The sequence below is a fragment of the Butyrivibrio sp. genome (genome assembly GCF_015056685.1).
In the GTDB taxonomy this organism is placed as follows: domain Bacteria; phylum Bacillota; class Clostridia; order Lachnospirales; family Lachnospiraceae; genus Butyrivibrio.
The window spans coordinates 1-57,671 of sequence record NZ_SVFW01000023.1; the positions used below are offsets into that span (position 1 = coordinate 1).

48 protein-coding genes (1 of these 48 running past the window's edge) are annotated in these 57,671 nt (G+C 40.9%); 4 read left to right on the plus strand and 44 right to left on the minus strand.

Annotated elements, in window-relative coordinates:
• Window positions 1–217: 217 nt before the first annotated feature.
• Genes E7303_RS09610 through E7303_RS09630 form a run of 5 tightly spaced genes read right to left on the minus strand, consistent with a single transcriptional unit; the run spans window position 218 to window position 5,810 of the window.
• Window positions 218–1,105 (minus strand): nucleoside hydrolase, encoded by an 888-nt coding sequence (locus tag E7303_RS09610; RefSeq protein ID WP_292145031.1) that lies wholly within the window; start codon window positions 1,103–1,105, stop codon window positions 218–220.
• Window positions 1,106–1,119: 14 nt separating this feature from the next.
• The gene (locus tag E7303_RS09615; RefSeq protein ID WP_292145032.1) at window positions 1,120–2,598 is read right to left on the minus strand and encodes an FGGY-family carbohydrate kinase; all 1,479 of its coding nucleotides are present in this window, start codon (window positions 2,596–2,598) and stop codon (window positions 1,120–1,122) included.
• Entirely contained in the window at window positions 2,595–3,536 is a 942-nt protein-coding gene (locus E7303_RS09620; protein WP_292145033.1) for a transketolase family protein, read from the minus strand. The genes E7303_RS09615 and E7303_RS09620 overlap by 4 nt, the downstream gene beginning before the upstream one ends.
• A complete protein-coding gene (locus E7303_RS09625; protein ID WP_292145035.1) occupies window positions 3,529–4,377 on the minus strand; it encodes a transketolase in 849 nt (282 codons plus the stop codon). The genes E7303_RS09620 and E7303_RS09625 overlap by 8 nt, the downstream gene beginning before the upstream one ends.
• A 29-nt stretch (window positions 4,378–4,406) precedes the next feature.
• Entirely contained in the window at window positions 4,407–5,810 is a 1,404-nt protein-coding gene (locus E7303_RS09630) for an L-fucose/L-arabinose isomerase family protein (RefSeq protein ID WP_292145036.1), read from the minus strand.
• Window positions 5,811–5,948: 138 nt separating this feature from the next.
• Between E7303_RS09630 and E7303_RS09635 the strand changes: the two genes are divergently transcribed.
• A complete protein-coding gene (locus tag E7303_RS09635) occupies window positions 5,949–6,962 on the plus strand; it encodes a LacI family DNA-binding transcriptional regulator (protein WP_292145037.1) in 1,014 nt (337 codons plus the stop codon).
• Here E7303_RS09635 and E7303_RS09640 read toward each other — a convergent pair.
• The 24 genes from E7303_RS09640 to ftsH all read right to left on the minus strand — a co-directional run bounded on the left by E7303_RS09640 (window position 6,950) and on the right by ftsH (window position 36,363).
• Window positions 6,950–9,628 carry an alpha-L-rhamnosidase gene (locus E7303_RS09640; RefSeq protein WP_292145039.1) on the minus strand — a complete coding sequence of 893 codons (2,679 nt, stop codon included), beginning with the start codon at window positions 9,626–9,628 and terminating at the stop codon, window positions 6,950–6,952. The two genes, E7303_RS09635 and E7303_RS09640, sit on opposite strands and share 13 nt — an antisense overlap.
• A 1-nt stretch (window position 9,629) precedes the next feature.
• Entirely contained in the window at window positions 9,630–11,612 is a 1,983-nt protein-coding gene (locus E7303_RS09645) for a glycoside hydrolase family 127 protein (RefSeq protein ID WP_292145040.1), read from the minus strand.
• A 14-nt stretch (window positions 11,613–11,626) separates the two neighbouring features.
• A complete protein-coding gene (locus E7303_RS09650) occupies window positions 11,627–13,066 on the minus strand; it encodes a four-carbon acid sugar kinase family protein (RefSeq protein ID WP_292145042.1) in 1,440 nt (479 codons plus the stop codon).
• Window positions 13,067–13,113: 47 nt separating this feature from the next.
• Window positions 13,114–13,929 carry a 3-keto-5-aminohexanoate cleavage protein gene (locus E7303_RS09655; RefSeq protein ID WP_292145043.1) on the minus strand — a complete coding sequence of 272 codons (816 nt, stop codon included), beginning with the start codon at window positions 13,927–13,929 and terminating at the stop codon, window positions 13,114–13,116.
• Window positions 13,922–14,599 (minus strand): aspartate/glutamate racemase family protein, encoded by a 678-nt coding sequence (locus tag E7303_RS09660; protein WP_292145045.1) that lies wholly within the window; start codon window positions 14,597–14,599, stop codon window positions 13,922–13,924. The genes E7303_RS09655 and E7303_RS09660 overlap by 8 nt, the downstream gene beginning before the upstream one ends.
• Before the next feature lie 36 nt (window positions 14,600–14,635).
• Window positions 14,636–15,886, minus strand: coding sequence for an MGH1-like glycoside hydrolase domain-containing protein (locus E7303_RS09665; RefSeq protein ID WP_292145048.1), 1,251 nt, complete (start codon window positions 15,884–15,886; stop codon window positions 14,636–14,638).
• On the minus strand, window positions 15,883–16,725 hold the full coding sequence (locus tag E7303_RS09670) for a carbohydrate ABC transporter permease (RefSeq protein ID WP_292145049.1): 843 nt from the start codon (window positions 16,723–16,725) through the stop codon (window positions 15,883–15,885). Before E7303_RS09670 ends, E7303_RS09665 begins: the two co-directional genes overlap by 4 nt.
• A 13-nt stretch (window positions 16,726–16,738) precedes the next feature.
• On the minus strand, window positions 16,739–17,626 hold the full coding sequence (locus E7303_RS09675; RefSeq protein WP_292145051.1) for a carbohydrate ABC transporter permease: 888 nt from the start codon (window positions 17,624–17,626) through the stop codon (window positions 16,739–16,741).
• A 92-nt stretch (window positions 17,627–17,718) separates the two neighbouring features.
• Entirely contained in the window at window positions 17,719–19,146 is a 1,428-nt protein-coding gene (locus tag E7303_RS09680) for an extracellular solute-binding protein (RefSeq protein ID WP_292145052.1), read from the minus strand.
• Window positions 19,147–19,286: 140 nt separating this feature from the next.
• The gene (locus E7303_RS09685) at window positions 19,287–20,039 is read right to left on the minus strand and encodes a response regulator transcription factor (protein ID WP_292145054.1); all 753 of its coding nucleotides are present in this window, start codon (window positions 20,037–20,039) and stop codon (window positions 19,287–19,289) included.
• A 23-nt stretch (window positions 20,040–20,062) separates the two neighbouring features.
• Window positions 20,063–21,847: a sensor histidine kinase gene (locus tag E7303_RS09690; RefSeq protein ID WP_292145055.1), complete on the minus strand. Its 1,785-nt coding sequence runs from the start codon at window positions 21,845–21,847 to the stop codon at window positions 20,063–20,065.
• A 15-nt stretch (window positions 21,848–21,862) separates the two neighbouring features.
• Window positions 21,863–22,597 (minus strand): pyruvate formate-lyase-activating protein, encoded by a 735-nt coding sequence (gene pflA / locus E7303_RS09695; protein ID WP_292145057.1) that lies wholly within the window; start codon window positions 22,595–22,597, stop codon window positions 21,863–21,865.
• Window positions 22,598–22,657: 60 nt separating this feature from the next.
• Window positions 22,658–23,431 (minus strand): Crp/Fnr family transcriptional regulator, encoded by a 774-nt coding sequence (locus tag E7303_RS09700; protein WP_022772547.1) that lies wholly within the window; start codon window positions 23,429–23,431, stop codon window positions 22,658–22,660.
• A 27-nt stretch (window positions 23,432–23,458) separates the two neighbouring features.
• Window positions 23,459–24,019 (minus strand): NUDIX hydrolase, encoded by a 561-nt coding sequence (locus tag E7303_RS09705; RefSeq protein WP_292145058.1) that lies wholly within the window; start codon window positions 24,017–24,019, stop codon window positions 23,459–23,461.
• Between the two features lie 26 nt (window positions 24,020–24,045).
• Window positions 24,046–25,839 carry a Na/Pi cotransporter family protein gene (locus tag E7303_RS09710; RefSeq protein WP_292145059.1) on the minus strand — a complete coding sequence of 598 codons (1,794 nt, stop codon included), beginning with the start codon at window positions 25,837–25,839 and terminating at the stop codon, window positions 24,046–24,048.
• A 106-nt stretch (window positions 25,840–25,945) separates the two neighbouring features.
• The gene (locus E7303_RS09715) at window positions 25,946–26,866 is read right to left on the minus strand and encodes a GNAT family N-acetyltransferase (RefSeq protein ID WP_292145060.1); all 921 of its coding nucleotides are present in this window, start codon (window positions 26,864–26,866) and stop codon (window positions 25,946–25,948) included.
• A gap of 262 nt (window positions 26,867–27,128) precedes the next feature.
• Window positions 27,129–27,386, minus strand: coding sequence for an HPr family phosphocarrier protein (locus E7303_RS09720; RefSeq protein ID WP_022772551.1), 258 nt, complete (start codon window positions 27,384–27,386; stop codon window positions 27,129–27,131).
• Window positions 27,387–27,398: 12 nt separating this feature from the next.
• The gene (gene whiA, locus E7303_RS09725; RefSeq protein ID WP_292145062.1) at window positions 27,399–28,322 is read right to left on the minus strand and encodes a DNA-binding protein WhiA; all 924 of its coding nucleotides are present in this window, start codon (window positions 28,320–28,322) and stop codon (window positions 27,399–27,401) included.
• A gap of 2 nt (window positions 28,323–28,324) precedes the next feature.
• Entirely contained in the window at window positions 28,325–29,200 is an 876-nt protein-coding gene (rapZ, locus tag E7303_RS09730; protein WP_022772553.1) for an RNase adapter RapZ, read from the minus strand.
• 30 nt (window positions 29,201–29,230) lie between these two features.
• On the minus strand, window positions 29,231–30,142 hold the full coding sequence (gene murB / locus E7303_RS09735; protein ID WP_292145063.1) for a UDP-N-acetylmuramate dehydrogenase: 912 nt from the start codon (window positions 30,140–30,142) through the stop codon (window positions 29,231–29,233).
• Window positions 30,143–30,161: 19 nt separating this feature from the next.
• Window positions 30,162–31,097, minus strand: coding sequence for an ROK family glucokinase (locus E7303_RS09740; RefSeq protein ID WP_292145064.1), 936 nt, complete (start codon window positions 31,095–31,097; stop codon window positions 30,162–30,164).
• A 29-nt stretch (window positions 31,098–31,126) separates the two neighbouring features.
• A complete protein-coding gene (hprK, locus tag E7303_RS09745; RefSeq protein ID WP_292145065.1) occupies window positions 31,127–32,074 on the minus strand; it encodes an HPr(Ser) kinase/phosphatase in 948 nt (315 codons plus the stop codon).
• 75 nt (window positions 32,075–32,149) lie between these two features.
• Window positions 32,150–34,042 (minus strand): excinuclease ABC subunit UvrC, encoded by a 1,893-nt coding sequence (uvrC, locus tag E7303_RS09750; protein ID WP_292145067.1) that lies wholly within the window; start codon window positions 34,040–34,042, stop codon window positions 32,150–32,152.
• Between the two features lie 80 nt (window positions 34,043–34,122).
• The gene (gene ftsH, locus E7303_RS09755) at window positions 34,123–36,363 is read right to left on the minus strand and encodes an ATP-dependent zinc metalloprotease FtsH (RefSeq protein ID WP_292145069.1); all 2,241 of its coding nucleotides are present in this window, start codon (window positions 36,361–36,363) and stop codon (window positions 34,123–34,125) included.
• A 176-nt stretch (window positions 36,364–36,539) separates the two neighbouring features.
• Between ftsH and E7303_RS09760 the strand changes: the two genes are divergently transcribed.
• Window positions 36,540–38,150 (plus strand): CTP synthase, encoded by a 1,611-nt coding sequence (locus E7303_RS09760; protein WP_292145070.1) that lies wholly within the window; start codon window positions 36,540–36,542, stop codon window positions 38,148–38,150.
• Between the two features lie 67 nt (window positions 38,151–38,217).
• Here E7303_RS09760 and nagB read toward each other — a convergent pair whose 3' ends face one another.
• The 14 genes from nagB to iolD all read right to left on the minus strand — a co-directional run bounded on the left by nagB (window position 38,218) and on the right by iolD (window position 55,602).
• On the minus strand, window positions 38,218–38,943 hold the full coding sequence (gene nagB, locus E7303_RS09765) for a glucosamine-6-phosphate deaminase (protein WP_292145071.1): 726 nt from the start codon (window positions 38,941–38,943) through the stop codon (window positions 38,218–38,220).
• Window positions 38,944–39,105: 162 nt separating this feature from the next.
• On the minus strand, window positions 39,106–40,737 hold the full coding sequence (locus E7303_RS09770; protein WP_292145074.1) for an extracellular solute-binding protein: 1,632 nt from the start codon (window positions 40,735–40,737) through the stop codon (window positions 39,106–39,108).
• Between the two features lie 137 nt (window positions 40,738–40,874).
• Complete coding sequence (locus E7303_RS09775) at window positions 40,875–41,741, minus strand: carbohydrate ABC transporter permease (RefSeq protein WP_292145075.1); 867 nt, start codon at window positions 41,739–41,741, stop codon at window positions 40,875–40,877.
• A complete protein-coding gene (locus E7303_RS09780) occupies window positions 41,741–42,658 on the minus strand; it encodes an ABC transporter permease (RefSeq protein WP_292145076.1) in 918 nt (305 codons plus the stop codon). Before E7303_RS09780 ends, E7303_RS09775 begins: the two co-directional genes overlap by 1 nt.
• Before the next feature lie 226 nt (window positions 42,659–42,884).
• Window positions 42,885–43,892: an ABC transporter ATP-binding protein gene (locus tag E7303_RS09785; RefSeq protein WP_292145078.1), complete on the minus strand. Its 1,008-nt coding sequence runs from the start codon at window positions 43,890–43,892 to the stop codon at window positions 42,885–42,887.
• Window positions 43,879–44,976, minus strand: coding sequence for an ABC transporter ATP-binding protein (locus E7303_RS09790; RefSeq protein WP_292145079.1), 1,098 nt, complete (start codon window positions 44,974–44,976; stop codon window positions 43,879–43,881). The genes E7303_RS09785 and E7303_RS09790 overlap by 14 nt, the downstream gene beginning before the upstream one ends.
• 13 nt (window positions 44,977–44,989) lie before the next feature.
• Complete coding sequence (locus E7303_RS09795) at window positions 44,990–46,108, minus strand: ABC transporter permease (RefSeq protein WP_292145081.1); 1,119 nt, start codon at window positions 46,106–46,108, stop codon at window positions 44,990–44,992.
• Complete coding sequence (locus E7303_RS09800; RefSeq protein WP_242829978.1) at window positions 46,108–47,196, minus strand: ABC transporter permease; 1,089 nt, start codon at window positions 47,194–47,196, stop codon at window positions 46,108–46,110. Before E7303_RS09800 ends, E7303_RS09795 begins: the two co-directional genes overlap by 1 nt.
• A gap of 105 nt (window positions 47,197–47,301) precedes the next feature.
• Window positions 47,302–49,386 carry an ABC transporter substrate-binding protein gene (locus tag E7303_RS09805; RefSeq protein WP_292145082.1) on the minus strand — a complete coding sequence of 695 codons (2,085 nt, stop codon included), beginning with the start codon at window positions 49,384–49,386 and terminating at the stop codon, window positions 47,302–47,304.
• Window positions 49,387–49,530: 144 nt separating this feature from the next.
• Window positions 49,531–50,685: an iron-containing alcohol dehydrogenase gene (locus E7303_RS09810; RefSeq protein ID WP_292145083.1), complete on the minus strand. Its 1,155-nt coding sequence runs from the start codon at window positions 50,683–50,685 to the stop codon at window positions 49,531–49,533.
• Between the two features lie 14 nt (window positions 50,686–50,699).
• Entirely contained in the window at window positions 50,700–51,710 is a 1,011-nt protein-coding gene (gene iolG / locus E7303_RS09815; protein ID WP_292145084.1) for an inositol 2-dehydrogenase, read from the minus strand.
• 80 nt (window positions 51,711–51,790) lie between these two features.
• Window positions 51,791–52,687: a myo-inosose-2 dehydratase gene (gene iolE, locus E7303_RS09820; protein ID WP_292145085.1), complete on the minus strand. Its 897-nt coding sequence runs from the start codon at window positions 52,685–52,687 to the stop codon at window positions 51,791–51,793.
• A 130-nt stretch (window positions 52,688–52,817) separates the two neighbouring features.
• A complete protein-coding gene (locus E7303_RS09825) occupies window positions 52,818–53,594 on the minus strand; it encodes a 5-deoxy-glucuronate isomerase (protein ID WP_292145087.1) in 777 nt (258 codons plus the stop codon).
• Between the two features lie 76 nt (window positions 53,595–53,670).
• Window positions 53,671–55,602 carry a 3D-(3,5/4)-trihydroxycyclohexane-1,2-dione acylhydrolase (decyclizing) gene (iolD, locus tag E7303_RS09830; RefSeq protein WP_292145088.1) on the minus strand — a complete coding sequence of 644 codons (1,932 nt, stop codon included), beginning with the start codon at window positions 55,600–55,602 and terminating at the stop codon, window positions 53,671–53,673.
• A 353-nt stretch (window positions 55,603–55,955) separates the two neighbouring features.
• Between iolD and E7303_RS09835 the strand changes: the two genes are divergently transcribed.
• Together E7303_RS09835 and E7303_RS09840 are read left to right on the plus strand one after the other, a co-directional pair.
• Window positions 55,956–56,231, plus strand: coding sequence for a hypothetical protein (locus tag E7303_RS09835; protein WP_292145089.1), 276 nt, complete (start codon window positions 55,956–55,958; stop codon window positions 56,229–56,231).
• 191 nt (window positions 56,232–56,422) lie between these two features.
• The gene (locus E7303_RS09840) at window positions 56,423–57,367 is read left to right on the plus strand and encodes a DUF4268 domain-containing protein (RefSeq protein WP_292145091.1); all 945 of its coding nucleotides are present in this window, start codon (window positions 56,423–56,425) and stop codon (window positions 57,365–57,367) included.
• A 162-nt stretch (window positions 57,368–57,529) separates the two neighbouring features.
• Here E7303_RS09840 and E7303_RS09845 read toward each other — a convergent pair whose 3' ends face one another.
• A protein-coding gene (locus E7303_RS09845) for a hypothetical protein (protein WP_292145092.1) crosses the window boundary here: on the minus strand, window positions 57,530–57,671 show its 3' end. 590 nt of this gene lie beyond the right edge of the window; 142 of the gene's 732 nt are visible here — the last part of the coding sequence; its start codon lies beyond the right edge, outside the window; its stop codon occupies window positions 57,530–57,532.

Genomic DNA, 57,671 nt, shown 5'->3' on the forward strand with positions numbered 1-57,671 from the left:
GTCATCCAGCCAGTGGGTTCCTTTAAAACCTCTCCATGCTTCGTTCATAATGTACTCCTCTCAAAAAGCAATAACATTGTTTGTTAATTATTTATCTAATCATTTCCGAAGCATATATTAACACCTAGTCACAGAGCGAACATTGATTACAATCAAGTTTTTATTTATTTTTTATTTTTCACAAAAAGTTCAAAATTTTCTCAAATCACCATGCACATCATGCCATAGTAAACAGCTTTAGCTTGGCATACAAATCATCTAGAATGAATCTTTTGTCGATATTCTTATAAACCTTGATAGGTCTGTATTTCCCTTCATGTACATAGTTCATTTTTTCATCAAATGAAGGTGCAGGCTTATAATCCCACTCACCACAATCATTGAACATAATGATTCCAACTGCAGGAGAATCACCCAGGCACCTATATTCAATTGGGCGATCATTGGCTTCATTGTTAAAAGCAATTACATTCTCAACAAGGTATTTCCCAACTTCTCCGCAAGGATACACTTTGTCATACATTTCAGCAAAAGAAACAGGCATCATTCTGTATACATTTCTAGGCACCTGCCAAAGCTGCACATCGGACTTAAAAACATAGTTTGCTGCAGCAACATCGTTACTAAGATTGTATTCCCAACCTCCAATTGGCCAATCTCTTCCTCCAATCCATATAACAGTCAGATTCTTTTTAGCAATTCGAGGCTCCATCTTAAGAGCTGCTGCCATGTCAGTAAGGGGACCGAGAAATGCCACATATAATGGTCTGTCGTCATCTTTCATAGCTTCTTCCACAATAAATCTAGCGCCCTCAGACTCCACCAGATCATCTTCCGATGACATTGCTCTTTCACCACCGCAAACAACATTAACCTGGCCATTCATGTGCATTAGATCAAGAAGTTTTTGGATCTCATCGTAACTGTCCTTCATGCTATGTTCTGATTTTCCTGTACCAAAGTGCGCAGCTACAAGCGCCTTTAGATCCATGGATTCAGAAAGAATCGCCTGGACAATAGCAAACTGATCATCAACTTCATTTTTTGCATCTGTATCTAAGATCACCCTTACCTTTTTCTCATCTGGAATATTAAACTTTATCATGTCTTTCTACCTCTTTATCTATTGACAGTCTCCACTGCCTTTTTCCATCCTTCATATTTACTCTTTACTTTCTTTTCATCCATCACAGGCTCATGAGCTGTTCTTTTCAGCTTTGAAAGAATGCTCTCATCCCAAAGGCCCACTGCAATTCCAGCCATATATGCAGCTCCGATGCCGGATAATTCCTCTTGATTTGGTACCAGAACTTTGCAGCCTGCCATATCACTTTGAAACTGCATGAGATACTCATTTCTCGTGGGACCACCATCGACTCTTAGCTCCGATAGTCTTACTCCCGAATCTTCACTCATGGCTTTTACAATATCAGTGATCTGGTATGCAATACATTCAAGGGCAGCTCTGCAAAACTCAGCCTTCCCTGTAGTTCTGTCCATTCCTATTATCGCTGCTTTTGCGCGGAAGTTCCAATATGGAGCACCGAGCCCTGTAAATGCAGGCACCAGATAAAGCTCGTCATCCTTGGTTGCTTCATTGGCAAACTTTTCTGTCTCAGCTGCATTTTCTATGAGGCCAAGATCATCTTTAAGCCATGTAATAACAGCTCCGGTATAGTTGAGATTTCCCTCCAGAACGTACTGAACATGGCCGCCTCTCCCCCATGCAAGGGACGTTACAAGACCATTTTTGCTAAGTATTGGCTTTTCACCTATATTCATCATTATTGATGAGCCTGTGCCATAAGTGGCTTTCGTTTTTCCTTTTTCACAACAGTCTTGGCCAAACAATGCGGCATGGCTGTCACCCATAACTCCATGGATTGGTATCTTTTCAGATAAAAGACCTTCAAAATCAGTGTAACCATAACAGGCATCAGAATCCATGACAGTTGGCATATTTGAAGGCTTTATCCCAAAGGCTGAACATATCTTTTCATCCCACTTCAGGTTAAAAATATCAAACAACTGTGTTCTCGACGCATTGGAATAATCGGTCGCATAGACCTCTTTATTGGTCAATCTATACACAAGATAGCTGTCCATTGTCCCATGGCATATTGCGCTATTTTCAGCCAGTTTCCCCGCCCCCATTGTATTTTCCAGAAGCCAGGCTATCTTGGCAGCCGGAAAATATGGCGACAGTTTTATGCCTGTTGTCTTGTAGATATATGCCTCAATTTCTTTTATCTCAGGTCTTTCGCATATGCTGGCCGCTCTTGAACACTGCCAGACTACCGCATGGTTCAAGGGTTTGCCAGTCTCTTTTTCCCAAATAAGACTTGTTTCCCTTTGATTGCTTATCCCAACCGACACTACAAGTTCAGGACTTATATTGGCTTTTGAAATAACTCCTTTAACTGCCGTTATTACATTTTCATAGATTTCCTCAGGGTCATGACTAACCCATCCCAGGTCATTTATTATCTGCTTATGAGCCACATCACATCTGCACATAAGCACCCCGTTTTTATCGAACAAAAGAGCTTTTGTTCCTTGCGTGCTCTGATCGATACTTATTACATACCGCCCACTCATAAGTTCCCCTTTACCGTTTTTGCGATTCCTTCAGCATTTAACCCGTAGTAATCGAATACTGCTTTGGATTTTCCTGTTATGACATGATCGTCAGGAAGTGCCATCTGCACTACTTTGCAAGGCTTGTTCGCCGATACAACAGACGCAACATCTGAGCCAAGTCCTCCAAAAGGAGCATGCTCTTCGACAGAAACAACAAGGTCTGCATCTTCTGCCGCATTTATCAGTGCCTCATTATCAAAAGGCTTAACACAGAACATATCAAGAACCGTTACAGTGATACCTTCTTTTTCAAGGCTTTTTGCTGCTTCTATAGCCGGTCTTACCATTTCACCACAAGCCACGATCACAATCTTCTTGCCGATTCCATCTCCGAACTTCCATACAGTTGCCTTATCCATCTCAAAAGGTGTGCTCTCTTCACTGTATATATCTTCAACCGGATTTCGCCCCACCCTTACGTATGCAGGAGAATCATCTGTTAAAAGAGCTTCAATAAGCTTTGCCGTTTGGAATCTGTCGCTTGGAAGATAAACTCGCATATTGGGAATTGCTGACATTGCTGCTATATCCTGCGCACTGTGATGGCTCATTCCAAGTTCTCCATAGCTTATTCCGCCGCTTATTCCAATGAGCTTAACATTAGTATTTGAATAAGCCACATCAACTTTTGCCTGCTCATAAGAACGAGTAGACAAAAAACAAGCCGGTGAAAAACAGTATGTCTTTTTACCCACATGCGCCATTCCAGCTGCAATACCAACAAGATTCTGCTCAGCTATCCCAACTTCCACAGCCTGCTCCGGAAACTCTTTAAAAAAAGGAGTCATAGAGGCAGAGCCTCTTGAATCTGAACAGAGTGCAATTATATCTTTATCACTTTTTGCATGTTCCATTAAAACTTCGCAGATAGCCTGTCTGTTCGGAATCTTATTCATTTTCAAGCTCCTCCTTTCTTTCATCTATTGCCTTAACAATCTTCTCGTACTCTTCATCATTTGGAACATGATGATGCCATCCCACATTGTTTTCCATAACATCACCACCACCAAATCCTTTTATTGTATTGGCAATAATAAGCGTCGGCTTATCATCTACGTTCATAGCACTTTGAAAAGCCTCCGACATCTCACTTATACTGTTTCCATTTGCTTCCAGAACATTCCATCCAAAGCTTTCCACCTGTTGATGAAGATTTTCATGAGTCATCACTTCCTCTGTTGTTCCCGAAATCTGCAAATGATTTCTATCTACCACAGCGCAGAGGTTTCCGAGTTTATAATGTCCTGCTGCCATGAAACCTTCCCATACCGAGCCTTCTGCCAGTTCTCCATCACCCATAACTGTGTAGATGCGACTTGGTCTTTTGTCCATCCTGCATGCAAGAGCCATTCCAACCGCCACAGGAAGTCCATGTCCAAGGGAACCTGAGTTCATCTCCACTCCATCCACCTCATTATTGGGATGTCCAATAAACTTTGAACCAAACTGAGAAAATGTATCAATAAGCTCCTGCGTGTCAAAAAATCCCTTATCTGCCAAAACGGCATAGTAGCTTTCTACAGAATGTCCTTTACTCATTACAAAGTAGTCACGGTCAGGATCATCCTTATTTTCCGGAGAAATATTCATGACATCAAAATACAATGCCACAAGAGTCTCCATTACCGAAAAGTCACCTCCAATATGTCCTCCGCCGGATTTTCTTATCATTTCAAGAACGACTTTCCTTAGGTCCATCGCTTTTATACTTAATTCTTTTACTCTTTCTCTATTCATGATCAATCACCCCTTTGAGCACCTGGCAGTTAAATAATTCCGTGTATCTTATCCAGTACTTCCTGCTCAACTTCGTCATAGAGATCCGGTTTAACACCGATATACTTACATGCCTCGTAAAGAACAGGAACAACATCCTGATGAATACCCACACAGTGGTGGATATATGGGCCTTCCACAATCTTTGCCTCAAGTCTTGGCCAGTTAGCAACTTCAACCCACAGATATGTTCCTTTTGTGTATGGGCCATCGATTCCCTTCGCATTTCCCAAAAGGAGTGAATATTCCCCATCATCCCCGTCGAATCTTGCGAGAGTCAGATCTCCGTGCTTAGCTTCTGCCTCAACTGCGCCTGGATGGTCAAAGGCAAGAGGATACCCGATTGTTGGCTTGCAGCCGGCACAGGAAATAGGCCACGGTCCGCAGTGCTGCAAAAGCTCACCGTTATCATTATCAGGATGTCTTACAGTCCAGTCAGCAAAGAAGGATCTGCTCTCATCCATACCGGCAGCTTCCACCATAAGTGCTGTTATTGCACCATGGATATCTGTTTCGCATACTACAGGAAATCCCTCTTCATTCAAAAGAGAATTGGCAGCGCATGGCATGATGCCTATCTCTGACTGAAGAGCATTCCAGCATTGAATGGCTCCTGCAGTGCATCCATACTTATCTGCAAGACTTCTCATAGCAACCTTAAGAGCCGCAACATTCTCAAGCTGCTCTTCATTTACAGAAATGTTGAAGTTTTCTTTACAATACTTAATAGTCTCAGCTACCTTTTTTCCTTCTTCCTTGGCAGCTTTCATCTCAGCTGTCAGTTCCGGAAGCGGTATAGGTGCAAGCTGTATATTGAATTTTTCAAGAAGTTCACCTTCATTGCACATGGTTGACCAAAAATCATAGGGGCGCGGTCCAATCTGCAAAATTCTGATATTCCTAAAAGCCTTAACCACATTGCAAACTCTGATAAACTGGCGTACTCCCTGCTCAAATCCAGGATCATCCAAATTGCAGTTTGTTAGATATGTGAATGGTACTCTGAACCTTCTTAATACCTTTCCTGTCGCAAAAATGCCGCACTGGCTGTCTCTTAATCTGATTCCATTCTCATCAGGTCTTTCATCCCTTGGTCCCCAGATAAGCACCGGAAGATTCATGTTTTTTGCCAGTCTTGCCACCTCATATTCAGTTCCAAAATTACCATGTGGAAAAAATAATCCGTCAACCTTCTCTTTTCTGAATTTCTCTTCAATCTTTATTCTGTCAGCGTCATCGTGAAGAAGCCCGTCTTCAGCGATATCATCGATATCCACAAACTCAACGCCCATTTTCCTAAGCTTTTCTCTTGTGTAGTTAGCATATTCAACTGCTGCCGGTGCGCTGAAAATGCTTCTTCTTGTAGGTGCGAAACCAATTTTTATACTAGCCATACTCATCCTCCTCTACGAAAAAACAACTGTCTCTATAGCGTAAATATAACTTCACGTAAACTTTATTCCAATATTTAGTAAAGTAATATTTACTTTATTTTTACTTTATTTTAGAATTGTCTATAGAGAGGTGATGACATGTCTATTACAGCAAAAGAGCTCGCGAAAAAATTAAATCTCAGTGAAACCGCCATTTCCATGGCTTTAAACAATAAACCCGGAGTCAGTACAAGCACCAGACAGCTTGTTATAAAAGCTGCCGAGGAAGCCGGGTATGACTTTACAAAACTCAAAAACTCCGACAGTTTAAACGGAAGCATCTACGTGATTTTTTATAAGACTCACAACGCTATTCTTTCCTATACTCCTATATTTGATGAGTTGTATCAGGGGGTAAAAGAGGAATGTCAAAAGCGAAAGATTGGAACAAAGATCATCCATTTTTACGAAAAAACCGATAGTCTCGAGGAATGCTTTGCAGAGCTTCGAGGATCTGACTGTTTGGGTATCATACTTGTAGGAACCGAGATAACTAAAGAGGTATGTCAGAAATTTATAGACCTTCACATCCCTCTTACGCTTATGGATACATATTTTGAGTCGCTGGATTGCAACAGCGTCCTTATAAATAACTCTCAAGGCGCTTATATCGCTACAGAGTATCTGATAAGCATCTCCGGAACTCAGCCCGGCTACCTGCAGTCAAGCTACCCAATTTATAATTTTGCCGCAAGACAGGAAGGATATTTTAAGGCAATAAAAGAGAACGGGATGTCAAAATCCCGTTCCATAATTCATAAACTTGCCCCATCCATCGAAGATGCCATGGGGGACATGCTCGAAATAATAGATGATGGCGCCGAGATTGCCAGGTGCTATTTTGCTGACAATGACATCATCGCCATCGGTGCTCTTAAAGCTTTCAAGCTTCGTGGATACCGCATCCCGGAAGATATTGCCATTATTGGATTTGACAATATTTCCGAATGCCGCGTCGTTGAACCAAGTCTTACAACCATGGACGTTCCACGACTTTTTATCGGTCAGACCGCTGCCAAGCAGCTTATAGAGCAGATCACCACAAAAATGCTCCACTGTTGCAAAACAGAAGTCAGCACCAAAATGATCAAGAGGCTATCTCACTGCCTGTAAGAAGCTTTGATTTCATAGTTTCCTTTTGAGAAAGTTCTTTTCACAAGTTCGTCAAAAGAGATACTATCACCATTTAATGTAATGTCAGTGATTTCCTTGTCAGGTACAAATACAGCTTCACCATCAAATGGCACAGTAAATGAATAAGTTACTGTGTCATTATTTATTTCCCATCCTGACTCATATTTACCAACCGGCATATCAACAGAAGCTCTCGCAAAGCTTAATCTCTCGTCAACATGCGGAGTTATACATACTTTTTTGCCTGCAACATGATCTTCATCAACACTTATGCCGCAAACCATTGTATATATCCACTCAACAATTGCACCATATGCATAATGGTTCAAGCTGTTCATCCCAGTTCCGCTTATGCTTCCATCAGGTAAAAGAGAATTCCATCTCTCCCAAATAGTGGTTGCTCCAAGATTCACTTCATAGAACCAGCTAGGATAATCCTCATTTAAAAGAAGTGTAAAGGCCTCTTTTGAATGGCCAGTTTTAGTTAAAGCGCTACAAAGGAATGTCGTACCAACAAAACCTGTTGCAAGATGGTAATTCCATTTTTTCAGAATCTCTATCAGATTGTTTCCGGCTACTTCCACCTCATCTTCATCAAAAACATCAAACCATATAGATATAGCGTAAGCTGTCTGAGTGTTTATACTTATAGTCCCATTGCCGGTCCTATACTTGTCCCTTATAGCCTTCCTTACCTCAAGTGAACGAACATGATACTTTTCCGCATCTTCTTTTTTTCCAAGTATTGCTGCTGCCTTTGAAGTAATCTCAAGAGAAGTCATGTAATAGACTGATGAAACAAAGTATTTATCGGTTCCACCTTCTCTGTTATCCATTCCGGCTGCATCGCCCTCAACGTCAAGAGATAGCCAGTCTCCAAAATGAAATCCGCAGTCCCATAATCTCTTACCCTGACAATGGTCTTCCTCCATATGGATCACAAAATCACACCAGGACTTCATATTGTCATACTGCTCGGAAAGCCATTCCTTATTGCCATAATGAAGATACATGTTCCATGGAATAATTACAGCAGCATCCCCCCAAACGCTGGCTCCTGCCTCTCCCCACTTATCTTCTGTAAGGTCAAATTCAGGCTCAGCCATTTTTTCTCTTCCAATGGTAAGTACATCAGGAACCACATAGGGAACTGCTCCATTTTTCTCCCTCTGCTCAAAAAGCATATCTTTCAAATACTTTCTAAAGAAGGAAGGTGTCTCCATGTGATAAGATGCAGAACCCGAAAAAATCTGAGCGTCTCCAGTCCATCCGCACCTCTCATCTCTCTGAGGACAGTCGGTTGGTATGTCAACAAAGTTATCTTTTTGGCTCCATTTTGTGTTGGAGATAAGCCTGTTTATCTTTTCATTTGAAGTCTCAATGAAACCAGTCTCTGCAATGTCGGAATACAATGCCACTGCCTCAAAATCAGCTTTCTTTATTTCCTCAAGTGTCATACCTGTAACTTTTACATATCTAAATCCAAAGAATGTAAAATGAGCTCTGGCTCTGTCTTTTTCTCCCGAACTTATATAAGTATATTTTGCCTCTGCAGTACGAAGATTATCCCTATAAAAATTGCCCTTTTGAAGAACTTCGCCATATTCAAGGACTACTCTGTTATCCTTTTCTGTTTCATTGGTAAACTCAACCCATCCGCTTATTTCTTGGCCAAAGTCAATTACATACTCACCTGCAGGCGTCAACAGGATCTCTACAGGTCTTATCCTTTCATGCGCACGGACCGGCGCCCCAATCATTGGAGTCATTTTACCGACCGGCGCTTCTGCAGCTATCGCTTTTGAAACTTCTCTTCCCTGCGCACTGCAAATATTCTTTTGTTTTCTAAAATCCCAAACCTCACCATCATATATTCCTGAAGATGCAACAGGTGATTTCAAGCAATCCCAGCTCTCATCCGTGCATATGCGCTTTTCAAAGCCATCACCCGATAGGATCATATCTGCTATCAACAGGAATCTATCGCCATAGTACTCACACATCTGCCCATGAGCCATATAGCCGAATTTACCTTTATACCATCCATTTGCCAGATATACAGTAACCGTATTTTCTCCTTCTTTTAAAAGCTCTCCGATATCATATGTCTGGTACTGTATCCAATATCTGTAATCAGTAAAATATGGTGTAAGGTAGTCATTACCTACTTTCTCACCATTAATGTAGGCTTCATATAATCCAAGCCCACATATATACAATCTGGACTTTTTTATTTTTTCAATCTCATTCTCTGTAAGTGAAAAGACTTTTCTCATAACCGGATGAAGATCATGTGAAAACTTTGGTGTTATCCACATTCCACTGAAATTACCGTCAGGATGTCCACCTTCAAAAGAGCTTACTCCACTTTCACAGTAATCTCCTGCATCATCTGTCACACACACTTTCCAGTAATATGTTTTCCCTGCATCATATGAAAACTCAGGATGATAGGGACATGCTATCTCACTACTTTCTTCCTGATGCAGAACCTTTTCAAATTTATCGTCTTCCGCAAGGATAAATTTGGTCTTAACACTTTTTGTTCCAAGTGCTTCTGCACACTTCCATGTAAAAACAATATTTTCCAGACTTATACCTATTGGATTAAACTGATAATTGCATTTTTGATCAACGATTTTCATGTCACCCTCCATAATACAACGGGAAATATGTCCTCATGTCTTTATCTTCTCCCCTGTTGTCCCAGGCAAAATAGGGAATAAAGCAAACTGTCTGATCTTCGAATCTTACTTCAGGCAATTCTCTGTACAAACTGCCACTCTTATTCTCATCGCCTTTTAAAATCTTAACCTTTCCTTCAATTTTCAGTATATCCCGCCCCAGGATATCTACGTGTTTTTCGACAAAAAATCTTTCGTTTACCGGAAGAAAAACATCTTTAAGCTCAGCACTTCCTGCATCGCCCTCTTCCATGCAATAAACTAAAGGCCCCCTTTCAAGGCATACTCTGCCTCTACACTCTTCAATTCTATCATGTCCCACGGTATATCTGACAGGCATATCAAAAACAATTTCAACAGCTGAATCACTTGGTTTTTCCAAAAAAACCTTATAGTAATGTCCTGTCATATCAGATGTGATTTCTGTTATCTTCTCCACACCTCTTGCATCAGTTACTTTTATCTTGCCGCTCTTTGCCCATGAAGGAATCCTAAGCATTAAATCTGCGCATGTCTCATTTTTTACATTTTCAAAAGTGAATATAATTGTTCCGTCGTAGGGATATGAAGTCTCGCACTTAAGCTCTGTCTCCATACCTGAAGACAGTTTAATATGCGCGTTTGAAGCTGCATACATTCCTACGTATATTGAATCATCACGAACTGCATATAAATACTCGGAACTCTGTGCCAGATTTCTGGCAAGATTAGGAGGGCAGCAATAACTTGTTATATACTCCGTTCTGTGAAGGGGCCACACCGGATCAAATCCGGGCTTCTTTATCCTCTCCAGCATATTTTCATAAAAGAACTTTATGCCATCAAGACTAAGCGCTGCAAGATTAGTGTTAAGCATAACTCTTTCAATAACATCAAAGTATTCAACCTTGGGCTCTATCATAAACATCCTATAGGCCCACATTACAAGCCCCACATTGGCACAGGTCTCATTATAAGCAGTCACATTTGGAAGCTGATAGTCATATCCATATGCCTGATGAACAAGCTGCTGTTTAAAAAAGTTTCCATAAGGTGACGCTCCGTTATAAAGCGCTCCGCACCCTCCTGTTATGTATATCTTGTGCCTCATCAGATCATCCCAGACACTGTTTAGAACCTCAAGGTACTCATCTCCACCCTCTTCCAGATAAAGATCAGCAAGTCCTGCGTACAGGTAATTGGCCCTTACCGCATGTCCTATAATCTTTCTGTGCTGCTTTAGCGGGAGTCTGTCCTGGTTATCATCGAGCCCGTTCTTTACAGAATCTCTGAGCTTTATAGCTTTTTCAGCCAGTAAAAGATATTTCTTGTCCCCAACAGCTCTATAAAGTTCTATAAGTCCCATGTAATGAGATGGACAAACAGCTGTCTGCACCTGATCTTTTTCCTCTGCATCTCTGTACATGCTATCTAAATAGTCAGCAGCTTTTGATGCAATATCCAGAAGACTCGTTCTTTGGGTCAGTCTGTAATAAAGAGCTGCTGCCGTCATCAAATGGCCAAAGTTATACACTTCAAAATCGTTGATGTCGCCCATTCTTCCAAGGCCGCTGTGATTCATCTCACCGATTATCTGCTTTGTTGAAATATAGCCATCCTCTCTTTGAGCCCTTCCAACAAGATCAATATATTTTTCTATCCTGTCAAAAAGGTCATAGTTGTTTTCCATGACTGCACAGTACATCGCAGCTTCAAGCCACTTGTAAAAATCACCATCGCCAAAAACAGTGCCCGCAAAATCACCCTTTGATTCACCGGCACATATTCTAAAATTTTCAACAACATGGCTGATATCTGCAGAGTCAAACATCTTTTCAAGCTGAGGAACAGTCGCACTAAATACAACGTCTCTCACAGATTTCCAAAAACCATCTGTAAGCTCAACTTCCCTGGCGTCAAGAGGCACTACTCTGGCATTTTTACTTTTACTTGTATCGGTAAGCATTTTTTCGTCCTTTCTTAATCTGTCAAAGCTACAACCGCATTGAAAAGAGTGTCTTCATCACCAACATTTCCCGGAAAAATAACATATGGAATTCCCGGAAATCTACTATCTTCATCTGTTTTCCACACAGGAACTCCAGGCTGTATCTGCCCCATCACAAGAGCTCTTTTCACCCCAAGGGCTTTTGTGCCAATATCACTGGAGGTTATTCCTCCTTTACCTATAATATATGCCGGCTCGCAGCCAAGACTGGCGACTATATTTGTAAAGGCATCCGATATTTCAGCAGACCGCAAAAGAACTGTCTCCTTAGTATCTCCCGGTAAACTCAGTACCTTCCTCTTGGTATAAACTACTGCCGTTACTCCTTTTTCTATTTCAGAAGTCACCCAACGGGAAGCCCTTTTTGTTTCCTCTCCCAGCTTTCCTTCCAGGACTTTATCCGAATCATATTCCATGAACTCCAGGTTATTCAGCCCCCTTAACTTCTCAAGCTGCCTTGTTGTCTTTTCCGTGTGTGATCCGATAATTATCACCCCGCCTTTATCGGATGTGATATTCAATGACTTCTTTGTCAAAAGAGGCGCGTCAGGAATTGCCCCAACAGCTTTTACAAAATCTGCTGCCGTGCGATAGACAAAGTTCTTTCCTTTTTTCAGACACCTGTAAAGCGCTGCGCAGAACACTTCAAGGTCAACCGGCTCAATTGCATTAACTATTATAGGGGTGCCATTTGTTGCTTGATCCAGCTTTTTTTCAATCTCATCCAGATTTCCCTGTCTTAAAAGCCCAAGCGAAATGCTGATTACTTCGCAGGCTTTTCTTTTTCCTCCAGTCTTCTCTTCAATGTAGTCTCTAAGACCAGAACTTATATATCCAAATGTTTCATCTCTGGCAAATTCAGTAGAACCGGCAGGAATCAGCTCATCTCCATATTTAACGTAATGAACATCGTTATAAGTTATCCTTCCGCCGGCATAAAAAAAGGGCGCCAGAATAAGACCGTCGCTCTTTTGTCCCAGTCTCGCTTCAATACGCTCATCAATCACATCTGTCTCAAGAGGAAAATGTCCTCGAAGCGTTGAATCACTTCTACTTATTACCCCAAAAGCTACGCCGCTCTCAAGTGATGCATCGATAAGATTATCCATAAGTTCCCTATGAAGTTTTTCAGATGCATCTTTCGTGATTCCTCTGGAATTAGTAAGTATGTAGAACATACTTTTTTCACTCTTCAAAGCTTTAAGAAGAGTGGTCTTTTCCCAATCTGTGTAAACCGCAATATCATGAACTGTCTGAACTCCTGTAGGATCATCATCAAGAACGACCCAGACCATGTCCAAAGAATCTGCTGCTTCTTTGAGCTCTTTTTTGGCATTATCCAACTCTTTCCTATATTCAACGCTTATAGCCTTTGCATTTTTCAGCAGTTCTTCATAAGATACTTTTTCCATCCCCGGTAAAACCTTCCCCTATTTTGTATTTTATGAATTATTTTTTCTCAAAAGAGATTTAAGATCTGTCTTGCTTCTCTTGGTGTTGCTACTTTTTTTCCACATTCACGGATAAGATCTGCTGCCCTTTCCACAATGAGGCTATTAGTTTCAACTTGCGTTTTCTCATCAAGGTAATCTGAGTCCTCGAATCCTACTCGCAGGGACCCCGCTCCATAGTTAAGTGCATATCTCATCATATCCCAGTTTTTCCTTCCAGCCTGGGTGTATCCCCAAATGATGTCTTCTCTACCCCTAAAGCACTCTTTTACATACTGGACCATATGACGCAAAGCATTCTCAGTTGCCGGAAGCTCCCCTTCATGTCCAAATACCAGGGCAAGAAGTATAGGTGAACAAAAATCAAACTCCTCAACAAGCTTCGCCATTGTATTTACCATTCCAAGTTCAAAGAGCTCTGTCTCTGGAAATTTATTGTGGGCCAACAGCTCTTTTACGCAGAACTTAACGTCATCAATTGGGTTTTGATATACACTTTTTCCAAGATTTACAGAACCCACATTAAGGCTCACAGCCTCCGTGAAATCTGCATAGACAGGTGCACATCTCTCTTGAATTGTCAGATTGGAAACTCCTCCTGTGGAAATCTCGATAATGATATCACATCTCTTTTTAACTATTTCTATGGTCTTAGACAGATGTGAAATATCGGGAGTGAGATTTGCATTCTTATCCCTTACGTGAAGATGCACCATTGCAGCCCCACATTTATAGCATTCATATATTTCATTTGCGAGTTCTTCCGGATCAATTCTATGAGGTGTGGCACAGACAGGCGCCACCGATAATATAACCTTATCCATTGATGACTCCTTTTTTCACGAGTGCTGCCTTAAGTGCTGCCGCTCCGTATGCAGGGCTGGCCAGAACAGGAACTCCGAACTTATCACTCAGGTACTTTGCACAATATGCCATACTTCCCTGGGCAAGAACTATAACATCTACATCTTTAGCAATTGTTTCTGCAGATGCACTCATGCGCTTTCTAAACTGCTCCTGATCAAGACCAAAAGCATTTTCAACAAGACACTGGCTGATCTCCACATGCTTGTTACACTCTCTTGCCATTCTGTTAACTGTATTGCAGGTTGGCACAAGAGTTGTTGGAAGTGTAGCCATGACTCCTACCTTTAGTCCTTTTCTTACTGCATCCCTGCACATTTCCTCATCAATCCTAACAATGGGCATTCCAATATATGCAGCTGTAACCTGAACGCTGTCAGCCACCTCACCCACAGATGAGCATGCATTAAGCACTGCATCGCATCCCTCTTCTGCTGCGTTCATAAACATCTTAATAAGTCTTGCTGCAGGAGCCTGAGTAACATATCCTGCCTCTCTCACATCACCAAGAATTGATGGATCCTGCTGCGCATAAATCTCAACGTCATTTCCAAGTTCTTTCTTTATTTCTCTATTTACATCTTCTATAAGTTCAGGTGTTGTGCTTGTATAAACTACTCCGACTTTCATACAAAACCTCTTTTCTTGTTTGTTGTCTTTCAAACATCATTCAATTTCACTTATCATATTTAGCGCCAATATATTCCAGTTAATAAAGCCTCCGTTCATTACAGGTTTTCCGGTTAATGAATCATAATATTCATGCATCTGACCGCTATTCTTAATATCTTCAGCTAGCAGTCTTACACTTTTTTCACACATATCTTCTGCTTCTTCTTGGAAACCATAATTAAGCATACCTTTGAATACACAGTAATTTGCTACCAGCCATATTGGTCCGAGCCAATTGGAAGGATTATTGGTGGCCGTTTGATTAAACATTTTTTCCTGCTTATCGAGGGTACAGATTCCAAACTCACTATATAGAGCCTTCTCGTCATGATAATGGCGTCTAAGAGCATTCGCTTCCTCACTGGCTGCAAACCCAACCGATAGTGGCAAAAAGCCAGACCAAACCTTTATCCTTATCGGAATCGTCTTCCAGAAAACTCCCAATCCCTGATGGAACCAGTCATATTTTCTGGTACAGATATCCACGTCAACCGAATAAAAGAATTCATCTCTCTTATCAAAGCATTCTCTATGGATTGCTTCCTCAAGAGCTTTTTTATCTTTTCTCAAAAAAGACGCCTTTTCCTCTTTTCCAAACTGCTCATATATGACTGCTGCTGCCTCAAGCTCAGATACCATGAAACTGTTAAGAAATATATTGGCAGTCGATGACTTAGGCCTTCCGAAAGAAGCCGGATCATTATCCATTCCAATCATAATGTCATCTCGCCATACAAACAGCCCACAGTTGTAATCAAAATAATTATTGAAGTAGCAATCAAAATATTTATCAATATTGCCCAGGTAATCTCCAATCCATGTATAATCTTCAATCTCACTGCTGATAAGATTAATCTGCTGACAGAGAAATGGCTTATGCATGTTCATAAGATAACCTTTTTTATGCTGTATATTCAGATATGGCTCAGGCCATTTCCCGTTCTCGATCATCATGGGAATATAACCATCATCAAGCTGCCAATCCATAAAATTAAGCACATTTCCTATGCAATGTTCAATTATTTTTTTCTCAAGCTTTCCTTTCTTTAGCTCTTTTCTCAATGGTAAAAGTCCGTAGGTACACCAGTATGTATCCCAATCCCAAACATTACCATCGTAGACTGATCCAGGATCCGTAAAAGGAAACCTGATAAAGCCTACCGGATTTTTGAGCACTCCCTCAATATTCTCTTCAATGTAAGAAAAGATGGTTTTCCTTTCTTCCTCAAGTCCCAGCATTTTCATCCCTTTACTGCTCCTGCAGTCATTCCTTCAATTATTGTTTTATTTAGAACCGTATAAAGAATCAGCATTGGTAATATGCTCATCGATACCGATGCAAATATTGCTCCCCAGTTCTTTGAACCAAATTCATCAGAGAAATACATAAGTCCGGTCTGAACTGTTTTCAGATCTGTGCTGGATACAAAAGTCATTGAGAAAAGAAGGTCATTCCATTTGAAGAAGAACTGAAGAACCAGCACTGTCACGATCGCATTTTTCATTAATGGGAGAACTACATAATACATAAGCTTGTATATTCCACATCCATCTATAACTGCTGCCTCCATGATCTCGTCAGGAAAAGACCTAAGATACCCTGTAACAAGATAAATTGAAAGTGAAAGTCCAAATGCTACATAGGATATGATCAATGACCACTTTGAATTATAGAGTCCTGTTTTGTTGTAGATCTGGAACAATGGGATCAGCGCTGTAGCAACAGGAACCATTATTCCAAGCTGAAAATAGTCAGCTATAGCTTTTTTGGCTTTCCACTGCATCTTAGTAACTGCAAACCCAACAGTAACTGAAAAGAATACTATAAATACAAGTGAGAGCAGTGTATAGACAAGCGAATTCCTAAAAAATACAGACATATGACCTCTGGTCCACGCATCCACATAGTTCTGCCAGTAAAAACCTGCAGGTAGAGCGTATGCTGGTTTTGAAGACCATTCATGCTGCTGTTTAAGTGATGCTGTCAGCATCCAAAAAATAGGATATATATCGACAATGCATATTATCAGTATTATCAGTTTTATAATCACGCCACTTACTGTGCGCTTATTTTTCTCTGTCATGTCAATCTCCTTTCTAGTAGTAGCTTTCTTTTTTGTCAAAAAGATTGATTATTTTTGATCCTGTAATGCAAAGCAGGAATATGAATATCGCTATCACTGATCCGTAACCTACTTTGTTATAAGTAAATGCTACTGAGTACATATACATAGAAAGAGATCTTGTTGCATTTCCCGGGCCACCATTTGTAAGTGCAAGCGCTGATTCAAACATCTTAACTGTTCCCGAGAAACTAAATACCATACAAGTGATGATCATAGGCCTTAGAAGCGGAGCCAGTATATTCTTAAAAAGGTTCCATCCATTACATCCATCAATTCTACCTGCTTCAATAACGTCATCCGGAATATCAAGAAGTGCGCCATAAAGAATAATTGAGTGGAAACCAATTCCTGTCCAGATATCCATTACTTCCAGGGCTCCAAGTGCTGTTGAAGCCTGACCTATCCACGGCTGAACAAGACTCCCCAAACCAATGGCACTTAATATTGAATTTAATAATCCATAACTCGGCTGAATTTCATATATCTTGGCAAAGAGCTGACCAACTGCCACAGTTGGAAGCACAACCGGGAAGAACACTATAGTTCTAACTACATTCTTTAAATTCTTGAGCCAGAACTTGAACATCAATGCCATTAAAAGACCGCCGCCAACCTGGCCTATCATTACAATTCCGATATACTTTAGGTTTACCAGTAATGAATTCAAGAAATTTCTATCCGAGAACAATTTAAAGTAATTATTTATTCCTGAAAACTCCCACTTCAATCCTGGTGAACCAGAAAAGAAAGAGTAATAAAAAGACCAAATGACAGGTAAAACAACTATTATCGAATATAAAATTGTTGCCGGAACTACGAATAAGGCTATCGCCCCTTTATTTCCAAGTACTCTTTTCATCTGCTATCTCATCCCTTTTTATAAAACAAGCGAGCGATGTATGTAAATAACCGCTCGCTTGTGTATAGTTTTAAACTACAATGATCTTCTTATTAGTTGGCTGCCATATCCGCTGCATCCTGAATTGACTGCATATAATCTTCAGGACTCATCTCGCCTGAGAAGAGCATCTGAACATTGCTCTGTGCTGCATCAGATACTTCTGATCCCATAGTAGCTTCATACCATGTGAATGCACTCTGAGCTTTTCCAATCTCGTCAAGTACAAGCTTTGTGTATCCAGACATATCTGTAGGCTGAGCTGAATATGTATATCCTTTTATGGATCCCTGAGTGTCCATAGCAACATCACCAATGTGCTCTACAAAGTATTTGATAAACCACTTTGTTGCTTCATCTGTTTTAGCCTGGCTAAGGCAAAGGATGTTACCACAGTTCATTGAATAAGAATCAATCTTTGATACTGAATCATCAACTACAGGAATATTAAAGAATCCGATTCCATCCTCGCCTGCTACATTTGCTGTAGTATCATTAAGGTTTGATGCAAACCATGAACCATTATAGAAAATAGCTGACTTACCAGTCATGAGCATTGAACCTGCTGTGTTCATATCTACTGTGTTAACGCCCTCTCCGAAGTAGCCTTTGTTTGCCCATTCCTGAATCTTTGCAGCTGCTGCCACATAGCCTTCATCTGTATAAGAAGTTTTTCCTTCTGCTGCATTCTTCATAGCATCAGCTCCAAGGCTTCTTACAGTGTAAGCATTGATGAGACGTGTAGCTCCCCATTTATCTGCAGCTCCACATGAAAGTGGCTGAATGCCTGCATCGCTGAGCTTCTGTAATACTTCCTCAAATTCATCCCATGTCTCAGGCGCCTTTGTAATACCAGCCTGCTCAAAGAGTGCCTTGTTATACCAGAATCCCTCCACATTAAGTCCAAGCGGAAGGTCATAAATTGTATCTGTTCCTGAAAGAGTCTGAAGAAGTGATGTTGCTGATGGTGTTACAAAATCAGTAGAGCCAACTTCTTTTAAAAGAGCTCCAATATCTGTAATCTGCCCAGCTTCAATAAGATCAACGATTGGCTTTCCTGACTCATAAACAAACATATCAGGAAGATCATTAGATGCTACCAATGTAGCTACCTTCTGTCTTAAATCATCTGAAGATACAAGTTCATATTCATATGTGAAATTTGGATTTACTTCCTGATAAGATTTACAGATGCTGTTGATAAGAACACCGTTATCATTATCTTCTGCCCAGATTGAAAGAATGTGGAAGTCTTTTGCAAGCTGTGGATCTTCACCAGAAAAGTCAGATGATGCTGTTCCTTCTGCTGCCTGTGTCTGAGTCTCTGCAGCAGCCTCAGTATTTGTTTCTTCTTTTACTTCTTCTTTAGTTTCCGTAGCTGTCTCTGAAGATGATGTATCAGCAGTTGAACTGCCACATCCAGCTAAAGTTCCCAGTACCATGACTGTGCTCAATAATGTTGCCAAAACCTTCTTTTTCATACAACCCTCCATTTTCTACCCGTAAAATGATTGTTATATTCGGCTTCTGCCAAACGATTACAATACGTACGATACACCATGCACATTTTACGAAATAGGGGAAATTTTATATATTATGTAGACTTTTTTTAGATTATTTTTTAGACACTTAAAGAATCCCGATATTCTCTGGGGGTTTTGCCTGTATATTTTTTAAAGATTTCACCAAAATAATGGACATCGCTTATGCCCACCATAGAAGCTACTACAGATACTTTGTTACCTTCAGCCAAAAATTGACAGGCTTTTTCAACTCTTATGCCTGTCAGATATTTAATATATGTTTTGCCAAGCGTCTCTTTAAAGAGCACACTAAGATAGGCAGGATTCATTCCCACCAATTCAGAAAGTTCTGTAAGACCTATATCTTTATTGTAATTTTTTGTAATAAAATCAACTATCTGATCTATAGCCTTATGACCGCTTTCAGTTTTTGAACTATCCTCAGTCTTATCAATGGCGCTCAGCGCCTCATCAACCATCTGCTTTTTCCGTGTCATTTCCAAAGCAGTTTTTAATTTTTCTATAGTCACAGGCTTGGTAATATAATCCACAACATCAAGCCGTATTGCTTTTCTTGCATATTCAAATTCCTGAAAGCCGCTGATAATGATAAAATACGTATCCGGACAATAATCTTTGCATGCCTCAATTAGCGATAGTCCGTCGACATAAGGAATCCTGATATCTGTTATAACAATGTCAGGTTTGAGATTTCTAATTACTCTTTGGGCCTGTATTCCATCCTGCGCAGAACCCACAACTTCAACATCCGCTTCAATGCGCTTTATTATAGCTTTGATCCCCTCGATGACCAGCGCCTCGTCATCAATTATTACCATTTTCCTTGTCATAAGCGTTTCCCCATAAAATAGTTTTACATGCTAAGTATCATCTGCTCCGTAGTAATTCTCGGAACCACAATGGTTACCTTTGTCCCTGAACCGGTATTTTCAAAAACCGGCTCATATCCTTCCCCGTAAAAAAGTTTTATACGCTCCCTTATATTACGGACCCCATATCCGTTCTCAAGGGCGCTCATATCTTCAATACCTACTCCGTCATCCTCAACCACAAACTCGATATTCCTATCCTGCAATGTCCCCGTAATTGCAACCTGCCCTTTTTCTGCTCTTGGCTCAAGCCCATGAAAAACAGCATTTTCGACAAGTGGCTGTAAAATGAAAGTAAGCATTCTTTCCCTTAGAAGATCTGCACTTATATTGATCTTAAGTGTATATCTGTCTTTAAACCTATAATTTTGTATTTTCATATAGGCTTGTATTCGCCTTACTTCATCCTGTACCATTATCAGTTTATTACCTTTATTTAGGCTGAGTCTGAAATTCTCCGACAAAGCCTGAACAAACTCGGCGATCTCATCTTCATTTTTAATAATGGCCATCATATACAGCGTATCTAACGTGTTGTACAGATAATGCGGATTTATCTGCGACTGCATAAGTAACAGCTCCGCTTCTCTTTCTTTTAGATTAGTCTGTATCAGTTTGTTTTCAAGTTCAAGGTTATTATTTACAACATCCTTGAATTTCTGACCAATTCTTCCAGCTTCACTATCATCAAATTCTGCATCGACGTGGTATTTTCCTTCACCAAGTCCCATAATATTTTCTTCCAAAATGTATAGCGGCTTGGTAATATACCCCGATATCAGATATGACAGGGGCAAGCTTATGCCCACAAGCAGTATTCCTATGATAAAGGCCGCAAACGTAATATAGCTGCTTTGTGCTGCCAGTTCTTTTTTTGATATGACATTTACCACATCCCATCCGCTAAGGTTATTGTGTGTAGAAGTAAATAATAATTCATTATTTGATGAATCTTCACTATAAAATGCACTGCTTATCTCATTAAATTCCAGATATGAAAGCTCTGCTGAAGAGTAAACCAACTGATATGAGTTTTCTTTTTCAGGATCCTTTGCCATGATAAGATCATAGTCCGTTCCGTATCCCTCATCTTTTGTTCCAAAGGCCTTTGAGAAAGCATCAGATTTTCTTATGTTCATTACAAGAAAACCTATCTCTTTATAATCTACAGGCTCTATTATTTCCTTGACCAGCGAAAATGTTTCGTTTCTGTCATTAAAAATAACATTCTCCGCATAAAAAATTTCTTTTCCCCTGTTCTCCTTAGCAACATCTACCCAGAAACTATCCAGAATATCATTGCTCTGATAATACTTTATTATTTCTTTTTGGTTAGAGTCATTCTGCGTGGCAAAAGCTATATTACCCGCATTGTTCACTACAAGTATGTCTCGTATTTCTGTGTTGGATGAAATGATTTTAAGAAGCTGGTCCTGTATCAGCATATTTGCTGACGCTGAAAAATAAGTACTGTTTTTGTTTTCTGATACAAAATTGTGTAAAAAGATAGTGGATGATAATAAAGATCGCGCCTGTCCAACATCTGATTGCAAGTTAAGTTTTACAATCTCGCTTGCAACTCCTATTGAGCTTTCGTGTGCGCGGTTATACTGATTTTCTATAGTTTTTCTTGAAACGCTGTAAACTACTATTCCCAGTATTATAGACGTAAAAATAGAAAGCCAAACCAGCGCCAGAAAAATCTGCCGCTGGATTGGCAACCTGTAAAAACCTAGCTTTTTTAGTCCCCAACTAATTATTTTCCCCATAAGCCGACGGTCTTCTTAGTCCCTTTGTCCGTTCAATATCTCTCTTGCGTTATCTACTCTTTCCTGTGAAGGAGATTCAACTCCCTCAAGCTGGTATGGAATACCAAGCTCTTTGAATTTCATCTGTCCCATGGAATGATATGGGAGAACTTCAACTCTTTGTATATTGGAAAATCTCTCAATGAATTTTCTTGTTTCTCTCAAGTAGTTGTCGTCATCTGTGATTCCCGGCACAAGCACGTGGCGGATCCAGATTGGTTTTTTAATCTCATCAAGGTACTCAAAGCACTCTTTGATATTGTCATTAGGAAGACCTGTAAGTTTAATGTGCTCTTCCCTGTCTATATGCTTGATATCTACAAGGAGCAGGTCTGTATACTCCATAAGCTCTTTAAACTTTGAAAAGAAAGGCTCCTCTTTTGTAAATGGTTGTACTGCAGTGTCGATGCAGGTATTGATTCCGCGCTCTTTCGCCTTTTTGAACAGTTCTAAAAGAAAATCTATCTGAAGAAGTGGTTCTCCGCCACTGACTGTTATTCCACCGTCTTCGCCCCAGTAGCTTCTGTACCTTTCTGCAAAATCAAGGACTTCATCTGCTGTCCTGAGATCGTCGGATTCAGGATTCCAGGTATCTACGTTGTGACAGTATTTACATCTGAGATTGCACCCTTTTAAAAATACTATAAATCTTATTCCAGGTCCGTCTACTGAACCAAAAGTTTCTATTGAATGAATTCTTCCCTTTACCATAATACTCCTTGCTAAATAACACAATGTTGCAGATAAATATAGATTTATCTGCAACAGTAATTACTGCGAAATATATATTTCTCTCAACGTATCTCTGTCGAGCACCTTGATCCTTGCGTGTCCCAGCCTTTCGATCAGTCTCATTTTTTCCATTTCCCTGAGTTTCCTGCTGACCGTTTCTGTTCTAAGGTTAACACTTGCAGCAATATCGTCGAGCTTTAATACTATATCATCCGATGGGCTTCTGTCTACTCTGTACATCAAAAATCCTGCAAGCCTTGCCATTGGGTCTTTTGTGGATAAAAGCATGTTTCTTTCATTGGCATCATGCAGCTTCTTACTGAGAAGAATAATGATATTCATGGCTGCTGTCGGATTGTCTACAACTTTTATGAAATCGTCTCTGTGAATAAGGCAGATAGAAGCATTTGTAAGACACACGGCAGAGTAGGGATAAATACTTCCATCCAGAAACATGCCTTCCCAAATGATATCGTGGTCTGCCAGGATTGTTATGATCTGTTCTCTTCCAAGAGAATCATATCTGCAAAGTTTAACTCTTCCTTTTCGTATTATGCATATAGAGTCAACCGCTTCACCTTCTCTAAAAAGATAACTGTTCTTTTTTAGAGTCTCATGAATAGAGTGCTCCATAAGGCTTACCTGGGCATTCACAGGAAGTCCTTCAATAAGAGGAACGCTCTCAGTGCAGAATCCACCGCACTCTTCACAGATATTAAGGCCAATGATGCCCCGCTTTAGCTCTTCACCATGGTCTTCTTTCTGATATATGCCTCTTTGTTTATTATCTTTGTTATCTATATTACTTTTCATATTCTATAACCTGACTGCAAACAGCCATCACTTTTTTATCCACATATAGCAATATGCCTGTGTTCTGACTGCAAAAGCCTCTGTTTCAAGAAGTTTTTTCACTTCCTCTTTGGTATACCATCCAGGAACTATCTCTTCCTGGGTAGATGTACTCTTTGAAAAAGTTCCATCAGCCACTCCTACGCAGCATGCATTTCTTTCATTGGAAAAGCCTATTGCACTGTAGCACTTTCCCCACCACTCATCTATGCGCACGATATCGAGGCCGGTTTCCTCTTTAAGTTCTCTTCTTGCAGCCTGTTCCCTAGTCTCGCCTTCATCAATAAGCCCAGCCGGGAAATTGTAAACCCACTCGCCGGGAGCCATTCTGAATTCCTTGTTAATAAGGATCTTTTCTCCGGTCACATCATGCATGATAATTGCAACTGCGTCTTCCTTAGGATTACTTAAGTCATCTCTGCTCTTAAGATCAGGATTTCTGCTTATCATCTCATATACTTTTTCCTGATCATCCACTGTTCTATAGTGAATATCGTACCTTGTGATAAACTTACCCTGCTCTTTTTTCTCTAAAAACTCAAATTCCATAGTTGATTCTTTTCCCTGATATAAGATTAGTATTTAACAGCCGGAAGTCTGTACTTTCTCTCATAGAAGTCAACAGCCTGCTCAAATCCATCATTCTTCTCTGCCTTAAGTGTCTCAAGGTAGCCATGAGCAAAGTAGTTATCCTCATGGGATTCAATTATGCCAACAGCAATGTTGCTGCAGTGATCTGCGATTCTCTCGAAATCCGTACCGATATCACTGAGGTCAAAGCCCTGCTCAATTGTACATTTTCCTTTGCGGAGTCTTCTGATATGACGACGCTTAACCTCTTTCTGGATCTCGTCAATTGTCTCCTCAAGTGGCTCTATAGTCTTGGCAAGCTTGGCATCCTGATTGTCAAAAGCAGTAACTGAAGTATCTACGATATCGATCACAGCAGATGAATATATATCCATCTCAGCCTGTGCCTTTGGAGTAAACTTTCTGCCATTTTCCTCCATGTTTCCGGCTTTCTGGGCAATATTAAGAGCATGGTCGCTGATACGCTCATAGTCTGTAATACAGTGCAAAAGAAGTGACAATGTATGGCTGTCTTCCTGTCCAAGGTGGTGAGAGTTTATCTTCATAAGATATGTTCCAAGCTCATCCTCGTACTTGTCGACCTGACGCTCAAGATACTCAACTTCACCTGCAATCTCAGCATTGTAATCTGTGATAAGTCCAATTGCCTTCTCCAATGACTCTTTTGTCATTAAAGCCATAGTAACTGCTGCCTGCCTTGCCTGTTCAAGAGCAAATGGAGGGTTTGACAAAAACAGCGGATCCAGCGTGCGGATTCCCTGCATCTCCTCCTGTTCTTTCTTTTCCTTATCGTCGATAGGAATTGTCTTAAGAGCAAGGTTAACAAGCAAACCGGAAAATGGCAGCATAAGTGGTGTTGCAACAAGGTTGATAAGTGTATGAATTCCGGCGATTCCTGCCATTCCTATCTTTTCATCCATAAACTCAAAGTGGATGACTGCATTTAAGCTATAGAAAATGATCATGAACAGAACTGCCTTTATTATGTTGAAATAAAGGTGCATAAGAGCAGTTCTTTTACCGTTTTTATTGGCACCAAATGATGAAAGGATTGCTGTGATACATGTACCAACTTCAGCGCCCACAACAACTGGTATAGCTACAGAATGCTTAACTTTAACTGATAAAGATAAAGCCTGAAGCACACCGATAGTACCTGCAGAACTCTGAATGAGCATTGTGAAAAGAGTGCCCACCAGGAAACCAAGTATAGGATTTGAGAATGTTGTCAAAAGAGCTTTGAATTCATCTACGTCCTTTAATGGAGATACAGCATCTGACATTGAGCTCATTCCAAACATAAGCACTGCAAATCCCAGAAGGATCGTTCCGATATTTCTCTTTTTCTCATTTTTGGAAAACATGTAGAGCCCAATTCCGATTATGGCCAAAAATGGCGTAAATGACTTGGGTTTCAAAAGATTTATAAAGAAGTTATCACTGCTGATCGCGTTCAATGAAAGAAGCCAGGCTGTAAAAGTAGTACCAAGATTTGCACCAAGGATTACGTTAACGGCCTGCTTAAGAGTCATAATTCCTGAATTAACAAGACCTACAACCATTACTGTTGAAGCAGATGACGATTGTACCAGTGCAGTTACTCCTACACCGAATAGATAAGCTATTACAGGATGCTTGGTGACCTTCGCAAGGACACTCTCAAGCTTTCCTCCGGCAGCCTTTGTAAGTCCGCCGCTCATTACATTCATTCCATAAAGGAACATTGCAAGACCACCTACGAGTCCTGCCACAAGTGTAAATAATTCTAGTGAGTCCATTTTACCTCCGATAGATGCCCTCCCTTAAGAGTCCTCTAACTCTTTGCATCTATTTTTCTAAGTTTTCCTTTTGTTACAACTATATCTTATAGGAAGAACTTAAAAATTACCATAAAAACTTAACCATTCTTACATATTTACCAAAATGTGCCTCGCTAAGCGGCACATTTTTGTCAGTTCTATACTCTTTGCCGTATATATTCTCTTCAACGTCCACTGTATCTGTTGTCTTAAATCCAAGTTTTTCACAAATATGGATGGATACTGCATTCTCTGCTTTTACAAGAGTCTGAACCTTATCGAAGAAAAGCATATTTTTTCCATATTCAAGTATGGCCGAACATGCTTCAAAGGCATATCCCTGCCTCTGATACATTTTACCTATCAGAAATCCCAGTTCTATCTCGTCAAAGCCATTCCTGATGGAGAATCCTGCTCTGCCTATAACTTTTCCATCTTCTTTTCTGATAACAGTCCATATTCCAAAGCCCATAAGACCATAGACTTTCTCTATATAGTCTTTTTGATATCTCTTTTCATCTTCAGGATTTTCAAAAAGACCTTCCATATATCTGGTCATTTCAGGATCCTTGTACAGTTCATAAAACTCGTCAACATCTTCCAAAGTGGTTTCTCTTATAAGAAGTCTCTCTGTCTGAAGCACTTCCCAGGGCTCGCCCACATATCGCTGATATGCCTTCACATAGGAATCAATTTCCACCTCGTCTATGTCAGCAAAAACATATTTAAGTCCTTCAAAATCCTGATCTTTATTAAAGTCTCCGGATACTCCAACCACAGGTATACCTGCTTCCCGAAGCTGCTGGGCAAAGTCCCCTTTGTCTGTAACGATAAGGATACTTTCTTTTGACGGAACAAATTCGCTCACGGTTACAGCCTCTATGGATTCATATGTTGACTCATATCCACTTTCTTTGATATAAGTACATGCTTCCTCCGTAGATTTTAGAACTGCAGGAATTTTTAAGTTGTTTTTGGAAATAATAAAATAGACTTTTTTCAGCACAGTAGCCACCTCTATCAATCATTATACAATATAATACGCCTATATGCTTCACAAACACTGAAGCCATAGGCGTTAACAATTTGTTTACAATTAATTAAAAGAATGGTTACTTCAAATCATCTTTTAGACATATAGACTTGTTAATATAATATTGTCAGATGAGTTAAGACAATACCAAATAAAAACTTTTTCATAATATGCCAGGTAAGGAAGCTTACCTGGCATCCTCCCTTTTATAGGGGTTTTTTTAATTAATTATCTCTTATTTATTCCCATGAAGGAACTTTTCCATATCAGCTACTGCTAATTCTTCATCGCTTCCATCAGCAATAACAGTAACCTGCTCACCAGATGTGAGATTAAGTGTCATCATTCCCATGATGCTCTTTGCGTTTACCTTTTTAGACTGAGCCTCGATATGTACTGTGCTATCATACTTACTAGCAAGCTGAACAAGCTCTGCAACAGGTCTTGCCTCAAGTCCTCTAGGCAATTTGATTTCGATAGATTTTGTTAACATAATTCCCCTCCTTTAGGATCTGATCTTATCCGCAAGTTCGCTTAGTTTCCTAAGCCTATGATTAACTCCTGATTTACCAACCGGTGGATCAAGATATGTTCCAAGCTCCAATAGTGTTGCATCCGGATGTTCTAGTCTTACCTCAGCCATTTGTCGCAGGCTTTCCTGTAGCTTGTTAAAACCATAATGGTCTTTTATAAAGGTGATATCTTCTATCTGTTTTGTAGCCGCATTAACTGTCTTGGTAATGTTGGCTACCTCACAGTTAACTCTTCTATTAATAGAATTCCTCATCTCTTTAACGATTCTGAGATTCTCAAGATTCATGAGACTTACAGGAGCTTCCATAATGTTTAGCAGATCGACAATCCCTGCTCCTTCTTTTACATAAAGTACATAGTACTTTTTACGTCTGACAATCCTGGCCTCTACATCAAAGCTCTCTATCAGACTCTGTAAAAACAATGCCTGAGCCTCTAATGAACAATCAAATTCAAGATGATATCCCTTGTTTGGATCACTTATAGAACCGACGCACAAAAATGAGTCACGCAGAAAAGCTCTCTTACAGCAGGAATTCTTCGTAACCATTGGGTTGATGCCTTCTGTCAGATCCTTGATATTTCCATCAGGGTCCATTATTTTGACTGCCTTCAAAATATCTTCTATAAGCGCCGTATCCTCTAGAACAGGCTTTAATTCATGCCCATTTTGAGGAATACTATTTCTTATATTAAATGCTTTCCTAATTATTGTAAAGAACTTTCTAGACACCATGGGATTATCGGTTTGTAACGATAGTCTGCATGCTCTGCCGTCTTTAATCTCAATGCTGCCATCCATAAATATTATGGCTGCCAGTTCCGCCAATTGGCAGTGCCTTGAGCTCCCTATGTGCTTATCCAGTTCTTCTTTTACTTCAGATGAAAATGACATTTTTACTTTGCCTGCTTAACATCTCTGTGAAATAGTTTTAAACCGTAGTTGCCGCCCGATGCTTTTAATCTTTCATATAATTCATTGGCAATAGTGACACTTCTGTGCTGTCCGCCGGTACATCCTATTGCCACTACCAGCTGATACTTGCCCTCTTTTACATATCCGGGAATAAGGAAATTCAGCATATCCTCAAGCTTGTCTACAAACTCTCCACAAGCCGGAAAGCTCTTTACATAGTCCTGAACGCCCTTATCATTTCCGGTCTGATGCTTAAGTTCATCAATATAGAATGGATTAGGTAAAAATCTTACGTCAAAAACCAGGTCTGCATCATATGGTATTCCATATTTGAAACCAAAGGACAGGATTGTTACCATCAATGAATTATACTCTTCATTCTTAACAAAGATCCTGTCAAGTTCCTCCTTGAGCTCCCTTGTCAAAAGCTGCGAGGAATCCATGATGTAATCTGCTCTCTTTTTTACCTCGGCAAGAACTTTTCTCTCCTTGGCAATTCCATCTTCGATCCTGTCTCCAACTGAATTGACGTTCATAGGATGAATTCGTCTGGTCTCCTTGTATCTCTTTATAAGGACCTGATCACTCGCATCCATAAACAGAACTTCAACAGGTATACCACGATCTTTTAGGGAATCTATGATTCCTGCAACTTCCTCAAACTGCTGACCGGCTCTTGCATCTATACCAAGAACTACTTTACTGATCTCATTCTCCGGCATAGTTATAAGCTCTGCAAATTTCTCAATAAGTGAAACCGGTAGATTATCAACACAGTAAAATCCGGCATCCTCCAACATATGAATAGCAGTAGACTTTCCACCGCCGCTCATTCCTGTAACGATAACAAATCTCATTTTGCCATCCTTTCAAATAAAGAAAATATATCAGAACTTTCCAAGCATGATCACTTCAGGCTCAAGGGTCACACCTGAATTCTCATAAACTCTTTTTTTCACTTCACATATGAGTTCATAAACTTCAGCTGATGTAGCATTACCTTTATTTATAACAAAACCGCAGTGCTTCTCAGAAACAGCTGCGTCTCCTACAGAGAAGCCTCTAAGTCCCGCATCTTCAATAAGTTTTCCTGCAAAATAACCTTCCGGTCTTTTGAATGTTGATCCGGCACTTGGAAATTCAAGAGGCTGTTTTTCTCTTCTTTTGGCTGCAAGTTCCTGCATGTTTTTGGTTATTGTCTCTTTATCACCTTTTTCAAGAGAAAGAAGGACTGAAATGACAATATAGCCTCTTCCCTTGATCGCGCTGGAGCGATATCCAAATTCCATTGAGGCATTGTCCAATACCATGATCTCGCCTTCAGGAGAAAGAACTGTAACTGACCTTGTAACAAGCTTCATCTCTCCGCCATAGGCTCCGGCATTCATTATCATTGCCCCGCCAATTGTTCCCGGGATCCCAGCTGCAAACTCAAAATTCTTAAGTCCATTATCCCTCGCAAAAGCTGCTATCTGAGAATTCATAGCTCCTGCTTCTGCATAAATATCATTATCACCTTCAAGGTGTATATCGTTCATTTTACTAAGTGAAATAACAACTCCGTCAAATCCCTTGTCAGAGACCAGAAGGTTACTTCCATTTCCCAGAACAAAAAACTCTGTGCCGAGTTTTTTGATAAGAGCCATTACTTCTACAAGCTGGCCCTTATTTTCCGGCCTTATAAATAAGCTTGCAGGCCCACCAGTTCTAAATGTGGTGTGCCTGCTCATTGGTTCATTTTCTAATACATTTGAAGCAGATACTATCTGCTCTATTGCATTTATAATTCCTTCGTTCAAATTAATCCTTCCTGTAACTTTATGGCATCAAAAGTTTCGCTGCACCATATACTCCTGCATCATTGCCAAGTTTAGCAAGAGCAAACTTAGCACCGCTGCATCCGGAGAATACATATTTCTTGAAGCTTGGCATAAGAAGATCAAAGAGCATTTCACCGGCCTTTGATACGCCGCCTCCAAGAACGATTATTTCAGGGTTAACAACTGTTGCTGTAATGGCAATACCTTTTCCAAGGTAATATCCGTACTGCTCAGCAATCTTAACTGCAAGGGCATCTCCTTTTTTTGCAGCATCAAAAATGTCTTTACACTCAAAATCGCCGTTTCTGAGAACACTGTCTTCATTAGAAGAAGCAAGCATTCTCTTTGCAAGTCTCATAGCGCCTGTTGCGCTTGCATACTGCTCAAAGCAGCCGTGCTTGCCGCATCCGCAGGCATCCTCTTCATCATCAACAAGATGAATGTGCCCAATCTCTCCACCGGAACCAAATGAACCTGTAAGAATCTTGCCTTCATTTATGATTCCGCCGCCAACTCCTGTTCCAAGAGTTACAAGGAGCATATTCTTATAGCCCTTTCCGCCGCCCTTCCAGGCTTCTCCAAGAGCTGCAACATTAGCGTCATTTCCGGCTTTTACAGGGAGTTTTAATTCAGAATGAAACTCATTAACTACGTTGTAATTCTCCCATCCAAGATTAACTGCCTGATAGCAAAGGCCATCAGCATTAACAGCGCCGGGAACACCAATTCCTGCTCCGACAACTTCTGTATCTTCTATGTTTCTCTCCTTCATTTTTGCTCTGATGGAATCTGAAACATCAGCGAGGATCATTTTGCCGTGGTCCTCTGTTCTTGTAGGAATTTCCCAAAAATCAAGCATCTCGCCAGTTTCTGTGAGAAGTCCTATTTTCGCAGTTGTGCCCCCTACATCTGCTCCGAATACGTATCTAGCCATAACCAAAACCTCTTTCTATTTTTTATTATTTAGTCATCGTCCTCATCATCAGTTCTTCTCTTTGCAAGAGAATTCTGAACTCTGTTGTAAAGCTCCTGTGCTGCATTGTAGCCCATAGCTTTCTGTCTGTGGTTAACTGCAGCTGATTCGCAGATAACTGCAAGGTTTCTACCGGGTCTTATAGGAATCCTGTGGCAAACCACCTTATTGCCAAGGTACTCTGTATATTCCTCTTCAAGACCAAGTCTGTCATATTCTTTATCCTTGTCCCAGTCCTCGAGCTTGATAACAAGGTCAATATTCTGGGTCTCTCTTACGCTTGAAACACCGTAAAGAGTCTTAACATCGATAATACCAACACCTCTCATCTCGATGAAATGCTTGGTAATGTCAGGTGCTGAGCCGATAAGAGTTTCTTCACTCACACGGCGGAGCTCAACAACATCGTCTGATACCAGACGGTGTCCTCTTTTAATAAGCTCAATAGCTGTCTCGGATTTACCGATTCCACTTTCACCGGTGATCAGAACGCCTACGCCAAAAACATCCACCAAAACTCCGTGGATAGAAATACATGGAGCCAGCTTAACATTAAGCCATCTGATGATCTCAGCAGTGAAAGCTGAAGTTGATTTTTTAGTCATAAGCACCGGAACCTTTTCTTCCAATGCAATCTTTATGAATAATGGATCAGGTGTCAGTTCTCTACAGAAAACAATTCCGGGAATATCAAAAGAAAGGAATTCTCTGTACATCTTTTCCCTTTTCTCTTCAGGAAAAGACTCCATATATGTGTACTCAACGAATCCGATAACCTGCAGTCTTGTTGCTTCAAAATGCTCAAAATATCCTGCAAGCTGAAGCGCAGGTCTGTTGATGTCCGGCTGGATTATCTTTATCTTTTTAATATCCAGCTCAGGAGTAAGATTCTCAAGCTTCATCTTTTCAATGATTGATTTTAAACTAACGCTTGCCATTTCACCCTCCATAAAAAAACATAGTTTTATTCCATATTATTAATGGAACTCCCAGGTCAAATAATAACACAGTCATTACTCTTCTTCAATTTGTTTCACACTGTGGAAAAAGTCATAAATCTGCTGCGCAACGGTTTCAGGAATATCAGGAACCTCTGCAAGTTCTGATACATTGGCATTTCTTATATCTTCTATAGAAGAAAAATGCTTCATCAGGGCTTTGCGTCTTGCAGGACCGATTCCCGGAATATCATCAAGAGTACTTTTTACCTGAGATTTACTTCTAAGTGATCTGTGGTACTCTATCGCGAATCTGTGGGCCTCATCCTGAATCCTTGTTATGAGCTTAAAGCCTTCAGACCTGGTGTCAATAGGCAGTTCAACGTTGTTATAGTAAAGACCTCTTGTCCTGTGATTGTCATCCTTTACCATTCCACACACTGGAATAGTAATGCCAAGTTCATCCAGTACCTGGAGACATATATTGACCTGTCCGCGTCCGCCATCCATAAGGATAAGGTCAGGGAACTTGGTAAAGCTTCCGTACTGCGCGTCTATATCTCTTACTTCCAGATCATGTCTCTCCTCGATTCCGTGGAGAAGTCTTCTGGTCAAAACTTCGTGCATGCAGGCATAATCATCAGGTCCCGCAACTGACTTTATCCTGAACTTTCTGTAATCGCTCTTTTTAGGCTTTCCTTTTTCGTAAACAACCATGGACCCTACGTTTGCAAAGCCGCTTATATTGGAAATATCATAGGCTTCCATTCTGTTAAGCCCCTTTAATCCAAGGAGCTTCTCGATTTCTTTTACGGCGCCTATTGTTCTTCCTTCTTCTCTCTTGATCCTCTCTTTATCTTTGGAAAGAACAAGTTCTGCATTCTGAGTTGCAAGCTCCATGAGCTTTTCTTTCTGTCCGCGCTCAGGAACCGTGATATAGACTCTGCTACCCTTTCTCTGAGTCAGCCATTTCTCGATAACTTCCATATCCTCAATCTGTTCTGGCAAAACCAGCTCTCTGGGGATAAATGGCGTTCCTGCGTAGAACTGCTTTACAAAGTTAAGGAGTATTTCTTCTTTTGGATTTTCAGACACATGCGTCATATAGAAATGCTCTCTGCCGATAAGCCTTCCATCTCTTACAAAAAATACCTGAACAACTGCATCTTTATCGTCAGAAGCTATAGCCACAATGTCCTTGTCCTCCATGGAGGAGTCAGTCATCTTCTGCTTTTGAGCAACTACCTTTACGCTTGCCAAAAGATCTCTGTATTTTGCCGCAGATTCAAAATCCAGTTTCTCAGATGCAGCTTCCATTTTTTCCTGAAGGTCTTTCATGATAACGCCGTAATTGCCATTTAAAAAGTCCAGGGCCTTATCAATTCTTTGTCTATATTCTTCCTTTGATACCTCACCTGTACATGGGCCACAGCACTGCTTCATGTGATAATTAAGGCATGGCCTCTCAAGTCCTATATCCCTTGGAAGTGTGCGGTTACAGTTTCTGAGGCCATAAATCTTATTTATAAGGTCTATCGTGTCCTTAACTGCAGCTGCGCTTGTAAATGGCCCGAAATATCTGGACTTATCTTTTTTCATAAGTCTGGAGAAAAGAACTCTCGGGTAATCTTCCGATACAGTCACTTTGATATATGGGTAAGTTTTATCATCTTTTAAAAGAGTGTTGTATCTGGGAGAGTTTTCTTTTATGAGATTATTCTCAAGGACAAGGGCTTCAAGCTCAGAATCTGTGACTATGTACTCAAACCTGGCTATCTGCTTTACCATCTGATCGATCTGAGGCCCTCTTCCTATATTGGCACGAAAATAAGACCTTACACGATTGTGAAGGTTGATTGCTTTTCCTACATACATGATGGTGTCATTTTCATCACGCATGATATAAACTCCCGGCTTATTGGGGAGTTTTTTTAGTTCTTCTTTTACGTCAAAGCCTGCTTGTGGCATGTCAGCTTAATTTCTCCTGACCTTATAGATAAAGGGGAACAGAATAAATTCTGCTTCCCCTTTTGTTTAATAATTCTTTATCACTTGTCGAAATCACTTGGTACATGTGAAAACAATCCACCGCCCTGAGGCTGTGCCTGCTCATCCTGTGGCTGCTCTTCATGAGGAGCTTCTGCTTCCTGCTCTGCTGCATTTTTCTCTTCCGCACTGTCAAAAGAACTCTCGGGCTCGAAAATACTCTGTGGTGCCTCATAAGCAGTCTGCTGAACTGGTTCAGAAGTTTCCTCTGTTTCAGGAGTCTGCTTTTTCTCTTCCTTACTCTTAATAGGAACATTCTCTCCTACAAGGGCTGACTCAGCACGAGTTGCATAGATTCTGCCATGCTTTGCTGCCTCTGCCTCTTCCTCTGTAGGTTCAGGGATATTGCAAACCTCACGGTAAATCTTCATGAACTCTTTACCTGTGATAGTCTCTTTCTCAATAAGGAACTGAGCAATCTTGTCCATTGCATCAAGGTGTTCTCTGATGATCTGTTTAGCCTTCTCGTAGCAGTCAGCAAGGAGTTTTTTAACTTCCTCATCCACAAGTGCCGCTGTCTGATCGCTGCAATTAAGAACTCTGTTTCCATCGAGGTATCTGTTCTGTACAGATTCAAGCTGCATAAGTCCGAATCTGTCGCTCATACCAAACATAGTGATCATGCTGCGGGCCATGTTGGTAGCCTTCTCAATATCGTTCTCAGCACCTGTTGTTACTGTGTTGAAGATTACCTCTTCTGCAGCTCTTCCGCCGAGTGAAACAATGATGTCATCTATGATCTCATCTTTTGTCTGAAGGTATTTTTCATCCTCTGGAACCTGCATTACATAACCAAGAGCTCCCATTGTTCTGGGAACGATAGTGATCTTCTGCACTGGCTCTGTGTTCTTCTGAACTGCACTGATAAGAGCATGTCCAACTTCGTGGTAAGAAACGATCTTACGCTCTTCTTTACTGAGGATGCGGTCTTTCTTTTCTTTTCCTACAAGTACCTGCTCAACAGCTTCCATAAGATCCTGCTGGCATACATATTCTCTGTGAGCTTTAACTGCGTTGATAGCAGCTTCGTTGATCATGTTAGCAAGGTCTGAACCTACAGCTCCGCTTGTTGCAAGGGCAATACCCTTAAGATCAACTGTCTCATCCATCTTAACGTCTTTTGAATGAACTTTGAGGATTTCTTCTCTTCCCTTAAGGTCAGGCTTATCAACGATGATACGTCTGTCAAAACGTCCGGGACGAAGAAGGGCTTTATCAAGGATTTCAGGTCTGTTAGTTGCACCAAGGATAAGTACACCCTTTGATGAATCAAATCCGTCCATCTCTGAAAGGAGCTGGTTAAGAGTCTGCTCTCTTTCCTCATTGCCACCGCCGTACTTACTGTCACGGCTTCTACCGATAGCATCGATCTCATCAATAAAGATGATACAAGGTGCGTTCTTACTTGCTTCGCTAAAAAGATCTCTTACACGGCTGGCACCCACACCAACATACAACTCGATGAAATCTGAACCTGCAAGTGAATAAAATGGTACATGAGCCTCACCGGCTACAGCTTTTGCAAGAAGTGTCTTACCTGTTCCTGGAGGTCCTACAAGAAGAGCTCCCTTTGGGAGTTTAGCACCGATCTTTGCATATTTTGCAGGGTTATGAAGGAAGTCTACCACTTCTACAAGAGACTCTTTTGCCTCATCTTCACCTGCTACATCCTTAAAGGTAATACCTGTTTCTTTCTGAACATAAACCTTAGCATTGCTCTTTCCAACGCTGAGTGGTCCACCGCCTTTACCCATTCTTCTGAAGATAACTGAAAGAATGAGCCAAAGAAGAAGGATTGGAGCAACATACTGAATAATAAAGGCAAGGATAAGTCCTGAGCTGTCAGGCACTTCACTGCTGACTTCAACGCCAGCCTCAAGCATTCTCTGTGTAAGAACGCTATCCTCTTCAGCCTTACCTGTGTAATATGTCACATAGGAATTGCCTGTCCAATAGTAGTATCCGATTCCAAGCTGGTCTTCGGATTTATTCTCCTTTGGATAGATATCGATCCTGTCACTTTCGATGACTATTTTTTCTACTTCACCTTTATCTACCATATTAATGAATTCGGTGTAGGTAACTTCTCTGTTGGTATTCTCAGAAAAAGCTCTCAAAAAATATGTCATGCAAACCATTGTTACCAGGGCTGCCACCAAAAGAAGTATTATATTTTGGCGTCTTGGAGAATTGTTTCCCCCTCCAAGAGGGTTATTATTTCTCTGATTTTGATTATTATCCATTTTTTAATTCCATTCTCTAACGTGTTATGTTATACTACAACCTGTTTGTGCTATAATTAAAATGATATTTTCATAGCACCGTATCATACTATTATATAGAGTACAATTCAATAATTCAATTACAATTAATTCTTAATCTCTGAAAGTTTTATTAAATCACGCAGGAGGAATCAAAAATGGCTGTAAAGTATATCTTTGTGACTGGTGGTGTTGTATCAGGTCTGGGAAAGGGGATAACTGCCGCTTCGCTTGGCAGGCTATTAAAGGCCCGCGGATATAAAGTTACAATGCAGAAGTTTGACCCCTACATCAACATTGACCCCGGAACAATGAACCCTGTTCAGCACGGCGAAGTTTTCGTCACTGAAGATGGTACTGAAACTGACCTTGATCTTGGCCACTATGAAAGATTCATAGATGAGAATCTTGATAAGAATTCTAACGTTACAACCGGTAAGATTTACTGGTCCGTTCTTCAGAAAGAGCGCCGCGGTGACTATGGCGGACGCACAGTACAGGTTATTCCTCACATTACTAATGAGATTAAGAGTAAATTCTATAGAAACTTCACCGATGATGATACAAGAATTGCAATCATAGAAGTCGGCGGAACAGTCGGCGACATCGAAAGCCAGCCTTTCCTTGAAGCTATCAGACAGTTCCAGCACGAAGTCGGACACGAAAACGCAATGCTCATCCTTGTATCACTTATTCCTTATCTTCGCGTTTCACAGGAAATCAAAACAAAACCAACTCAGTCAGCTGTTAAAACAATGCAGGGAATGGGTCTTCAGCCAGACGTAATTGTCTGCAGAAGTGAGGTTGAACTTGATCAGGATACAAAGGACAAGATAGCTCTTTTCTGTAATGTACCAAGCAGCCACGTTCTCAACAACCTTGACCTTGAATATCTGTATGAAGCTCCTCTTGCAATGGAAAAAGAGCATTTGGCACAGGTTGCCTGTGAGTGCCTTAATCTTGATTGCCCTGAGCCAGACCTTACAGACTGGAAGGCAATGGTAGACACTCTCTACTCACTTAAGCACGAAGTTAAGGTTGCACTTGTTGGTAAATATACTCAGCTTCACGATGCTTACATCAGCGTTGTAGAAGCTCTTAAGCACGGCGGAATCTCCAATCAGACTGCTGTAGATATCAAGTGGGTTGATTCAGAGACAGTTAATGATGACAATGTAGCTGAAATCCTTTCAGATGTAGACGGAATCATCGTTCCTGGTGGTTTTGGTGATCGTGGAATAGAAGGTATGATCTCTTCTATTAAATATGCTCGTGAGAACAACATCCCATTCCTTGGTCTTTGCCTTGGAATGCAGCTGGCTATTGTTGAGTTTGCACGTGATGTTATCGGATATAAGGATGCTCATTCTATCGAATTTGATCCTAATACAACACATCCTATGATAGCTCTTTTACCTGATCAGAACGGTGTTGAAGATATCGGTGGAACACTTCGTCTTGGTTCATACCCATGTGTTCTCGACAAAGAGTCTAAGGCATATGAGCTTTTTGGTACAGAGAACATAACAGAGCGTCATCGTCACAGATACGAAGTAAACAATGACTACAGAAATGTTCTGGTACAGAACGGCTTAAAGCTTTGCGGTATGTCACCAGATGGCAGAATTGTTGAGATGATCGAACTTCCATCCAACGATTTCCACATGGCAACTCAGGCTCACCCAGAGCTAAAGTCCCGTCCAAACAGACCACATCCACTCTTCTCCGGATTCATCAAGGCTTCACTTGAACACGAAGAAAAGAGATGATACCGAACAAGATATAAAATAGCACTTATCTTCTACCGGAAGATAGGTGCTATTTTTTACAGATGTATTAAATCAGAGACAGCGCTGCTTCATCAGCTACAAGCGTAAAGTCGGGATGAAGCTGAAGTATTGAAGCAGGAACCTGTGGTGTTATCTTTCCAAAGAAGGCCTCTTTTATAATCGGTGCTTTCTTCTCTCCATTTGCCACCATGACAATCTTTTTAGCCTTCATAATGGTTCCAATACCCATGGTGTAAGCCTGTCTCGGCACTAATGATATGTCGGCAAAAAATCTCTTGTTTGCCTCTATTGTGCTCTCTGTAAGATCAACAATATGTGTTTTAGCCGGGAAAAAATCTGCCGGCTCATTAAATCCTATGTGGCCGTTATTACCTATTCCAAGGAGCTGCAGATCAATTCCTCCCAAAGCCTCAATAGCCTTCTCATAGCGGTCACACTCGCCTTCCGCATCTTTGTTGGTCCCATCGGGAATATTGACGTTGTTTAAATCTATATTAACCTTAGAAAAAAGGTTTGAATTCATAAAGTATTTGTAGCTCTGATCATTTTGTGGATCAAGACCTACATATTCATCAAGATTAGCTGTCCTTATTAAAGAAAAATCCAAATCTCCAGCCTTGTACATCTCTACAAGGCGCTCATACAACCCTATTGGTGAAGAACCAGTTGCAAGCCCAAGAACACTGTCCGGTTTCAAAATAATCTGTGATGCCAGTATGTTTGCTGCCTTTCTACTTAGTTCGCCATAATCTTTTGTTCTTACTATCTCCATGCTTTCCTCCTCACATCCCAGTTTACATAACCCCTACAATAGTATTATATATCATATCTATATCATCGTATATCCGATAAGCGTTTTACTTTTTGCATTGTAAAGGGGCTGCCGTTAGACAGCCCCTCTTATATATATATACCTTCTCTAAGTATCTATATATCAGTTGATTGAATCGTAGTATGCAGCTCTTGAATCAAGGATCTTCTGAAGTCCTGAATTAACAAGTTCCTGATATCCGCTCTCGTAAACAGATTCAAACTGATCTGCAGGAGCACAGATACATGTGTAAACAAATGAAAGCATCTTGTTCTTTATATCTGTTCCGTATGTAGCCTGCTCATCAGAAACATATCCGTATACAGGGAAACGATACTTACCAGTCTGGCAAACTGTGTAGTAGTTCTTGTACCAGTCAACTGAAGCCCAATCCTGCTCCTGTGTCTGGTAGTTTGACTCTGCCATTGTGTCATAGTTGTTTACCCAATCAAAGTTAAGGTTCATGATACAAAGATCATCACATGTTCCAGGATATCCCTTAGCTTCCTTATCAGCTGTTGAAGGCTCTACAGCTACGCCAAGCTCGTTGTATGTGAGGTCTGGTGTGTAACGAACCTGAACTGCGTTTGCTGGATCTGCAAGCCAGTTGAGGTACTTCATGCATGCTACTGCCTGCTCATCAGAAGTTGTCTCCTGAGGAATCATTACGAACATAGCATATCTGTACTCATAAGGTGTTCTGTATGATCCGTCTGGAAGATCGAAGCACTGTACAGGGATGAATGAAGCATCTTCAGCGCCAAGTGTTGTGTTGAGAACTGCTGTTGAATCCCAAATATGTGTTGTATCATCAAGAACAAATCCAATATTGCCGTTTGCTACATCTGCAAGGAATACAGACTCATCTGTATCTGTTGGGAAGTCCTGAGTGATAAGACCATCGTTGTACCATGTGTTGAGCTGTTTGAGGCCATCCTTTGCTCCAGGAGCAACTGCCATATATGCTTCAGCATATGTGTAAGCAAACTTGTCATCCGGAATATCTACATAAGATCCAAGGAAGTTAAGATACATCTTCTCTGTATCAGCACGTCCGCTCATGCCCCAAGGTGTGCCAAGTCCTGCATCCTTTACAGCATAGAGGTACTTGCCAAGTTCTTCTTTTGTCTTAGGAACTTCCATTCCAAGCTGGTCAAGCCAATCCTTACGGATATAAGCTGTGTGACGGGCATTTTCTGTTCCTCTCTGTTTCATAACAGCGAACTTCTGATCACCAAGATCAGCGATACCTGTCTGAGCTTCTCCACAGTACTGCTCAATGTTTGAACCATACTGCTTGTAAAGATCTGAAAGATCTCTTAAAGCTCCGCTTGATGCGTAATTGTAGAAAAGATCCTGTGAATATGTCATTACGATATTAGGAGCTGTTCCACCTGACATCATAATGTTAACTTTGTCATCTGACTCTGATCTTGGAACAGAAACGTATGAAACGTTAATGTTATAAAGATCTTTCATCTGCTGCTGGATCCACTGTGTAAGGGCATTATTCTCAGTTGTTGTGTTAGGGGCCGCATTTCCTCTGTCCCAAACCATAACTGTGATATCAACTTCATCTCCCTTAAGATCTTCAGTTGCTGCAGTCTCTGTAGATGTTGTAGCTTCAGTTGTCTGAGTTGTTGTATCAGTCTGAGTTGTTGTGTCTGCTGTTGTTTCTGCTGTGCTTCCGCAACCTGTCATTGCTCCAACGACCATTGCTGCACTAAGTACTGTTGCCAATAGTTTCTTTTTCATTTGAATCCTCCTTTTAGAAAATAAATCTGAACTCGCTTAGAGTTACATTCTTTTTGTAATGAGGAAGTTAAACCTCACTACGTTCGGTTTAACACGTTCGAACCAGCTTCGATAAGACCTCAGCAGGTTCTCACAGCTCAGCCCTTTACCGCACCAACCATTATGCCCTTTGTAAAGAATTTCTGTACGAATGGATATACGATAAGCATAGGGAGCATTGAAATTACAATGCTGGCTGCCTTGATATTTTCTGCTACAAGGTTAGTCTGAAGTCCCTCTTCTACAGATACATTGATGGACTCAACGAACTGCTTAAGTACCATCTGTACTGTGAAGTATTTGGATGAGTTGATGTAGTAGAGAACATCACTGATTCCGTTCCATCTTCCTACTGCGTAGAAAAGACCAAGTGTTGCAAGTGTAGGATAAACAAGTGGAAGGATAACGCTTATAAGGCACCTCGCCTCACTGCATCCGTCAATCTTGGCTGCATCATAGATGGCTTCGTCAATACCTTTAAATGCGTTGCACATGATGATCATGTTATAAGCACTGAGCGCGCCCGGAATAATAAGTGCCCAGACTGTATCGATCATCTTAAAATCTCTTACGTTCAAGTACTCAGGAATTACACCGGGGTGTAAGTACATTGTAAGAACGAACATTGTCATAATTATCTTTCCGCCTACAAGCCCTTTCTTTGAAAGAGGGTAAGCAGCAAGAACAGTCATAAGAAGATTTATAACAGTTGATGCAAGCATCAGAACTATTGAATACCAGAAAGCATTTACAAAGCTTCCGCTCTGAAGTGCTCTTGTATAAGCTTCTGTAGTAAGGTCAACAGGTAAGATAAATACTTTACCTGCAAGGATCGCGTTCTTTCCACTGAGTGATACAGCAAGTACTCGCAGAATAGGAACCATTGCTATACATGTGATTATTATGAAAAATGCTGTCCAGCAGAACTGGAATATTCTCTCGTTTTTACTATTGATGGCGCTCATTACATGATTCCCTCCTGTCCCATTTTTTTGATAACAGCATTAGCTGCAAAGACAAGAACTATTCCGACAACTGTCTGGAAAAGACCTACAGCTGTAGCGAAATCGAATCTTCCTGCCGCAAGACCAACTGAATAAACGTAGGTACTGATAACATCAGAAGCGTCTCTTACCAGGGTATTTCCCATCATATATGGTCTGTCAAAACTGATGTTTACAAGTCTTCCGATCTGCATGATAAGAAGAACTGTTATTGTAGATGAAATCTGAGGCAGTGTAACATGCCATATTCTCTGAAGTCTTGTAGCTCCGTCGATATAAGCAGCCTCACCAAGTGAAGCATCTGCCGCCATCAGCGCTGCAAGATAAACAATAAGTGAGTAGCCGGCTCCCTGCCATACACCCATGATCCAGTATACAAATCTCCAGATAAATGAGTTGCTAAGGAATGATACACTCTCGCCGCCAAGTGCTACGATAAGGTTGTTAACAAGTCCTGAATTTGAAAAGAGCTGTGTAACAATACCAGAAATGATAACCCATGAAAGGAAGTTAGGCAGATACAAAAGTGTCTGTGTTGTCTTTCTTACACCTTCACTTCTCAGCTCATTTAAAAAGATTGCCAAGAAAATCGGGAATGGGAATCCAATAATAAGATCACCAATGTTCAATACCAGAGTATTCTTCAGTGCACTCCAGAAATCCTTTGATGTAAAGGCCTCTTTGAAGTTTGCAAGTCCAATCCATGGGCTGTTCCAGATGCCTTTAAATACGTTGAACTTCTTAAATGCTACTATTACTCCGAGCATTGGTTTGTACTTGAAAAGAATCATATAGATAACCGGAATTATCAGCATAAGATACAGCTGCCAGTTATTTCTTAAATAGACTTTTACTTTACCCTTCTTATCTTTTTTCATAGTCTCTCTTTCCTAACCCCTGTTTTTAAAACCAATATTGCCGATATAATGATAATTCTTTATTACTTTATCATTGTATATTATTATTTTACTCATGTCATGAATAAGAAACTATAGATAATTTGCTATTATTACTCTAAAACATTGCATTTTTTGTTTTGGCTAAAAATATGCACAAAAAAGGCAGATAAACTTTTGTTCATCTGCCCCAAAACTATGATACTAATTATTTTGTTTCCTCATAACTAAAACCGCGAAGGCTTAATTCATTTGCAAGACTGCAGGCTACATAGTGTCCCTTTTCAATCTCAAAATACTCAGGAGTACACTCCTTACACTTTTCAGTGCAATATCTGCAACGTGTATGGAAATAGCATCCACTTGGTGGATTGGCCGGGTTAGGAATCTCTCCTTTAAGAGGTATTCTCTCCTGGATAAAGTTTGGATCAGCAACAGGAACAGCTGACATCAAAGCCTCTGTATATGGGTGCTTTGGATGTGTGAAGATCTGCTCTGTCTCGCCGTATTCAACCATTTTGCCAAGGTACATAACACCAACTCTGTCAGATATATGCTCAACTACAGACAAGTCATGGGAAATGAAGATATAAGTGAGCTTCATTTCTTTCTGTAAATCCTTAAGAAGGTTTATTACCTGTGCCTGGATTGAAACGTCAAGAGCTGAAACAGCCTCATCACAGACAATGATCTTTGGCTTTATTACCAGCGCTCTTGCAATACCGATACGCTGTCTCTGACCACCCGAAAATGCATGTGGATATCTCATAAGATAAGCAGGATTAAGCCCTACCTTCTCTGCCATTTCTTTTGCCATCTGATCCATCTGGCTGTCAGGCATCTTGGGATAGTTGGCCTTTAGAGGCTCCTTTATGATATCAAGTACGGTCATTCTTGGGTCAAGAGATGAATACGGATCCTGGAAGATCATCTGGATTTCCTTGCGGATTCCCTTCATCTTCTTTTTATCAACTTTCAGGAAATCTACTTCTTCTCCTGATTCTGTCCGGTAAAAGACCTCTCCCTCTGAGGCATCGTATGCTCTGACAATGCATCTTCCAAGAGTTGTCTTTCCACAGCCGGACTCTCCAACAATTCCTATTGTCTCTCCTTCTCTTACGCTAAAAGAAACATCTGTAACTGCTTTAACAGTGACATTCTTGGAGGTAAAGCGCTTGTGGAGATGCTTTACTTCTAAAATATTATCTTTTTCCACGCTTTTTTCCTCCCTCATCTGGCTCAACAGGATTTGCTGCCTCTTCTGCAAGCCTCTTTTCAACTTCAGCTCTATGTGCCTGACAAGCAGGATTAGAGCAGTTAAAGCATGCAATCTTATGTCCTGGCTCTATCTCAACAAGTTCAGGCTCTGCCTTATCGCAAAGTCCCTCAATCCTGCAGTCGCATCTGTCATAGAATCCGCACTGTTTTGGAAGGTTCATGGCAAGAGGAACTGTTCCTTCAATTGAGAACAATCTCTCATCTTTTCTTCCGCCAATCTTATGAACAGAACCCATAAGTCCGCGAGTATATGGGTGCTGAGGATTTGCATATATTGTCTTGGAATCGCCTGTTTCTACAACTTTTCCAAGGTACATAACTGCCACTCTGTCGCACATCCTTGCAACTACGCCCAGGTCGTGTGTGATGAACAAAATGGCCATATTGAACTCTTTTTGAAGCTCCTTCATCAGCTCAAGGATCTGAGCCTGAATTGTCACATCCAGAGCTGTTGTAGGTTCATCGGCGATCAAAAGCTTTGGATTACATACAAGCGCCATTGCTATGAGGGCTCTCTGAAGCATACCGCCGGAGAACTCGTGTGGATACTGATTGTATCTCTTTTCCACATTTGCGATTCCGACTTTTCTCATGACTTCAAGGGAAATCTCTTTTGCCTTCTTTTTATCCTTAGTTATATGCAAAAGAGTTGCCTCAGTGATCTGGTTTCCAATAGTGTACATAGGTGAAAAAGCCACCATTGGCTCCTGGAATATCATTGAGATCTGCTTTCCACGGATATTTCTTATTTCTTTTCCCTTTGGATCCATCTTAAGAATATCCACTTCAGTGTCATCCTCATTTCTGAACATGATCTCGCCATGAGGTGTGCACTTTCTGTCATTGATCGCAAGAATTGATTTGCATGTGATTGATTTGCCGCAGCCTGACTCGCCTACAAGACCAAGGGTCTCGCCGCGCTTTATTTCGAAGTTTACGCCTCTTACAGGTGTAAGAGTACCTTCCATCATCTTTATGTCTACATGGAGGTCCTTAACTTCTATAATGTTATCTTTTTCCATAGGTTCCTCCCGATTACTTGTATGGATCAGCTGCATCTCTCATTCCATCGCCAAGGAAGTTAAATGCCAAAACTGTGATAGTAACGAAAATAATTGGAATAAGCTTGTGTGGGTTTGCTGCCACATCTGTTACTGAACTGGCTTCCTGAAGAAGAACGCCCCAGCTTGTTGCAGGTGACTTGATACCAAGGCCTAGATATGACATTGATGTCTCACCTACGATAGATCCTGGAATTCCAAGGGTCAGCGATACGATAAGGTAGCTCATAAAGCCCGGAACAAGATGCTTCCAGATTATCTTCCATGTTGACACACCTGATATTCTTGCAGCCATAACGTAATCTTCATTCTTAAGTGAAAGGAACTTACCTCTTACTACTCTGGCCATTCCTGTCCAGTTAATGAAGGAAAGAATGATCGTCATGTAGAAATACATCTTAACTGTAGAGATTCCTGCAGGGATAGCTGCTGAAAGCGCCATCCAAAGTGGGATTTGAGGCACAGCTCCTATAACCTCTATTATTCTCTGAATTATGATATCTATAACGCCACCAAAATATCCTGAAATCGAACCAATAGCAACGCCCAGAAAAAAGCTTATGAATGCGCTGGCAAATGGGATTGAAAGGGAAATCCTTGCTCCCAAAAGCACTCTGGAAAAGATATCTCGTCCAAGTGAATCTGCTCCGAAGAGGAATATTTTTGCTCCTGTTCCTCCATTTGAGCCTTCGCCCACACCAAAGAGATGAAGGTCACACGGGAAAAGACCTAATATCTTATATTCAGTTCCGTGAACAAACCATTCAATCTTGTAGTATTCAGAAAGATCAGGTTCAAGTTTTACTTCAAATGTCTTTTTATCAATAGTCTTTGCAAGCTTGTAAACATGGGGGCCTACATGCTCGTCATTGAAAATAGTGTAAATCTCCGTTGGAGCTGAGTTCCTGTACAGTCCGTCGAACTCATCAAGTGAATATGGTGCAAGGAAATCTGCAAACAGTGCTCCAATGTAAAGAACTGCCAAAATAATAAATGAAACCTGAGCAAGTTTATGCTTTTTAAGCTTTCTTGCCATCAGAGTCCACTGGGAGGCAAGATAATAATCTTCTTTTGACTTAGTACTTTTTGCCATTATCTGTTACCTCCTGAATATCTGATTCTTGGATCAAGGAAGGCGAGGGCTATATCAGACAAAAGAACTCCGATAACGACCAGGACTGCCTGGATCATAACGATTGCACCTGCAAGGTACATATCCTGAGACTGAAGAGCCTTATAAAGTACAGGTCCCTGAATCTGCATGTTAAGCACAAGAGCTGTTACTGTAGATCCTGAGAACAGGCTTGAAAGAACTCCGCCAAGGCCTGATACAGTAGGGTTTATAGCTGCTCTGAAGCAGTACTTCATGATGATCTTTCCTTCAGGAACACCCTTAGCTCTTGCTGTAAGTGTGTACTGCTGCGCAACCTCATCAAGCATCTGGGCTCTCACTGAACGGATGATTCCGCAGGTGCCGCTTGTACCAATTACGATAATAGGGATGATCATTCTTTTTAAGAAGTCACCGAAATTGTATAAATGAACGCCGTTTTGTAACATCTCCTGGCTGAAAAGGCCTACATTGGCATTTCCCGTCCATTTATAGGAGAGATACATAAGCACAATTGCCAAAATAAAGTTCGGTATGGCAGTACCTAAGAATCCGATTATGGCGGATATGTAATCGCCAACAGAATACTGATGAGTACTTGCATATACCGCTATAGGTATAGAAACCAGGTACTGGAACAGCATGATGATAGCTGTTACGCCGATCGTCAGCCCCAGTCTGTCATTAACTACACTCCACACATCTCTTCCGTATGCAAAAGAATATTTCCAGTTGTGATGTGAATGATAAAGTCTGTAATACGCTGAATCTGTAGGGGTCCAGATAATATCTTTTACCCACTTTAAATACTGCTGCCAAACAGGCAGATCAAGTCCATAGTCTGCTCTCATTGATGCCGCATAATCTGCATCTACTAATTCACCCTCGGTTGCAAGCGCCGCTATATGCGCGGATACATAGTCTCCCGGAGGAAGCTGAATAACGAAGAAAACCAAGATTGAGATTAAAAGAATTGTTGGAATGAACATGAGTACACGCTTGATGATGTACTGAACAAGATCCTTCTGAAAAAAGGCCTTAAGACTGTCCCCAAAACTCCTTTTTGCCACTTTTTCCTCCATTAGAAATGTCCCTTTCCTTAAAAATCCGGAGACGTGGAAACCAACCACGCCTCCGGTACTATTTTAAATAATACTACTGTGTTGTCCCCAGAATTACTCTGCCTTAAACATTACTTCGTAATGAGCCATGTTTGCGTACTGGTAGCAGTCAGCCCATACAAGACCATCTGCATAGTTCTTAAGCTTTGAAGAAATGATCTCGTAAGAATTCTCTGCCTTAAGGTATGCAATTGACCAGAGGTTCTCTTTGTGGATATTGAAGATCTCAGCCTGATAGCCATCTCTTTCAGCCTCATCGGATGTAAGACGCCACTTATCATAAAGTTCAACAAGCTTTGCCATATCACCTGTAGGCTCAACACCCTGTTCACCCTTTGTTGCGTAGTATGTACCATACTCGCCATACCATTCAGCTGCCTGTGCGATAGGAACAAATGGAGCCGCTCTATCCTTAAGTGAAGCACCGCCGATAGATGTATGAGGTCCCATTACAGCAACCCAGTCGTTATTGTCGATTGTCTCATCAAATGCTGAAACTTCAAGGTTCTTAAGTGCGCAGTTGATGCCTACTGCCTTATAGTACTGCTCGAATACAGGATAAGACTCATCAGCGCCGCCATCATATGCAAGGAATGTGATCATGAGGTCTGAACCATCTGCAAAATCATAGAAACCGTCAGATCCCTTTACAAGCCCGCATCCTTCAAGAAGGCTCTGTGCCTTTTCAACATCATATTCAGTCCACTTTGTCTCCCACTCAGCGTCATAACCAACGTTGCCTTCTGCAGGAGCTGCCTGACCAGGCTCAAGGAATCCATCTGTAAGAAGCTGTGATACCTGTGCTCTGTCTACGCAGATTGACATTGCCTCACGGAAGTCCTTGTTAGCAAAAAGATCTGCATAATTCTTGTCTGTGTTTGTGTAGTTAAATGTGATCTGGTAGCTACCCCAGTTTGTTGTGCCCCATTCACGAATCTCTGCTGCATCACCAAGGTCAGCCTTTGTTGCTGCAATGTCCTGCATAGCGATTGTGATGATATCAAGCTCTCCTGAACGGAACATAAGAAGATCCTGTCCATCTTCAGAAGTTGTGTTAAAGTGAAGTGCATCAACATATGGAAGCTGGTTTCCGGCTGCATCAACTTTCCAGAAGTATGGGTTACGATCCATGATGCAAAGTGTGTCATCCTTTGAACTGTTTCCAGGAACAGTTGAAAGAACGAATGAGTTAAGTGTAGGAACTCCTGATGTATTCCAGAAGTTGTAAGCAACTGCTTTACCTAAATCCTTAACTGTAGCTGCATCGATGTTCTTTTTCTGAGCGTTTGCAAGAACTTCTTCCTCTGAGAGGCCTGTGCTCTGCCAGTACTCATTCTCAACATATGGGAAGTCTTCAGAATCAGGAATAAGGTCGCTTAAATAGTGAGCTGGAGCCCAGCACCATTTAAAGTCGCCGTTCTCAATGAAATCAGCTGGATACTTAGGATTTACGAATGTCCATGTTACTGTATAATCATCAACCTTTGTAAGGGTTGCATAAGCATCCTCTCCATCTACTTCTTCCTTAAGTGCTGACCAGCCGTTCTTCTTGCTGTCGAAATTTGAAAGATGGCACATGTAGTACCAGAATGTAATATCGTCAGCTGTGAATGGCTCACCGTCAGACCATTTCATGCCTTCTCTTAATTTGAAGGTCCATTCTGTGTAGTCATCATTATGTTCAAAAGATTTAATAACGTTTGGATAGTAAGATCCGTCTGTGTTATAACGGATGATAGACTCAAGAGTAGGTCTTGATAATCCCCAACCGCCGCCTGCGCCTGCAAGATTGATAACCCCACCATAATTACCGATCTCAATTTTGGCACCGGTAGCATCTGCTGTCTCAACAAAAATGTTGTCCGCATTAGGAATCCTTTCATCTACTGCCGGAAGTGTGCCTGCTGTTACCTGCTCTGCCAGCATAGGTGCTTCTGAATAACCTGAAATCTCCACAGCCTCTGCTGTTGTAGCTTCTGCAGTAGCAGTTTCTGCAACTGAAGCTTCAGCCTGTGAACTCTGTGTAGTGTCTGCTGAAGTGCTTGGTGTAGCTGCCCCACCACAACCTGCAAGCATTGTTACAGATGTTGCTGCTACGAGAACTGCAGATAATACTTTATTACTTGTACTCTTTCTCATATTCCCTCCTTATTTTGAAAACCTTCAACACCATTATGATATCATTGGTTTCCCACACTATATAGCCAAAATTTTATCTTTTTTTAATAAAACATTGCATATTTTGTCATAATGACAATTATTAATATTTTATTAAATAAAAGATCATGGATACATCTTACGGTACAGTCCCTTTAATACTTCTGCATCAAGTTCTCTGATAGTGTTTGAAGGGCTTCCACTTATCATTGCATCCTCTGCCATTTTATCGATGCTTGCATAGAATTCCTCTCTGTTTATGCCATAGCCTTCAAGAGTTGGAATCTGGCAAACATCGCAGATTTTTCTGATCTGTACCATAAAGGCATCTGCAGCTTTATCATCAGAGTCCTCATCAGTGGCTGCCCCTATCGCTCTTGCCATATCTGCAAATCTGTCCTTTGCTCCCTCTTTTGCATAATCAAGACAGACTCCCAAAAGCATGGCATTGGATATTCCATGAGGAACGTGGAAAAGAGCTCCAATTGGGCGGCTCATTCCATGAACAAGAGTTACACTTGAATTGTTAAATGCCATTCCTGCCTCAAGTGCAGCAATAGACATCTGTGTTCTGGCTACGTCATTTCCTCCGTCGTGATATGAAAGTGGAAGGTAGTTGAATATTCTTTTTATTGCAGATATTGCCAAGGTATCTGTCAGAGCCTGTGCTTTTCTTGATGTATAGGCTTCTACTGCATGTGTGAGGGCATCAAGTCCTGTTGATGCAGTCATTTTAGGTGGAAGTGTAAATGTAAGCTCAGGGTCAATGATCGCTACGTCAGGAATAAGCTGAGCTCCCTTAAGAAGCATTTTTACCCCAGACTCAACATCCGAAATGATAGTAAACTGAGTGGCCTCAGAGCCTGTGCCTGCAGTTGTAGGGATTGCAATCATCTTGGCTTTTATTCCAGATATTTCTTTTCCCATGTAGTCGGAGATCTTGCCGGGATTAGCATCCATTGCAGCCACAGCCTTCATGATATCAAGAGCGCTTCCTCCGCCGATTCCGATGAGGAAATCACATTCTTCCTTCTTGTAGATAGAAAGAGCTTCATCGATCATGATGTTGGTAGGCTCTCCCAGAAAATTATCAAATATTGCAAATTTTATATTCTTCTTGGAAAGAGCATCAGTAACGATTTTTACCTTTCCAAGTTTCTCAGTGATCTGGTCACAGACAATAAGTGCCTTTTTCCCGAAGTTATCAATATAATTTCCAACTTCCTTAAGGCTGCCTTTCCCTGTAACTATTTTCCCAGGTACTATAAATTCTTTTGCCATAACAAAAGTCCCCCTTACTCTACTTCAGAAAGTTTTACTGGTCTGTGTTCTTTTACTGAAAGGTTAGCTGCCATTGCCATAAGAACCGGCTTAAGTCCGTCGTCAATGCCAACAACTGTATCTGTATCATTTTCAACAGCATCAATGAATGCTTTGATCTCGTCTGAATAAGCCTGCATGTATCTCTCAAGGAAGAAGAATAATGGCTTTTCGCCTGTTACGCCCTGTTCGTTTGAAAGAACTACATTAGACTGTGAATCATTGGCATTTGCGACCATTCCCTTTGAGCCAAATACTTCAGCTCTCTGGTCATATCCGTATACGGACTTTCTGCAGTTATCAATAACTACGAGAGCTCCGTTTTTCATCTTGATCGTGATAACTGCGGTATCTACATCGCCTGCTTTTCCAATTTCAGGGTCAACCAAAACTGCTGACTGCACGTAGATTTCTTCTGCATCACAACCGGCAAGAAATCTTGCCATGTCAAAATCGTGGATTGTCATATCCATGAACATTCCGCCTGACACTGCAACATATGCAGGTGACGGTGGTTCAGGGTCTCTTGATGTGATCTTGATGATCTGAGGATCACCTACTTTGCCTGCTGCCACTGCTGCCTGAACGGCTTTGAAGTTGTGATCAAATCTTCTGTTGAAGCCCACCTGATACTTGAGGTTCTTGCCCTTAAGTGCATCGATAACTTCGTGGATCTTGCTTACGTCATGATCGATCGGCTTTTCGCAAAAGACATGTTTTCCTGCGTTAATTGCTTCGATAGAGATAGGAGCGTGAGTATCTGTTGATGAGCAGATAAGTACTGCCTGGATCTCCGGATCGTTTATGATTTCCTTATAGTCTTTTGTAACGTTCTGTATTCCCATTCCTTTAGCCCAAGCGGCCGTCTCATCATTCATGAAGGGATCTGCGAGTGTCTTTATCTTTGCTCCCGGAACGTTATTTGTAATGCTCTGTACATGTACCTTTCCAATTCGGCCTGCGCCGATAATTCCAACTGTAACCATTGTGTCTCTTTCCCCTTTCGTTGGTTGCACTATCTTTGTTGTTTTTGCTATGAATCACATATCGTTATAAGAATCTGCACTTAAAGTCCTGTTTTTTCTGAAATGTACTTTCTTGCTTTTAGTGCGTATTCGAATGGATTGGCTTTAGCTGGGTCTTGTTCTGCTTCTACTACTACCCAGCCTTCGTAGCCGGATTCTTCGAGTACTTTGAAGAGTGGTGCAAAGTTTACGTCGCCATCGCCAGGTACTGTGAAGACACCTTCCCTTACTCCTTTAAGGAAACTCCAATTATTCTTTCTGGCTTCTTCAACACGCTCTTTTCTAATATCCTTCAAATGAACATGTTTTATTCTCTTTACATACTTTCTAAGTATCGGCTCAGGGTCGATGCCTGCAAATGAGAGGTGACCTGAGTCAAAGAGGAGGTATACAAGCTCAGGATCTACCATGTCCATGAAACGGTCTATTTCTTCCTCAGTCTGGACTACTGTTCCCATATGATGGTGATATGTAAGTGTCATGCCGTGTTCTTTTGCGACTTTGCCAAGGCGGTTAAGTCCGTCGGTAAGTTTTACCCATTCATCATCGTTCATGACATACTTATCCACAAAAATAGGCTGATCAAGTTTGCCCTGTGTGGAATAACTCTGCTCAGATGCGCCGATAACCTTTGCTCCAAGAGTCTTTAAAAACTCAAGCTGAGCTATGAATTCCTTCTCCACCTCTTCATATGGTTTTGTTAAAAGAAATGATGAAAACCATTGGTTGCAAACCTGTATTCCCCTAAGATCCAGTGCTCTCTTCAATATTTCTGCATCCTTTGGATACTTGCTTCCAACCTCACACCCTTTGAATCCGGCAAGAGCCATTTCTGAAATGCACTGTTCAAAAGTATTCTCTTTTCCCAGATCAGGCATATCATCGTTGGTCCAGCCAATAGGTGCTATCCCCAAAGAAACCTTGTTTTTATCTAACATTTTCCCTTCTCCTTTAAATTTTTTACCCCTTATGATTTATCCTTTATAATCGTACTGGGATTCTCACTAGGCTCGTAATAACCTCGCCAAGTGTTCACCCATCACTCGCACTAGATTCGAAAATACCTCATCAAGTGCTCTGTAGAAGCCAAGTGTAACGCTCATCATCTATTCTGTCGGTCCATGGATTGCCCGGCAGATGTCTTATCATCCAGCAGGTATACATCTGAAATCCCGGTGCGCAGGACTGCGGATGAACTTTGCCTCCGGGAATTGCTGAAAAGCTTCCGTCAACGCTCTTAAATACTTCATCTCCCACAAAGCTTGCTCCGAATCCTTCCGGACGATCAAACAGGAAATAATAGGTTTCAGGCTGTGGATGAGTGTGTGGAATATACCCTGACCAGTTGCCCGGGTCATTTAACACTTCTCCCAGAACCATGTTTGAATATGGCGCTGTCTCATAATCGAACGCAGTGCTGACTCTTCTCTTTGCCGTGCCCCCGAATTTATCTTTGCAGGAATAGATCCAAGGTGTGTTCTCCGGATCATAGAACTTTGCTTCGAATTCTCTTTCATTATCTGTGCACTGAATAAGAACCTCGGCGTCGCTTTCCGCCTCGATCACAACCTTTGTGTTTTTGCAGACATGAAGAGCATATAGCCCGTCAGTGAACACGTCTTTTCTGTAAACCTCTTTTTCCTGCCCATTCCACGAGTATTTGAGCTTTCCTTTGAGCAAAAGAACTGCCATCTCCTCTTCAGGTTTAAGTAGTTCTTTTGTCTGTCCCTGTGACATGCGATAAACTCTGATGTCCATAAGCATATCTTTGTAATCATTGTCATAGGTTGTCAGGATTTTCTCACCGTTTGCGTCAAACTCAGGATATCCAAAAACTTTTCCCATATGTGTAACCCCTTCTTTCTTACTACTCTTTTTAATCAAATTTATTTTCATTTGGCATTTCAGCCTTAACTACTTTTTAGTATTTTCTTGCTTCGCGTCTGCCTTCTTCGACTTCTTTTCTGCAGTCTCTTACGCTTTTACTTTCAGAAACAGCTGCCAGTCCTACATCCCACCAGGAATCATAGCCATCAGTCATAGTCTTAGGCATTACTTTAAGATCTATTAGTGTTGAAACTTTCTGTTTCTTGGAATCCTTGAGGGCTTCTTCCAGCTCTTCCACTGTTCTTACTGTGTAAGTCTTAAGTCCGTATCCTCTTCCAATCATTGCATAATCAATAGGAATAAGGTCTCCTGAGAGCTTTCCATTTTTGTCTCTATAGCGGAACTCTGTTGCAATTGAGCCCATACCATGAGTCATTTCAAGGTTGTTGATGCAGCCAAAGCCACAGTTATCAAATACGAGGATATTTATCTTGGCTCTTTCCTGCATCGCTGTTGCAATCTCACTATGGAGCATGAGGAAACTTCCGTCTCCAAGGAATGTGTAAACTTCCTTTTTAGGATCTGCAAGTCTTACGCCGAGAGCTCCAGCAACTTCATATCCCATGCAGGAATATCCGTATTCTGCGTGATATCCGCATCTTTCGTCTGTGGTCCACATTCTCTGAAGATCACTTGGAAGTGAACCGCCGGCTGTAACTATTGTTGCGTTCTCGTCTATGCATCTTCTGACTGTAGCAATCGCCGCGGTCTGAGTCAGAGTTGCCTTTGTAAGTTCATGGAACTCTGGAAGTGTTCTTGGATCGCGAGCCTCGATCATAGGCTTAAACTTAGGGCCTGTATAAACAATGCCGCCAAGTCGCTCCATCTCTTTGTCCCATTTAGCTTTTGCAGATTTAATCTCATCCTTATAGGCACTCTTATATTTGCTCTTTGAAAGCTCCTTTATCACCAAAAGAAGTGTCTCTTTTAAGTCGCCAACTGCCTTTGTGCCATCCATCTTGTAGGCATCAAAGCGGTTTACATTTATGGTCACAACTTCCGCACCCTGCTTAAATTGCCTCTTTGAACCTGTTGTGAAATCTGAAAGCCTTGTTCCAAGCGCAATTATAAGATCAGCCTTTTTTGCAATCTGGTTAGCTGCTGAAGTTCCTGTTACTCCGATTCCTCCAAGACACATAGGATCAGATGACTTGCAGGCACTCTTTCCTGACTGAGTCTCTCCAAATGGAATGTTAAAAGAGTTGCAGAATTTCTCTATTGTTTCGCCGGCTTCAGAATACTTGGCTCCGCCGCCAACTACTACGAGTGGCTTCTTTGCCTTTTTTATCTTCTCAACAACATCAGCTACTTCTTCAAAAGCTGCTGCCTGACGAACTATTCTGTGGACTCTCTTTTTAAAGAAGTACTCCGGATAATCGTAAGCTTCACCCTCTATATCCTGAGGAAGTGCAATGCAGACAGCGCCGGTCTGAGCCGGGTCTGTCAAAACTCTCATGGCACTTATCATAGCTGTCATAAGCTGCTCAGGTCTGTTTATTCTGTCCCAGTACTTGCACACTGGCTTAAATGCATCGTTTGTTGTAACAGCGAGAGATGAATCAACTTCCAGCTGCTGCAGAACAGGATCAGGCTGCCTTGACGCAAAAGTGTCCGCCGGAAAAACCAGAAGCGGAATATGATTAACAGTAGCATCAGCGCAGGCTGTAACCATATTTGCAGCACCGGGGCCAACGCTTGATGAACATGCGATGATCTTTCTTCGATTGTGCTGTTTTGCAAATGCGCAGGCTGTGTGGCACATTCCCTGCTCATTTCTCCCCTGAAATACCTTTAACTTTCCCGGATTCTGATCAAGGGCTTCCCCAAGTCCGACTGCAATTCCATGTCCGAATATAGTAAAAATACCTTCTACAAACTTTGTCTCTTTTCCGTCAAAAGAAACATACTGCTGGTCAAGGAATCTCACCAGCGCCTGTGCTGTTGTCAGCTTAACTGTTTTCTCCATAACCTTCTCCTATATGAAAATGCTATACCCATGTTTTTGCTCAAAAAAATATGATATAGAGCAAAAATCTTCTCCATATCATACATTTTATTTTTATTTTATAGCATTATCTACGCGGTTTTTATGCTTGCAAGGATAAAACATTGCATTTTTTATCTTTGTGACAATGATAATATTTTCTACTTATCTTCCTAACGATGCTGTCAGCATTTTCATTCATGCTATCGCGATAGACTTCAACATTTTCATACTCATTTCTACTCTTTAAATAGTCAATCATGTTTTCTATCGAAGCATAGATTAGAGAGTAAGGCAATTTTTGACTGTGATTAAAATATGAATTGTATGCAACTATGGAAGAATATTCACGAATTATAATAGAGCAATATTGTATGACACATAAGAATACAAAGAAAAGCAGATTCCTTTGGGACCTGCTTGAGTTGTCATACACGATGGAATGTGAGCCGGAGGATTGGGAGGCATTACAGCTTGAAAAATATATTGACCAGGAAAGAAATCTTGAGTTGAGAGAGGCTTTAGAAGATCTTGATGACTTTCTGTTTGGAAAAAATGCAAGCAAACTTTCTAAAAAGCCTATAAAATGCAAGTTTACACAATATTTATAAGTGGATACTACTATATCTTGACTCAAACATTTTATAGATACATCTTATTGATAATTTCTAGCACAAATAGGTAGACAAAAATGCAAGAAATGATTAGAGCAGCTATACAGGTTAGTTTTCATTGTAGGCTGCTTTTTCTGTGGGTATAATGTATTTAGTTGAATAAAATTTATTGGATGGGGTGGTTATATATGACAAATCTAATAGGTAGGCTTCAAGAAGTTGATATTAGAGAACTATGGTCACATGAACAGTATGATTTTTCTGAGTGGCTTTCTCATTCAGAAAATCTTGAACTGTTAAATGAGGAAATAGGCACATCACTCACAGAAGTTGAGAAGGAAAAGCCTGTGGGCGCATATCGATGTGATTTGGTTGGAACAGACGAAACTGGCAATACAATTATTATTGAAAATCAGCTAGAAACATCTAATCATGAACACTTGGGGAAGCTGATTACATATGCATCCGGACTTGACGCTAAGACCATTGTATGGATTGTACGTGAAGCAAGGGAAGAGCACAAAAGTGCAATTGAATGGCTTAACAATAATACAGCTGAGAATATCGGCTTCTTTCTATTAGAAATACACGCCTACAAGATTGGTGATTCATTACCGGCAGCCAAGTTTGTGGTTGTTGAAAGTCCTAATGATTTCATCAAGAGTTCAAAGGCAGGCTCTAATAATAGTAATGATGAACTTAGGTACTCTCAATCTGAACGTTTAGTATTCTGGACAAGATTTCAGGAGCTCTTAAAAGAGACCAAAGCATTTAACCCTAAAAAGGTATCAACACATCATTACTGCAATTTGCCTATAGGCAACTCCCAGTCTTATATATCCATCACTCTTATAAATGTTGAAGGGTACATAGGAGTTTCGATTTATATTCCAGATAATAAGGACTTCTATGATAAGTTAGCTCAGTACAAGGATGAAATAAACCAAAAGGCAGGAGATGTGGAACTTAAGTGGATGAGGCTTGATAATAGGAAAGCTGCAAGAATTTTTACAATGATTCCGGGATTGGATTTCGATAATCATGATAATTACGATGAGCTCATTCATGCAACTATCGATAGATCAGTCTTTTTAAGGAATTTATTTAAACCTTACATCGCAAAAATATTGTAAGAAAGAGGTTGGTCGTGGCGTTGCTTACATGCGCAATTTGTGGAAAAAGTGCTGGAATGACAGCAAATAAATTAGCAGGCTGTAATGGATATCTGTGCAGAAAATGTCTAAAGGCAGCAGGTGGTCTTGGAGCATGGATGCAGATAAGAATAAACGCTTCTATTAACAATCCCCCCATACTACTTCTTTATTGCAATAGAACTGATCTAATGCAAAACAACTTGGTTGTGCTCTTTTCTTACCAAAGCAATCAGTTGGATAAATATCTTTTTTATATCCTTTCCAACCATTTCCATTTGATTGT

What these genes read in the sequence shown, in the direction of transcription:
- E7303_RS09660 (WP_292145045.1), bottom strand. Translation starts at nt 14,599, where the DNA reads ATGAAAGTCGGAGTAGTTTATACAAGCACAACACCTGAACTTATAGAA.
- E7303_RS09720 (WP_022772551.1), bottom strand. Translation starts at nt 27,386, where the DNA reads ATGTTAACAAAATCTATCGAAATCAAATTGCCTAGAGGACTTGAGGCA.
- whiA (WP_292145062.1), bottom strand. Translation starts at nt 28,322, where the DNA reads ATGTCATTTTCATCTGAAGTAAAAGAAGAACTGGATAAGCACATAGGG.
- E7303_RS09655 (WP_292145043.1), bottom strand. Translation starts at nt 13,929, where the DNA reads ATGGATAAGGTTATATTATCGGTGGCGCCTGTCTGTGCCACACCTCAT.
- E7303_RS09710 (WP_292145059.1), bottom strand. Translation starts at nt 25,839, where the DNA reads ATGGACTCACTAGAATTATTTACACTTGTGGCAGGACTCGTAGGTGGT.
- E7303_RS09790 (WP_292145079.1), bottom strand. Translation starts at nt 44,976, where the DNA reads ATGGAAAAAGATAACATTATAGAAGTTAAGGACCTCCATGTAGACATA.
- E7303_RS09775 (WP_292145075.1), bottom strand. Translation starts at nt 41,741, where the DNA reads ATGAGCGCCATCAATAGTAAAAACGAGAGAATATTCCAGTTCTGCTGG.
- E7303_RS09805 (WP_292145082.1), bottom strand. Translation starts at nt 49,386, where the DNA reads ATGAGAAAGAGTACAAGTAATAAAGTATTATCTGCAGTTCTCGTAGCA.
- E7303_RS09665 (WP_292145048.1), bottom strand. Translation starts at nt 15,886, where the DNA reads ATGAAAATGCTGGGACTTGAGGAAGAAAGGAAAACCATCTTTTCTTAC.
- E7303_RS09675 (WP_292145051.1), bottom strand. Translation starts at nt 17,626, where the DNA reads ATGAAAAGAGTACTTGGAAATAAAGGGGCGATAGCCTTATTCGTAGTT.
- iolG (WP_292145084.1), bottom strand. Translation starts at nt 51,710, where the DNA reads ATGGTTACAGTTGGAATTATCGGCGCAGGCCGAATTGGAAAGGTACAT.
- E7303_RS09705 (WP_292145058.1), bottom strand. Translation starts at nt 24,019, where the DNA reads ATGGAATTTGAGTTTTTAGAGAAAAAAGAGCAGGGTAAGTTTATCACA.
- E7303_RS09760 (WP_292145070.1), top strand. Translation starts at nt 36,540, where the DNA reads ATGGCTGTAAAGTATATCTTTGTGACTGGTGGTGTTGTATCAGGTCTG.
- E7303_RS09840 (WP_292145091.1), top strand. Translation starts at nt 56,423, where the DNA reads ATGACAAATCTAATAGGTAGGCTTCAAGAAGTTGATATTAGAGAACTA.
- ftsH (WP_292145069.1), bottom strand. Translation starts at nt 36,363, where the DNA reads ATGGATAATAATCAAAATCAGAGAAATAATAACCCTCTTGGAGGGGGA.
- E7303_RS09625 (WP_292145035.1), bottom strand. Translation starts at nt 4,377, where the DNA reads ATGAATAGAGAAAGAGTAAAAGAATTAAGTATAAAAGCGATGGACCTA.
- E7303_RS09795 (WP_292145081.1), bottom strand. Translation starts at nt 46,108, where the DNA reads ATGGCAAAAAGTACTAAGTCAAAAGAAGATTATTATCTTGCCTCCCAG.
- E7303_RS09740 (WP_292145064.1), bottom strand. Translation starts at nt 31,097, where the DNA reads ATGGCTAGATACGTATTCGGAGCAGATGTAGGGGGCACAACTGCGAAA.
- E7303_RS09685 (WP_292145054.1), bottom strand. Translation starts at nt 20,039, where the DNA reads ATGACAAGGAAAATGGTAATAATTGATGACGAGGCGCTGGTCATCGAG.
- E7303_RS09700 (WP_022772547.1), bottom strand. Translation starts at nt 23,431, where the DNA reads ATGAAAAGTAATATAGATAACAAAGATAATAAACAAAGAGGCATATAT.
- iolD (WP_292145088.1), bottom strand. Translation starts at nt 55,602, where the DNA reads ATGGAGAAAACAGTTAAGCTGACAACAGCACAGGCGCTGGTGAGATTC.
- E7303_RS09825 (WP_292145087.1), bottom strand. Translation starts at nt 53,594, where the DNA reads ATGGGAAAAGTTTTTGGATATCCTGAGTTTGACGCAAACGGTGAGAAA.
- E7303_RS09610 (WP_292145031.1), bottom strand. Translation starts at nt 1,105, where the DNA reads ATGATAAAGTTTAATATTCCAGATGAGAAAAAGGTAAGGGTGATCTTA.
- rapZ (WP_022772553.1), bottom strand. Translation starts at nt 29,200, where the DNA reads ATGAGATTTGTTATCGTTACAGGAATGAGCGGCGGTGGAAAGTCTACT.
- E7303_RS09630 (WP_292145036.1), bottom strand. Translation starts at nt 5,810, where the DNA reads ATGGCTAGTATAAAAATTGGTTTCGCACCTACAAGAAGAAGCATTTTC.
- E7303_RS09615 (WP_292145032.1), bottom strand. Translation starts at nt 2,598, where the DNA reads ATGAGTGGGCGGTATGTAATAAGTATCGATCAGAGCACGCAAGGAACA.
- hprK (WP_292145065.1), bottom strand. Translation starts at nt 32,074, where the DNA reads ATGGCAAGCGTTAGTTTAAAATCAATCATTGAAAAGATGAAGCTTGAG.
- iolE (WP_292145085.1), bottom strand. Translation starts at nt 52,687, where the DNA reads ATGTTAGATAAAAACAAGGTTTCTTTGGGGATAGCACCTATTGGCTGG.
- pflA (WP_292145057.1), bottom strand. Translation starts at nt 22,597, where the DNA reads ATGGTAAAGGGAAGAATTCATTCAATAGAAACTTTTGGTTCAGTAGAC.
- E7303_RS09635 (WP_292145037.1), top strand. Translation starts at nt 5,949, where the DNA reads ATGTCTATTACAGCAAAAGAGCTCGCGAAAAAATTAAATCTCAGTGAA.
- nagB (WP_292145071.1), bottom strand. Translation starts at nt 38,943, where the DNA reads ATGGAGATAGTAAGAACAAAAGATTATGGCGAACTAAGTAGAAAGGCA.
- E7303_RS09650 (WP_292145042.1), bottom strand. Translation starts at nt 13,066, where the DNA reads ATGGAAAAAGTATCTTATGAAGAACTGCTGAAAAATGCAAAGGCTATA.
- E7303_RS09680 (WP_292145052.1), bottom strand. Translation starts at nt 19,146, where the DNA reads ATGAAAAAGAAGGTTTTGGCAACATTATTGAGCACAGTCATGGTACTG.
- E7303_RS09835 (WP_292145089.1), top strand. Translation starts at nt 55,956, where the DNA reads ATGGAAGAATATTCACGAATTATAATAGAGCAATATTGTATGACACAT.
- E7303_RS09780 (WP_292145076.1), bottom strand. Translation starts at nt 42,658, where the DNA reads ATGAAAAAAGATAAGAAGGGTAAAGTAAAAGTCTATTTAAGAAATAAC.
- E7303_RS09770 (WP_292145074.1), bottom strand. Translation starts at nt 40,737, where the DNA reads ATGAAAAAGAAACTATTGGCAACAGTACTTAGTGCAGCAATGGTCGTT.
- E7303_RS09670 (WP_292145049.1), bottom strand. Translation starts at nt 16,725, where the DNA reads ATGACAGAGAAAAATAAGCGCACAGTAAGTGGCGTGATTATAAAACTG.
- E7303_RS09645 (WP_292145040.1), bottom strand. Translation starts at nt 11,612, where the DNA reads ATGCTTACCGATACAAGTAAAAGTAAAAATGCCAGAGTAGTGCCTCTT.
- E7303_RS09640 (WP_292145039.1), bottom strand. Translation starts at nt 9,628, where the DNA reads ATGAAAATCGTTGATCAAAAATGCAATTATCAGTTTAATCCAATAGGT.
- uvrC (WP_292145067.1), bottom strand. Translation starts at nt 34,042, where the DNA reads ATGCCACAAGCAGGCTTTGACGTAAAAGAAGAACTAAAAAAACTCCCC.
- E7303_RS09810 (WP_292145083.1), bottom strand. Translation starts at nt 50,685, where the DNA reads ATGGCAAAAGAATTTATAGTACCTGGGAAAATAGTTACAGGGAAAGGC.
- E7303_RS09620 (WP_292145033.1), bottom strand. Translation starts at nt 3,536, where the DNA reads ATGAATAAGATTCCGAACAGACAGGCTATCTGCGAAGTTTTAATGGAA.
- E7303_RS09690 (WP_292145055.1), bottom strand. Translation starts at nt 21,847, where the DNA reads ATGGGGAAAATAATTAGTTGGGGACTAAAAAAGCTAGGTTTTTACAGG.